This is a genomic window from Vibrio fortis, assembly GCF_024347475.1.
Classification (GTDB): Bacteria; Pseudomonadota; Gammaproteobacteria; order Enterobacterales; family Vibrionaceae; genus Vibrio; species Vibrio fortis.
On sequence record NZ_AP025488.1, the window covers coordinates 461,371 to 519,041 of the forward strand.

At 44.2% G+C, this 57,671-nt stretch carries 51 protein-coding genes (2 of these 51 only partly in view); 20 read left to right on the plus strand and 31 right to left on the minus strand.

Going from position 1 to position 57,671, the window contains the following annotated elements; all coding sequences use genetic code 11:
• Nucleotides 1-1,005, plus strand: partial view of an MATE family efflux transporter gene (locus OCV50_RS16650; RefSeq protein WP_261904975.1) — the 3' portion only. The gene continues 375 nt to the left of window position 1, outside the view; 1,005 of the gene's 1,380 nt are visible here — the last part of the coding sequence; its start codon lies off the left edge, out of view; the stop codon is at nt 1,003-1,005.
• A gap of 117 nt (nt 1,006-1,122) precedes the next feature.
• On the opposite strand, the gene OCV50_RS16655 is transcribed toward OCV50_RS16650, so the two are convergent.
• Nucleotides 1,123-2,022, minus strand: coding sequence for a DMT family transporter (locus OCV50_RS16655; RefSeq protein WP_261904976.1), 900 nt, complete (start codon nt 2,020-2,022; stop codon nt 1,123-1,125).
• Nucleotides 2,023-2,226: 204 nt separating this feature from the next.
• On the opposite strand from OCV50_RS16655, the gene OCV50_RS16660 reads away from it, so the two are divergent.
• The 4 genes from OCV50_RS16660 to OCV50_RS16675 all read left to right on the plus strand — a co-directional run bounded on the left by OCV50_RS16660 (nt 2,227) and on the right by OCV50_RS16675 (nt 5,949).
• Nucleotides 2,227-2,616, plus strand: a complete 390-nt coding sequence (locus OCV50_RS16660) for a VOC family protein (RefSeq protein WP_261904977.1) — start codon at nt 2,227-2,229, stop codon at nt 2,614-2,616.
• A gap of 40 nt (nt 2,617-2,656) precedes the next feature.
• Nucleotides 2,657-3,181 carry a hypothetical protein gene (locus OCV50_RS16665; RefSeq protein WP_261904978.1) on the plus strand — a complete coding sequence of 175 codons (525 nt, stop codon included), beginning with the start codon at nt 2,657-2,659 and terminating at the stop codon, nt 3,179-3,181.
• 238 nt (nt 3,182-3,419) lie between these two features.
• Entirely contained in the window at nt 3,420-4,859 is a 1,440-nt protein-coding gene (locus OCV50_RS16670; protein ID WP_261904979.1) for a 6-phospho-beta-glucosidase, read from the plus strand.
• Nucleotides 4,860-4,953: 94 nt separating this feature from the next.
• Nucleotides 4,954-5,949, plus strand: a complete 996-nt coding sequence (locus OCV50_RS16675) for a LacI family DNA-binding transcriptional regulator (RefSeq protein ID WP_261904980.1) — start codon at nt 4,954-4,956, stop codon at nt 5,947-5,949.
• Nucleotides 5,950-6,051: 102 nt separating this feature from the next.
• Here the strand turns inward: OCV50_RS16675 and OCV50_RS16680 are convergent, their stop codons facing one another.
• Nucleotides 6,052-7,041: a zinc-binding dehydrogenase gene (locus tag OCV50_RS16680; protein WP_261904981.1), complete on the minus strand. Its 990-nt coding sequence runs from the start codon at nt 7,039-7,041 to the stop codon at nt 6,052-6,054.
• 248 nt (nt 7,042-7,289) lie between these two features.
• On the opposite strand from OCV50_RS16680, the gene OCV50_RS16685 reads away from it, so the two are divergent.
• A complete protein-coding gene (locus OCV50_RS16685) occupies nt 7,290-7,850 on the plus strand; it encodes a sugar O-acetyltransferase (protein ID WP_239839482.1) in 561 nt (186 codons plus the stop codon).
• Between the two features lie 59 nt (nt 7,851-7,909).
• Here OCV50_RS16685 and OCV50_RS16690 read toward each other — a convergent pair whose 3' ends face one another.
• Nucleotides 7,910-9,097, minus strand: coding sequence for an MFS transporter (locus tag OCV50_RS16690; protein WP_261904982.1), 1,188 nt, complete (start codon nt 9,095-9,097; stop codon nt 7,910-7,912).
• Between the two features lie 164 nt (nt 9,098-9,261).
• Here OCV50_RS16690 and OCV50_RS16695 point away from each other — a divergent pair, with 164 nt between their 5' ends.
• Nucleotides 9,262-10,143 (plus strand): LysR family transcriptional regulator, encoded by an 882-nt coding sequence (locus OCV50_RS16695; RefSeq protein WP_261904983.1) that lies wholly within the window; start codon nt 9,262-9,264, stop codon nt 10,141-10,143.
• Nucleotides 10,144-10,201: 58 nt separating this feature from the next.
• Here OCV50_RS16695 and OCV50_RS16700 read toward each other — a convergent pair whose 3' ends face one another.
• The 14 genes from OCV50_RS16700 to OCV50_RS16765 all read right to left on the minus strand — a co-directional run bounded on the left by OCV50_RS16700 (nt 10,202) and on the right by OCV50_RS16765 (nt 25,783).
• Nucleotides 10,202-11,113 carry a LysR substrate-binding domain-containing protein gene (locus OCV50_RS16700; protein ID WP_261904984.1) on the minus strand — a complete coding sequence of 304 codons (912 nt, stop codon included), beginning with the start codon at nt 11,111-11,113 and terminating at the stop codon, nt 10,202-10,204.
• Between the two features lie 152 nt (nt 11,114-11,265).
• Nucleotides 11,266-12,453 carry a GGDEF domain-containing protein gene (locus OCV50_RS16705; protein ID WP_261904985.1) on the minus strand — a complete coding sequence of 396 codons (1,188 nt, stop codon included), beginning with the start codon at nt 12,451-12,453 and terminating at the stop codon, nt 11,266-11,268.
• 67 nt (nt 12,454-12,520) lie between these two features.
• Nucleotides 12,521-13,279: a helix-turn-helix transcriptional regulator gene (locus tag OCV50_RS16710; protein WP_261904986.1), complete on the minus strand. Its 759-nt coding sequence runs from the start codon at nt 13,277-13,279 to the stop codon at nt 12,521-12,523.
• 510 nt (nt 13,280-13,789) lie between these two features.
• Nucleotides 13,790-14,485 (minus strand): response regulator transcription factor, encoded by a 696-nt coding sequence (locus OCV50_RS16715; protein ID WP_261904987.1) that lies wholly within the window; start codon nt 14,483-14,485, stop codon nt 13,790-13,792.
• A 63-nt stretch (nt 14,486-14,548) separates the two neighbouring features.
• Nucleotides 14,549-15,172, minus strand: a complete 624-nt coding sequence (locus tag OCV50_RS16720; protein ID WP_261904988.1) for a response regulator transcription factor — start codon at nt 15,170-15,172, stop codon at nt 14,549-14,551.
• 143 nt (nt 15,173-15,315) lie between these two features.
• A complete protein-coding gene (locus OCV50_RS16725) occupies nt 15,316-17,706 on the minus strand; it encodes a hypothetical protein (RefSeq protein ID WP_261904989.1) in 2,391 nt (796 codons plus the stop codon).
• Nucleotides 17,707-17,727: 21 nt separating this feature from the next.
• Nucleotides 17,728-18,387, minus strand: a complete 660-nt coding sequence (locus OCV50_RS16730) for a fimbrial biogenesis chaperone (RefSeq protein ID WP_261904990.1) — start codon at nt 18,385-18,387, stop codon at nt 17,728-17,730.
• A gap of 61 nt (nt 18,388-18,448) precedes the next feature.
• Nucleotides 18,449-19,009: a hypothetical protein gene (locus tag OCV50_RS16735; RefSeq protein ID WP_261904991.1), complete on the minus strand. Its 561-nt coding sequence runs from the start codon at nt 19,007-19,009 to the stop codon at nt 18,449-18,451.
• 491 nt (nt 19,010-19,500) lie between these two features.
• A complete protein-coding gene (locus tag OCV50_RS16740) occupies nt 19,501-21,372 on the minus strand; it encodes an alpha-amylase family glycosyl hydrolase (RefSeq protein ID WP_261904992.1) in 1,872 nt (623 codons plus the stop codon).
• 158 nt (nt 21,373-21,530) lie between these two features.
• Nucleotides 21,531-22,652 carry an ABC transporter ATP-binding protein gene (locus tag OCV50_RS16745; protein ID WP_261904993.1) on the minus strand — a complete coding sequence of 374 codons (1,122 nt, stop codon included), beginning with the start codon at nt 22,650-22,652 and terminating at the stop codon, nt 21,531-21,533.
• Nucleotides 22,653-22,820: 168 nt separating this feature from the next.
• Complete coding sequence (locus OCV50_RS16750) at nt 22,821-23,303, minus strand: glycosidase (protein WP_261904994.1); 483 nt, start codon at nt 23,301-23,303, stop codon at nt 22,821-22,823.
• 26 nt (nt 23,304-23,329) lie between these two features.
• Nucleotides 23,330-23,731: a hypothetical protein gene (locus OCV50_RS16755; protein ID WP_261904995.1), complete on the minus strand. Its 402-nt coding sequence runs from the start codon at nt 23,729-23,731 to the stop codon at nt 23,330-23,332.
• A gap of 18 nt (nt 23,732-23,749) precedes the next feature.
• Nucleotides 23,750-24,757 (minus strand): UDP-3-O-(3-hydroxymyristoyl)glucosamine N-acyltransferase, encoded by a 1,008-nt coding sequence (lpxD, locus tag OCV50_RS16760; protein WP_261904996.1) that lies wholly within the window; start codon nt 24,755-24,757, stop codon nt 23,750-23,752.
• Between the two features lie 21 nt (nt 24,758-24,778).
• Nucleotides 24,779-25,783: a porin gene (locus OCV50_RS16765; RefSeq protein ID WP_261904997.1), complete on the minus strand. Its 1,005-nt coding sequence runs from the start codon at nt 25,781-25,783 to the stop codon at nt 24,779-24,781.
• Between the two features lie 408 nt (nt 25,784-26,191).
• On the opposite strand from OCV50_RS16765, the gene OCV50_RS16770 reads away from it, so the two are divergent.
• From OCV50_RS16770 to OCV50_RS16795, 6 genes are read left to right on the plus strand one after another with little or no spacing between them, the layout of a single operon-like run.
• Entirely contained in the window at nt 26,192-27,418 is a 1,227-nt protein-coding gene (locus tag OCV50_RS16770; RefSeq protein WP_261904998.1) for a sugar ABC transporter substrate-binding protein, read from the plus strand.
• A 10-nt stretch (nt 27,419-27,428) separates the two neighbouring features.
• Nucleotides 27,429-28,712, plus strand: coding sequence for a carbohydrate ABC transporter permease (locus OCV50_RS16775; protein ID WP_261904999.1), 1,284 nt, complete (start codon nt 27,429-27,431; stop codon nt 28,710-28,712).
• A gap of 1 nt (nt 28,713) precedes the next feature.
• Nucleotides 28,714-29,547 carry a sugar ABC transporter permease gene (locus OCV50_RS16780; protein ID WP_261905000.1) on the plus strand — a complete coding sequence of 278 codons (834 nt, stop codon included), beginning with the start codon at nt 28,714-28,716 and terminating at the stop codon, nt 29,545-29,547.
• Between the two features lie 17 nt (nt 29,548-29,564).
• Complete coding sequence (locus OCV50_RS16785; protein ID WP_261905001.1) at nt 29,565-31,340, plus strand: glycoside hydrolase family 13 protein; 1,776 nt, start codon at nt 29,565-29,567, stop codon at nt 31,338-31,340.
• 5 nt (nt 31,341-31,345) lie between these two features.
• Nucleotides 31,346-32,263: an ROK family protein gene (locus tag OCV50_RS16790; protein WP_261905002.1), complete on the plus strand. Its 918-nt coding sequence runs from the start codon at nt 31,346-31,348 to the stop codon at nt 32,261-32,263.
• Nucleotides 32,264-32,321: 58 nt separating this feature from the next.
• On the plus strand, nt 32,322-33,116 hold the full coding sequence (locus OCV50_RS16795) for a TrmB family transcriptional regulator (RefSeq protein WP_239839506.1): 795 nt from the start codon (nt 32,322-32,324) through the stop codon (nt 33,114-33,116).
• Nucleotides 33,117-33,185: 69 nt separating this feature from the next.
• Here the strand turns inward: OCV50_RS16795 and OCV50_RS16800 are convergent, their stop codons facing one another.
• The 3 genes from OCV50_RS16800 to OCV50_RS16810 form a co-directional block, all read right to left on the minus strand.
• Nucleotides 33,186-33,683, minus strand: coding sequence for a hypothetical protein (locus tag OCV50_RS16800; protein ID WP_261905003.1), 498 nt, complete (start codon nt 33,681-33,683; stop codon nt 33,186-33,188).
• 78 nt (nt 33,684-33,761) lie between these two features.
• The gene (locus OCV50_RS16805) at nt 33,762-34,226 is read right to left on the minus strand and encodes an ASCH domain-containing protein (RefSeq protein ID WP_261905004.1); all 465 of its coding nucleotides are present in this window, start codon (nt 34,224-34,226) and stop codon (nt 33,762-33,764) included.
• Between the two features lie 96 nt (nt 34,227-34,322).
• Nucleotides 34,323-34,856, minus strand: a complete 534-nt coding sequence (locus OCV50_RS16810; RefSeq protein ID WP_261905005.1) for a dihydrofolate reductase family protein — start codon at nt 34,854-34,856, stop codon at nt 34,323-34,325.
• Nucleotides 34,857-34,949: 93 nt separating this feature from the next.
• Between OCV50_RS16810 and OCV50_RS16815 the strand changes: the two genes are divergently transcribed.
• From OCV50_RS16815 to OCV50_RS16825, 3 genes are all read left to right on the plus strand, one after another.
• Nucleotides 34,950-35,516 (plus strand): TetR/AcrR family transcriptional regulator, encoded by a 567-nt coding sequence (locus OCV50_RS16815; protein WP_261905006.1) that lies wholly within the window; start codon nt 34,950-34,952, stop codon nt 35,514-35,516.
• A 304-nt stretch (nt 35,517-35,820) separates the two neighbouring features.
• Nucleotides 35,821-37,404, plus strand: a complete 1,584-nt coding sequence (locus OCV50_RS16820) for an ATP-binding cassette domain-containing protein (RefSeq protein ID WP_261905007.1) — start codon at nt 35,821-35,823, stop codon at nt 37,402-37,404.
• Between the two features lie 177 nt (nt 37,405-37,581).
• Nucleotides 37,582-39,114 carry a phospholipase D family protein gene (locus tag OCV50_RS16825; protein WP_261905008.1) on the plus strand — a complete coding sequence of 511 codons (1,533 nt, stop codon included), beginning with the start codon at nt 37,582-37,584 and terminating at the stop codon, nt 39,112-39,114.
• 103 nt (nt 39,115-39,217) lie between these two features.
• Here the strand turns inward: OCV50_RS16825 and OCV50_RS16830 are convergent, their stop codons facing one another.
• The 5 genes from OCV50_RS16830 to OCV50_RS16850 all read right to left on the minus strand — a co-directional run bounded on the left by OCV50_RS16830 (nt 39,218) and on the right by OCV50_RS16850 (nt 46,565).
• Complete coding sequence (locus OCV50_RS16830; protein WP_261905009.1) at nt 39,218-41,374, minus strand: TonB-dependent receptor; 2,157 nt, start codon at nt 41,372-41,374, stop codon at nt 39,218-39,220.
• 335 nt (nt 41,375-41,709) lie between these two features.
• Nucleotides 41,710-42,666 (minus strand): GntR family transcriptional regulator, encoded by a 957-nt coding sequence (locus tag OCV50_RS16835; RefSeq protein WP_261905010.1) that lies wholly within the window; start codon nt 42,664-42,666, stop codon nt 41,710-41,712.
• A gap of 208 nt (nt 42,667-42,874) precedes the next feature.
• The gene (fhuB, locus tag OCV50_RS16840; RefSeq protein ID WP_261905011.1) at nt 42,875-44,872 is read right to left on the minus strand and encodes a Fe(3+)-hydroxamate ABC transporter permease FhuB; all 1,998 of its coding nucleotides are present in this window, start codon (nt 44,870-44,872) and stop codon (nt 42,875-42,877) included.
• The gene (locus OCV50_RS16845; protein ID WP_261905012.1) at nt 44,869-45,780 is read right to left on the minus strand and encodes an iron-siderophore ABC transporter substrate-binding protein; all 912 of its coding nucleotides are present in this window, start codon (nt 45,778-45,780) and stop codon (nt 44,869-44,871) included. Before OCV50_RS16845 ends, fhuB begins: the two co-directional genes overlap by 4 nt.
• 17 nt (nt 45,781-45,797) lie before the next feature.
• Entirely contained in the window at nt 45,798-46,565 is a 768-nt protein-coding gene (locus tag OCV50_RS16850; RefSeq protein WP_261905013.1) for an ABC transporter ATP-binding protein, read from the minus strand.
• Nucleotides 46,566-46,713: 148 nt separating this feature from the next.
• On the opposite strand from OCV50_RS16850, the gene OCV50_RS16855 reads away from it, so the two are divergent.
• The 4 genes from OCV50_RS16855 to OCV50_RS16870 all read left to right on the plus strand — a co-directional run bounded on the left by OCV50_RS16855 (nt 46,714) and on the right by OCV50_RS16870 (nt 50,797).
• Complete coding sequence (locus OCV50_RS16855) at nt 46,714-47,925, plus strand: MFS transporter (RefSeq protein WP_390905166.1); 1,212 nt, start codon at nt 46,714-46,716, stop codon at nt 47,923-47,925.
• 532 nt (nt 47,926-48,457) lie between these two features.
• The gene (locus tag OCV50_RS16860; RefSeq protein ID WP_261905015.1) at nt 48,458-49,330 is read left to right on the plus strand and encodes a radical SAM protein; all 873 of its coding nucleotides are present in this window, start codon (nt 48,458-48,460) and stop codon (nt 49,328-49,330) included.
• Between the two features lie 175 nt (nt 49,331-49,505).
• On the plus strand, nt 49,506-49,742 hold the full coding sequence (locus tag OCV50_RS16865) for a YdcH family protein (RefSeq protein WP_150869889.1): 237 nt from the start codon (nt 49,506-49,508) through the stop codon (nt 49,740-49,742).
• Nucleotides 49,743-49,903: 161 nt separating this feature from the next.
• The gene (locus OCV50_RS16870) at nt 49,904-50,797 is read left to right on the plus strand and encodes a LysR family transcriptional regulator (protein ID WP_239839519.1); all 894 of its coding nucleotides are present in this window, start codon (nt 49,904-49,906) and stop codon (nt 50,795-50,797) included.
• A gap of 86 nt (nt 50,798-50,883) precedes the next feature.
• Here the strand turns inward: OCV50_RS16870 and OCV50_RS16875 are convergent, their stop codons facing one another.
• The 6 genes from OCV50_RS16875 to OCV50_RS16900 form a co-directional block, all read right to left on the minus strand.
• On the minus strand, nt 50,884-51,693 hold the full coding sequence (locus OCV50_RS16875) for an SDR family NAD(P)-dependent oxidoreductase (protein ID WP_261905016.1): 810 nt from the start codon (nt 51,691-51,693) through the stop codon (nt 50,884-50,886).
• A gap of 195 nt (nt 51,694-51,888) precedes the next feature.
• Entirely contained in the window at nt 51,889-53,448 is a 1,560-nt protein-coding gene (gene glpD / locus OCV50_RS16880; RefSeq protein WP_261905017.1) for a glycerol-3-phosphate dehydrogenase, read from the minus strand.
• Nucleotides 53,449-53,685: 237 nt separating this feature from the next.
• Nucleotides 53,686-54,471, minus strand: a complete 786-nt coding sequence (locus OCV50_RS16885; protein ID WP_239839522.1) for a DeoR/GlpR family transcriptional regulator — start codon at nt 54,469-54,471, stop codon at nt 53,686-53,688.
• Nucleotides 54,472-54,673: 202 nt separating this feature from the next.
• Nucleotides 54,674-56,200 (minus strand): glycerol kinase GlpK, encoded by a 1,527-nt coding sequence (glpK, locus tag OCV50_RS16890; RefSeq protein ID WP_032550592.1) that lies wholly within the window; start codon nt 56,198-56,200, stop codon nt 54,674-54,676.
• A gap of 59 nt (nt 56,201-56,259) precedes the next feature.
• Nucleotides 56,260-57,114 carry an MIP/aquaporin family protein gene (locus tag OCV50_RS16895; protein WP_239839523.1) on the minus strand — a complete coding sequence of 285 codons (855 nt, stop codon included), beginning with the start codon at nt 57,112-57,114 and terminating at the stop codon, nt 56,260-56,262.
• 556 nt (nt 57,115-57,670) lie between these two features.
• Nucleotide 57,671, minus strand: a 1-nt sliver of a protein-coding gene (locus tag OCV50_RS16900) for a PACE efflux transporter (protein ID WP_261905018.1). 431 nt of this gene lie beyond the right edge of the window; a 1-nt sliver of its 432-nt coding sequence is all that appears in the window; its start codon lies beyond the right edge, outside the window; its stop codon straddles the right edge of the window (only 1 of its three bases is visible, at nt 57,671).

Genomic DNA, 57,671 nt, shown 5'->3' on the forward strand with positions numbered 1-57,671 from the left:
CAATATCAATTATTGCTTGCGGTATTCAACCAGTATTGGCCTGTTTGGTTGATGAGTGCTCTGAGTGTGGCGCTGCTCTATTTGATGACTTGTATCTATCGTGCGAATGGCGATACCAAAACCACAGGCAGCATGTTTCTTGGCGCGAGCATCATTAACTTGATCCTCGATCCGATTTTGATTTTTTGGCTCGATATGGGCATTGTTGGTGCCGCGGTTGCTTCAACCTTAGGCTATCTGACGTGTTCGGTTTATATGTTGGTTAAAGTACAAGGTCGCGGTTGGTTTGGCTTATCTGATGCGAGCATCCAGCAGATAAAACAAGATGCTTCCGAGTTGGTGAGAACGGTGATTCCGACAACCATGAATCAGATCTTGCCATCAGTCAGCGCTTTTTTCACCATGTGGTTAATTGCTCATATGGGCACCAGCGAAATGGCATTTTGGAGCTTATTATCGCGCGTTGAAAGCTTTGTTCTCGTGATGTCATTGGCGTTAACTATGTCGATTCCACCAATGATTGGGCGTTATCTTGGAGCCAAACAGCACCATAAAATTCCCGGGTTGTTAAAAGCTTCTGCACAGTTCTTACTGACTTTCCATATTGTGATTGCTGTCGTCTTGGCATTAAGTAGCGGCTTACTTGCCTCCATGCTGTCGGACGAAACGACCATTCGTCACTGGTTTGAAGTCAGTTTGTTGTTCATTCCATTTAGCTTTGGTCCGCTGGGTTTGTGTATGTTAGTGGCATCTGTGTTCAATGCGCTGGGTTTGCCCAAACAGGCTTTGAATGTGTCATTTGCTCGACTTTTCATTTTCTACATTCCTGCACTTTGGATAGGCGCGTCTACGGGAGAGATGATCTATGCCGTTGTCGCAGCGTCTTGCGCGAATGTCTTAGCCGGCGGTTTTGCTTGGATGCGATTACGCCGTTACGTTAAAGAGAACATCGAAACAAAATCCACCAAAACTCCATGTCAAGGTACGTTGAGAACGGAGTGCTAAGGTATACACTTAAAGGGATGGCGTTGATTTTTTAACTGCGATTCAAACAGTGATCCAACAAAAATGGCCTCTGATATAGAGGCCGTTTTTGTATTGATGTTAATGAGTACCTATAGCTTACGAAGGCTGTTTAGCTCTTCGTCTCTTAGCAGCTTGAAGCATCGCGTAAGGAGATAAGCCCGTAACTAACATGGTGCCGATGATGACAAATACCGATCCAAAAATAGTGTTAATGCCAATATGTTCGCCCAAGAACAAGTGTCCCCACAAGATACCAAACACTGGGATCAAGAAGGTAACCGAAAGTGCTGGCGACGGTCCAAGTTCATTAATGAGATTGAAGTAGAGTAGGTAGGCTAAACCTGTACATACTGCACCTAATAAGATCACTGAGGTAGCGATGGTTAGGTCGGGCGCTTCTCTTACTGGAATAAAGAATACAAACGGTAGCACCAGCAGTACAGATGCCCACATGCTGCCATGTGCATTGCTGAATGCTTCTACTTTTGGTGCCGTTTTGGTGTAGTTAGAGGCGATGCCATAGCTCAGTGCTGCGCCGACAGCTGCACCAATAGGAATGATCGCTTCGCTGCCAATATTGACCGCATCCCACCCAACTAGAATGCCCACACCTGCGACGCCGAGTCCAAGCCCAAGAACAACGCGTTTTTCGAGCGGGGTCTTGGTCCAAACTGCGCCAATAATGGCTGCCCATATTGGGGCGGTAGAGTTAAGAATCGACAAGGTTGAGGCATTAAGCGTCTGTGCCGCGTAGGCAAACAACAGAAAAGGCAGCGCCGTATTAAATAATCCCAGAATAAAGAAGTGCCGGGTATGTTCGGTAAACTTGAGTGTTTTCTTGAGGTAAATCGATACGATCAATAGCGTCAGCGCCGCAAAAAGCACACGAGCCTCGATAAGCATTGCGGGGCCAAGTGGTGTAGCGGCTATCCGCATAAAAAGAAAAGAGCCACCCCAAATTGAGGCGAGTATCAGTAGTTTAGCGAAACTTAGCATGGCTTATGACTCAAGCGTTCAAAAAAGCGACTATGGAGCAATTACCCGTAATACACAAGCCAATGTTATAAAAATGTTGTCTAGCTCATCTTCAAATTTGTCATGTTAATTTAGGAACAAAATGACCTCATTCTGTTCTGTTTTATGTTCCGGTTTCTGGCCTTAATCTATCTATCGTTGATTTAACGATTAGGAATAGATGCCATGAAAATCGAACACATAGCGATTTGGACTAAACAACTAGAAGTACTGAAACGATTTTATGAAGATTACTTTGGTGCGACGTCTAACCAGAAATACCATAATCCAACTAAAGGTTTCTCTTCCTACTTCCTATCTTTTGATAGCGGCAGTCGTTTGGAGATCATGGAGATGGACTCGGTACCTGAATCGAAAGATGATATTTACGATCAGTTTACAGGTTTCATCCATATGGCCGTTTCACTGGGTTCAGAACAGGCAGTCGATGATTTAACCCAACGCTTGGTTGAAGATGGTTATGAGCGATTAGATGGCCCGAGAAGGACTGGCGATGGCTATTATGAGAGCTGTGTCCTCGATCCTGATGGCAATCGCCTAGAACTTACCGTTTAATGTAAGGACTTGATTGAATGACTTACGGATTTGAGGGGGAATGATGAAGCGCATTTGGGCTTTCGTTTTTAGTCTGAGTTTGGTGGGGTGTACGTCTTCGGAGCTAGCGCAGGTTGATGCACCAGAGGCGACAATCGAACCATCTCAACCGATTGGCTACCTTGGCTTCAAGGATCATCAAGACTGGGCTATCAAATTCAATGATTGTACGGTTTATGATCTAACCGGAGCTCAACCGTATCAATGGTTCGATCGCACTTCTGAGTCTGTAAGTTGTTATACCTTTAAGCCAAACGATGCTATTACACCTTTGCCTGTTTATTCTAATGCAAGTTTCGAAAGCGATCAGCTTACTTCGATTGACCGCTTTCAAGAGTTACAGGTGTCGGATTCTGGCTGGGGCCGTTTTCCTATCGTCTATGAGACAAACGGCACCAATTGGTTCAGAGTCAAAGAAGGCTGGATTCACCTCACCCTAGCTGATCAAACGCTCGTACAGTTCTATCCTGGAATTCAAGATCAATCTGGCAAGTCACAACACGACCAATATTTTCTCCAACATTAAACCCAGCCCAAACTTGCAGACAAAATGCCCCTCGCTCAGTGCGTATGAGGCATTTTTGTTTGTCTAAATGATCGATAAAGCATCATTGGGTTTCACTTAGATCACCAAAAGATCAAAAAATATATTGTTGAAACCGGTTTCAGGGTGTATCTTCTTGCTATCTTGAAATCGGTTTCAGAGTTGCAGTTGGCTCTCTAATCCTGATCTTTTTCACGAATAACTTGTAGCGAGTAGTGGTATGAATAACGAATTTCCAAACGATTTTTTATGGGGCGGTGCGGTTGCAGCGCATCAGCTAGAAGGCGGCTGGGATGCAAATGGTAAGGGTGTTAGCGTTGTTGATGTATTAACGGCAGGCGCACATGGTGTACAACGTCGAATCACTGATGGCGTAATTGACGGTGAAAACTACCCAAACCAAGTGGCTGTGGACTTCTACCATCGCTACAAAGAGGACATTAAGTTATTCGCCGAGATGGGCTTTAAGTGCTTTAGAACCAGCATTGCGTGGACGCGTATTTTTCCAAATGGCGATGAAGCCGAGCCGTGCGAAGCGGGATTAGCGTTTTACGATGATCTGTTTGATGAGCTTCTGAAATACGACATTCAGCCAGTTGTGACCTTGAGCCACTTTGAAATGCCTTACCATCTAGCCAAAGAATATGGCGGCTGGATGAACCGCAAAGTGATCGATTTCTTTGTTAAGTACTCGACCACAGTGATGGAGCGTTACCAGCATAAAGTGAAATACTGGATGACGTTTAACGAGATCAACAACCAGATGAACACCTCGGCGGATATCTTCGGTTGGCTGTGTTCTGGCGTGAAGCTTCCACAATGCGAAAAGCCTCAAGAAGCCATGTATCAAGCGGTTCACCACCAGTTTGTTGCGAGTGCGCTGGTGGTTAAGAAGGGTCATGAGATCAACCCAGATCTTCAGATCGGTGCAATGTGTGCGATGGTGCCTTTCTACCCTCGCTCTTCAAAACCTGAAGACATCATGGTGGCACAACAAGCGATGCGCGACCGTTATTTCTTCTCGGATGTAATGGTTCGCGGCCATTATCCAAGCTACGCAAAACGTGATTGGGCAATCAAAGGCTTTAATATCAAAATGCAGCCTGAAGATGAACAGATCTTGAAAGAAGGTAAAGTGGATTACCTCGGCTTTAGCTACTACATGTCGAACACTTTGGATTCGTCTTCTCATCAATCGACAGAAGAAGCGATGGACGGTGGTCATGAAAACTCAGTGGAGAACCCGTTTATCAAGTCGAGCGATTGGGGTTGGCCGATTGATCCAACAGGTCTGCGCTACTGCTTAGCATCTCTTTATGAGCGTTATGAAGTGCCGCTGTTTATTGTTGAAAATGGCTTCGGTGCGGTGGACACCATCGAGGATGACGGCAGCATCAACGACGATTACCGCATCGCTTACCTTGGCGATCACATCAAAGAGATGAAAAAGGCGGTTGCGATTGATGGTGTTGACTTGATGGGCTACACCCCTTGGGGCTGTATCGATTTGGTGTCATTCACTACAGGTGAGATGAAAAAGCGTTACGGCTTCATTTATGTCGATAAACACAATGACCAATCAGGCACACTTGAGCGCAAGCGTAAGAAGTCTTTCGAGTGGTACAAGGGCGTGATTGCATCTAATGGTGCCTCTATTTAGAATGCCTGCAATTAAACGGTAGGGATCTGTCGTTTCACTAAGCAATACAATGAGTCGGCTTAGGTCGGCTCATTTTCAATAGAAGGGTAAGTTGATGGTAACCATGCTTGACGTTGCAAACCGCGCCGGTGTTTCAAAGTCGACGGTGTCGCGTGTGTTGAACGGCAAAAATATCGTAAGACCCGACGTTGTTAAAAAGGTCTTTGATGCGATACAGGAGACGGGTTACCGACCAAACTTATTAGCTCAGCAATTGGCGACCAAGAAGACCAACTTCATCGGCTTTGTCATCACGAATGAGTTGTTCAACGGCCCTTACTTCTCTTCTTTGATGTATCACGCCGCTTCTTACAGCGAAAAGTCGAATCATCAGTTGGTGATCACCGATGGTAAACACAGCGCAGAAGATGAGCGTAAAGCGATCAATTTTCTTCTCGATATGAAATGCGCGGGCATCATCATCTATCCTCAATGCTTAACGGAAAGCGAGATCGCTCAGATCATCGAAAGCACGGATACACCGATTTTGGTGCTTAACCGAGAAATGCCTTCGAAGCCTGAGCACGCGATTACCACCGATCACTACCACAGTGCTTGTGTGATGATGGAGCATGTTATTGAACAAGGTCATCAGCAAATCGCTGTGATCCGAGGTAAGGCGGGTTCATCGACCGATGAGCAGCGTTATCAAGCTTACTCAGATGTACTCACTAAGCATGGTATTGAGTTGGATGAGTCGAAAGTTGTTCAAGGTGATTGGACGATGGAGAGTGGTTACCGTGCCGCGCAGGCTTTAGTGGAAAGCAAAGTAAACTTCACGGCTATCTTGTCTGAAAACGACGATATGGCGATTGGTGCGATGAAAGCGCTAACGGAGCTGGGATATTCATTACCTCAAGATATCTCTATTGTCGGCTTTGATAACAGCAAAGTGGGTGAGTTCCTCACGCCAAGCTTAACGTCCGTCAGTGTTCCACTAGAACAGATGACTCAAAAAGCCATCCTCAAGATCGTGGGAGAGTCAGAACAAGCCGATGCTATCAACACCACAGGCAGCCTTGTGATTCGAGACTCGGTGTTCAGTCGGTAAGCTTCTCGAGCTTAAAGGAGTGCCTAGAAGGTTCGCAATACGAAACGCTTCTAGGCTGGGGATGTTCGATTATGTGTAGAAAAGTGGGCAAAAGTTCTTAAGCTAATCACTGATCTTTGCAATAACTTTCCCTACGGTGCGTTGGTTTCGTATATCCAGTAGAGCGTTACCAATTTCATCGAGTGTGATCACTTTGAGATTGGGAACGACAACGTCACCTGATTCAACCAAAGCATTAACGGCGTTGCCTGCATCGACTAAGGTTTTCATGCCTTTAGTACCATTTACATGGCCGGAGCCTAGGCTAAGCTGGTGGAAGCTGAGACCTTTAAGGAAAGCATTGTCATAGCGCTCTGGTGTAGCGACTTGAACCAACTCAACCATTTCACCTTCAAATGCCAACACATCGGCAGCGAGCTTATCGTTATCACCTCCGACACAATCCAAGGCAATATCGACCCCTTGCCCTTGTGTGAGCGCCATTATTTCGGCAACTACGTCGGCATTGCGGTAATCAATCACATGAGTCGCACCGAGTTGGCGCACAACCTCATGGTTTGCTTGGGAGCAGGTTGTAATAATCGTCTTAACACCAAGCGCTTTGGCTATTTGAATGGCAAAGCTGCCAACGCCACCTGAACCTCCGGTAATCAATAGGCTCTCTTTGTGGCTGGCATGCAGTTTGTCTACTAAAGCGCGATAAGCCGTCCAAGCTGCGCAAGGAATGGCTGCAGCAGATTCTGGCGAGATAGCAGGGTGTTTTACAAGTGTGCGGGAATCTTGAACAGCGAACTCGGCAAAACCACCATGGGCGCGACGCATATTTCCGTGATAGAGGACTCGATCGCCAACTTGCCAATTTTCCACACGGTTACCAACCGAGACGATTTCTCCAGAGACATCTAATCCACCGACAAACTGATCATTCATATCTGCGACCATGCCATGCCAAAGGTTGATTTTTGCATCTACAGGATTGAGTGCGACAGATACGACCCTAACCAGTACATCAAATTCACTTTCTAAATTGGGTGTTGGGAGTTCGGATACAGAGAATGTGTCGCTTAATTTTTGGTAGGTGATTGCCTTCATTATCGCCTCTATTCCATCTGGTATTATCATTAGAATAGCTCGCATTTAATAAAATCATAATTATTGATTGTTTGGCTTATCATTACGTTTTGTTATCTACTGATGTGGTCAATTCAGCCGATTTATTGGTTACCCGATATCTATTTTTAACGGTCAGATTGAATCGCAAAACTGTGCGCAGCGTTGATTATTGTGTCAGTACAAGCCTCTATAATCGGCGAAAAGTTTTTGGTAAGTAGATAAAGAAAATGAAAACAGAAAAACAGAAGATGTTGGCTGGAGAGCCTTATCTCGCTTGGGATGAAGAGCTTTACGCGGAACGTATCGAGTGTCGTAAGGTTCTCCAAAAGCTCAACAACAGTATTCCGGATAGTGAAGAGTGGCGTTCTGCAATTGATACTCTTATCCCTGACTCTGAAGGTGCTTATTTAGAACCCCCATTTCGCTGCGACTATGGTTCAAACATTAAACTGGGTAAGAACTTTTACGCCAACTTTAACTGCGTCGTGTTGGATGTTGCAGAAGTAACGATTGGTGACAATGTCCTTTTCGCTCCTAACGTACAAGTGCTAACAGCGGGTCATCCACTCGATGTGAAGAGTCGTGTTGATGAAGGCGTTGAGTTCGGTACGCCAATTACCATTGGTGATAATGCTTGGATTGGTGCAGGCGTGATCATTTGCCCTGGCGTAAACATTGGAAAGAACAGTGTGATTGGCGCAGGTAGCGTCGTGACCAAAGACATTCCAGACAATGTGGTTGCGGTCGGTAACCCATGCCGAGTGTTAAAGCCTATTGATAACGAATAGTCGAACCGTTGGATAGATAAAGCCCGAACTGAGATTCGGGCTTTGTTTTATTTACTCTTTTAGATGCTAGATGGGACGGCTTGCTCAGTTTGCTTCTTGTCTAATAAGCCACTGAATCTCGTTAGTGCCAGTGCAATCAATACAATCACTGCACCAATCCAAGGTGTGTTCATCAAGTCTGACTCTGCGACAATGATACCGCCGCCCCAAGAGCCAAGTGCGATGCCAACGTTAAATGCTGCGATGTTCAAGCCCGATGCTACGTCTACTGCATCCGGTGTGTATTTCTCTGCCAGCTTAACAACGTAGACTTGCAGCCCTGGAACATTACCAAACGCGAACGCACCCCAAATTAAAATCGTTGCCACTGATGTGTATGGGTTAACTGCCGTGAAGTTAAACACAACCAGTACCGCGGCTAGACCAGAAAAGATAACCGTCAGCGCTTTGATTGGCCCCATTTTGTCGGCCATCTTACCGCCCCAGATGTTACCGACAGCCACGGAAACACCATAGACCAACATGATGAGGCTGATTGCACTTGAATCAAAACCCGATACGTTCTCTAGGATCGGAGCAAGGAACGTAAAGGCAGTAAATGTGCCACCGTATCCCAGTGCTGTGATTGCATAAACCAGCAATAATCTTGGCTGAGTCAGAACTTTGAGTTGAGCTGACAGTTTAGTCGCTGGTGGCTGTTTTAGGTTGTTTGGTACGAGTAGCGCACTACCGATCAAAGCAATCAACCCAAGCAATGCCACGATCAAGAAGGTTGCTTGCCAGCCGAACGTTTGGCCAATATATGTACCTAGTGGAACCCCAGTAACCAGCGCTACTGTAAGACCTGTGAACATAATTGCGATTGCACTTGCGGCTTTCTCTTTGGCGACCAACCCCGTTGCGATGGTTGAACCAATAGAGAAGAACACGCCGTGAGCTAGACCCGTTAATATGCGTGCAGCGATTAAGGTGTTATAGCCAGGAGCTTGCCAAGCGAGCAAGTTACCTATCACAAACAGAGACATGATGGTGATTAGCACCAGTTTTCGATTCCATTTACCGGTAAGTGCAGTGAGTACTGGCGCACCGACAGCGACACCCAATGCATAAAGGCTAACAAGTAGACCTGCAGAGGGTAGGGATACGTTTAAATCGGTCGCCATGGTTGGTATTAAACCAACGATAACAAACTCTGTGGTTCCTATGGCAAAGGCGCTGAGCGTCAATGCGAGTAAGGCTAAAGGCATAGTTATTTCTCTCAAAAATGATGATTTTAAATGGAGCTCATTTGATGGCTCGTTTTGTTGGCGAGGATTATGAGAGAAATATCCTTTGCCAAAAACAGTGTGATTGACAAATTACTTTTGTTATAAATGCAATAGTTGTTCTGTTGATGGCTTAGGAGATTCCCGTGTTAACGCGATCGGATGATTTAGAAATTATGCTTACTGTCGTCGATAGCGGCGGTTTTTCTGCCGCGGCGCAGACGCTCGATATTCAAGTCGCGAGAGTCTCTCGAAGTATTAGCAAGATAGAGAGTCAGCTAGGTGTTTCCCTGTTCAACCGCACTACGCGACGCGTAGAGTTAACCGAAGAGGGGCGACAGTTTGTTGATTCTATTCGAGCGGGTTTAAGAATCATTCAGGAGGCAGAAGAGGAGATCGTTTCACGTGGGGAGTTGCCTAAAGGTCGGCTTAGAGTCGATGCAGCCAGCCCGTTCGTGTTCCATCAATTAGTGCCGTTAGTGAGTGACTTTAATGAAGCGTATCCAGATATTGAGCTAGAGCTGACTTCCAACGAAGGGTTTGTTGACTTAATTGAGAAGCGAACCGATGTAGCAATACGCATTGGTCGGTTAACAGATTCCACACTGCATGCTCGTCCATTGGGAAAAAGCGCCCTATATATGGTTGCGTCTCCTAGCTACTTAAGTAAGCGTGGTATTCCACAAAGTGCAGAAGAGTTGTCCAGCCATCAAACCGTGGGTTTCACGGGCGCTAAGGTGCTTAACCATTGGCCACTTCCTAATCAAGGCTATGTTGAGCCAACCATCACGGCTAGCAATGGAGAAACAGTGCGTCAATTGGTATTGGCAGGAAATGGTATCGCTTGTTTGTCTGGGTTCATGATACAGAGAGATATTTCAGAAGGGCGCTTAATCCCTGTATTAGAGGGTGTAAAGCTAAGGGACACAGATCGAGAGCGAGTCAATGCAGTCTTCTACAAGTCTTCATCAGTCTCTAAACGTATCTCAGCGTTTATTGATTTTATTCAACCAAGACTAAGTCTCTAATAATAAACTAGAAGAGTCATTAGCCGCCCGAAATCTGGAGCAAGGAGTGTTAGCTCATTTAGCTACAATAGCTTGCTTCAGAAATCAGATCTCTTAGCCAGCGATGCCCTATGTCATCGTGTTGAGCTGGATGCCAAAACATCGCGACTTTTATACTTTCTGAAATGAACTCACAGGGTAGGAGTTTTAAATCTGAACATTGAAGGTATTTATTAAGTAACCGCTTCGGGAACAAACCAACATGGTGGCTATTTTCAATAATACTCATCATTTCAACGATGCTGTTCGCGCTCCAAGCCACATCTCGTTGTTTCAGGATACTCTCATAGTCCAACCCTTTGCCATGCAAGTAGGCTTGATTTTGATTGGACGTTGTATGCACGACATGTTTTTCTGACAAAAATTGCTCAAGCGATACAGTTGGGTTCGTTAGGCGAGGGTGATTTACGTGGCATAGCACACATATCTCTTCTCTTAAGATCTCTTGCGACTTGAGCTCTGGGTATTGCCCATGCTCAATATCTATCGATAAATCATAGTGATTTCTCAGCAATGAACTCATGTCGTTGTTAGGCAGGTTTGAGTCTGCTTTTACTTTAATATTGGGAGCGTGAGCGAATATACGGTTTGAAACGGCCGGTAATATACTGAGCCCCAAGACAGATACCGTTGAAATCATGAACTTCCGAGAGCTAGTTTCTGCATTGAAGTTTGAAAGAGGTGGAGCTGTAAGTTTGATTTGATGAACGGCGGCGGACAGTTGGGGATAAATACTTTTTGCTAGCTTGCTAGGTGAAACACCATGACTTTCACGAAAGAAAAGAGGGTCATCAAATAGAACTTTAAGCTTGTGGAGGCTCTGACTAACAGCGGGCTGGCTCATGTTTAAACGATGAGCGGCTTTACTAAGGCTTTGCTCTTCCATAACAGCAACGAAGATGGGTATTAGATTGAAATCTGAGTGCTTCATAAGTCGATTTAGATTTGAGGCTATGAACAAATATCTTGGACTTTGTACACCAGTCAGTGGCTAGTGGGAGTACCATTTAGTCGAGAGTATTACAATTTTGACTCTGTTTTGTAGACTTTGCAGCCATTTATACAATGTCTATGTGACTAAGCCTAAATGTAACTCTGTACTAAGTTTCGCCCTTGTCTCTTGGCTTGGTAAAGCATCTCATCTGCAATTGATACGACTTCTTCAATAGGTTGATTAGGTAACATTACTGCGAGTCCTAATGATGCGGATATCCCTCCCTTAGACATGATATGAAGCCGTTCATCTTCAGCAATTTTTTCTCTCAGCCTCTCGGCTAATTTCTTAGTATCAGACAGTGTTTGAGATTTAACGATGACAATGAACTCATCGCCGCCAATGCGGTAGCATTCGTCATTGCTTCGCACATTTTCAGCCAAAATGCTTGCGACTCTGATTAGGATATCGTCTCCGGTTGGGTGGCCATATTGATCATTGATATCTTTAAAATGATCGAGGTCGATAACAATCACGCAGATACACGCATGTTTAAGGTGGTCGTGTTTTAATCTTACGTTCGCTGATTGTAAGTAAGCTCGATTCTTAAGGCCAGTCAAGGAGTCTGAAGCCAGCTCTATGTTGGTATTGTGTTGATATTGTGCAAACGTCGCGAAGAGTATATAGCTAGCAAGAAGAAGCAGTAAAACTTTTACGAGATCTTGCAGTTCATTTTTTAACTCGATAGCTGAACTTGTTATGTCATCGAATACAAGTACGTCTCCATTGAGAGCTGGAAATGGCACTTTAATCAGGTGAAAGTACCGATTTTTATGAGAATCTAGTTGGTAAAAATTGAGTGAGAGTAGGGATACGGGTGTTATTTTTAGTTGTGTTGTTTCTTCTGAATAGGGGGGTAGAGAAGAGGAGAACCTAACATGAATGGACTTTCCTAAGATTAGAAAATATCGATTATTTTGGTCTGGCAGTATTATGTTATTATAATTTGAAGATGGAAGTTTTTCATAATAGTAATTTAAATTGAAGCGACTTTCTACATCTTGTAAAAAGTCATTGTCCAACTTATTAACAATAGGTTCTTTACTTTCTATAGACGCAACTTCTTTGGAGTTAATAAAAAGACTTCTTAGAAAAGAGAGGTTGTAATTGATATTGTTCATGATTAGGTTTGAAATCAGAGTTTCTCTTTTCCCTTTTTCAATCTCTATTGATTCTACTCGGCTTTGAATACTATTGTAGTGGAATAACAGTATTAATAAGCTTAGTAAAGATATCAGTATGTTCCTTTTGTTAATCAGAAAGTTAAGAATATTCATGATGGTTTATCCTTTAACCATAAATTAACGGGTAACATTGAAGTTAATTCAAGGTCATCTGCTAATTTTAAGAGTAAACTCCTCGGTGGTGACAATTGATAGTCCATTGAGCTTGAGAAAATCTCGATATCAGTTGGTTTTGACTATGACAGTGAGTCTTATGAAGAATACTCTTGATTTGAGTTCGTACGGTTTCCTTTGATACGTTTCTAATGCTGGATATCTCTGGCCCAGTGAACCCTTTTATTAATAACTCTAAAACGTTGAATTCTGATTTGGTTAACGTTGAAGTAATATCTACATTCTTAGGTTCGGAGTACTTTTTCCAGTAGTGCAACATAGTGTTGTGGGCAACCCATGAGTTGGACCAGGCAGTCATAATATTAGCTACCAGTTGTAGGTGCTTAGTCTGATGTTCAGATAATGATTCAACACTATGAAAGATAGCTACCATTCTATGGTCGTAGTTTAAGGGAGAAAAAATTGAATATTTACTTAGTTTATTAGTGATTATTGACAGCTTTTCATGGTCAAATATTCGATTCTCCAAAACATTGTCATAGGTAAAGTGCAAAATGTTTTTCTCATGGCACATGGCGGCGTCAAGATAGCTTTCAATGCTCTCCGATATTCTTTTGCTAATGGATATTCTCTTTGAGATACTCTCCAAACTTTCAAAAACGATGTCCTTCCCTTCGGACAAAATGATTAGGCTCACATGTTCAACGCCAACTTTTTCTAGCCCTTCACGAACTTCACTTTCCAGTTCGTTCGGAAGATAAGAGATGTTTGGATTTGTAAATTCGTTATTATTTTTCTTCGCCATACAGTAGCCAACACTTGTTTTAATTATATTGATATCATACGTCTTTATATTAATTCATTTTGTTAGATTACTATCATCACCCTATTGGGTGAAATTTAAATAAAATTTAACAAAGTGATGAATTAAATGATTGAGATCAAATTATATTCGATTTCTTAATTTTTATGATTAACTATAAATAACTGATAATCAATGCTATATTCCTAATATCAGATATAAGTTGGACGATAAGTTTGATTTTTTCATGATAAGACAACACAATATTTCACCCTGAGATATCGCCCTAGAACATTCAAATCATTACTCGCCACATGTGAGGTAATGAACAGTGTTGGCAGGGAGCCAACTTCAGCACCATATAGTTTGTCAGATAGATCCGACTTGGCCAATGAACGACTGTGAAAGTGTAAGCTAGCGACACTCAAAAGTTCATGATTCCTTACTGTAAATATAATAAATTTTCTTACAAGATGTCGTTGTAAGTGTTTGATGATTATATAGTTATACTTTTCAGTCTTCATCAAATCGTTCTAGAATGGCTTTGTGTTTATGCTTAATTTCCAGGTCATTTTCAACCGACTTTAGCCATAAAATTGCTTCAACCCTATTTTTAACATGGATTTTTCTGTAAATATGATAAATGTGTGTTTTGACTGTACCATCAGCAACTTGAATATGATTTGATATCTCAGTGTTGGTTAACCCACTCCCAACTAGCTTTAGAATTTGCCACTCCCTTGTGGTGAGTAAACTTCCCTGGAGGGTGTTCCCTATTTTAATTTTTGTTCGATATATACTTATTAATTGTTGTGATAGATCGCGACTAAACCAAGTTTTTCCATTCAAAACATATTCGAACCCTTTGTAAAGAGTTTCAATATAGTCTGAAATATAGAACAACCCCATGACACTAGTCCACCATGCGACTTCTTCGATATTGAGGTCTTCTCTACAGTTTATTATTATTACAGGGATTTTAGTTACATTACATGACACTTGAAAATGACTCTGATCATTTAATCTTTTCAGCATGTCATAGTCTATGACAACTAAGCCAACACCTTTATTTTTTAATGCTTTGGATGCGCTACTAATGTCGACTAAAGACAATTGCAAGCTCAGTTCAGAAAGTAAACCAGATATGAGCATCTCAGTTTGAATACTCTTTCTAGAAATCAATATTCCTTTATTGAAATGATATTTCATACTGTTCAGCCTTAAGTCTTCCTGAGACGATGCGCAAACGGCTAGTTGTCAAAGAAAACCAAATTAATTTTGATTAGCAAATAAAACGGCTTCATTCCGGTTATGAACCCCAAGCTTTTGATAGATCTTGTGGACATGTGTTTTGACGGTACTTTCTGTGATAAATAACTTGTCGGCAATCGATTGATTGGAGTTACCTTCAGCGAGCTTTTTTAAGATTTGTTTTTCTCTATGAGTTAAGTATTGGATGCTATTGTCATACGATAATGATAACTCGCGATATCTATCGACCATTTTCTCTATCCACTCAATTGGGAACCACATTCCTCCATTTCCGACTCTTAATATCACGCCACTTAATTGGCTAATAGAGGTACCATTGTTTACTACGGCTCTTAATTGCCTTCTTCTCATAAGCTCTTCGCAGATCAAGCCTGTTGGAACATTGACAACTATAAGCTTCTGTTTTATCAAACTAATAAACTTTTGTTCTTCACTAGACATAGTAAACAACACATTAAAATCAAGTATTAAAATTTCACTGTGAATGCAAAATATTCTATCTATATCACTGGCTATACCAAAAGTTTCTAAATCAAATATGTCTATATTTCTTAATTCATTGATTAAACTTTGACTATAATTAACGTCTCTTGATAAAACGGTAGCAAATTGATTAACAGTCATAATTTCTCAATCCTTTGAATAATGTCACACATACCATTATGTTTTTTTTATGGGACTTGTTCCACACCCATATGGGGTATAATGCATAAAAAAAGTTGCATATGATGCTGTCTATTGAGTAACTCGTAACATCGTAAATATAATCAATCTTTAGTGCTGTTAGTTTGCAGCATTCCTAGATCAATAAATACATCATCAACAACTTGTGACTTCGATATATCAAGCTCAAAACCTTGTGCCGCACCATCGTAGAAGTAAACATAGTAATGTCCTTCTGGCAGGGTATCTAACTCAAAACTTCCCTCTTCATCAGTGAAGAAAGGGTAACTATCATTCGTTTCTTGATTTTGAAATTCGCCTACGATGTCAGCCAGTGGCTCTTGGTTTAAATTGTGCAAGAAACCACTAACAAAATAGCCTTTTATGATATCAAGCTCGTAGTGCGAACCTGTATATAGCCCCCCTTTTACAACGAATTCTTTTTGCTTCAACTCCTCATTGAAATCGAGGTTATCGCCATTTACTCTAATCAGTTTATAATTTTCATTAGGCACGGCCACAACTAATGTTGAACTGCCCCCATCTTCAACTGGCAATAGTTGTAAACGTTTATAGTCATCGTAGCTTAGGGCGTATTTGTCTTTGTATGCTTTGGGGATCGAGACAAGGTTGAAACTGCTCCCCAAAGGCGATGTCCACGCTACATGGTTTCCCGACCATGCTAGTCCGGTATCTGCACCTAAAGTGAGCGTTCTAGCAGTGTTATCGTTTGATTCATTGGTTGATGAATAACGAGCATTTAGATTGACTTTATCTAAGTACCATTTGCCGTATGCATCAAAGCCATCATAATTTTCGTCGACAAACTGGGCAGATGTTCGCCAGTAATAACTTGGATCGTATTTCGATGCCGATAGTGAGCTCTGGTATTCATCGTTTGTACTGTTGTATGACGTACTTGCTGAGACACTTTGCCCAAATATACTAAATGGTATAGAAACATTGGCGTAAAAGCTCCGATCTATAGTGTCGTTGTATCTTTGCCATCTGAGGTTCAAACTCGTCGAGAGACTGTTGTTAAAACGATAACTCGTATTCAGGGACGCACTCTGGCTAAGTGTCTGTTCATTGTTAAATTGATGCTGTAAAGCAAATGAGAGATAGCCATTTTCAAAGGGTGTTTCAACGCCCGATGAGAGCGAGATGGTCTGGGTGAGCGGGGTATCGTTATTGGTGCGATTAATCCCGTATGTCAATGACGTACTGGTTAGCCTGCCATAAAACAGCTCTTCACTGTAGAGCTGATTAGACAGGTCATAAGACTCATAGTCGTGGTAATTGTTATAACTGCCATCGAGTGATAGGAAATAGTCACCGATAGCAAAGCTTTGTTTTAAAGCGTAGTTTTCTCTCTCTTCGTGGATGGCAAAAGAGGGCGATAAGGTCCACCAATCGGTGAGCCCATAAGAGATGACGGCTTGGCCTGCCATCTTTTCAGTGTCGATGTCTTTGTCGCCATCATCTTCATACACCTGCTCCGCACCATAAACCCACTGGGTCTCTATATCACCTTTGAGCAATAGTTGCGGATGATCAATAAGGTTAAAGTAGCGTTTTTGCTCCACACCACTTTGGTCAATATAAGTCACTTCGACCTCGTTGACCCCTTGCTCTAGCGGAAGGTTGTTGAGGTTGTATTCCCCTGCTGCTAAACGCAGATTACGGTAGTCCTCGCCATTAATACGAATGGTGACTAGTGATGGCGTCTGTATGCTGATTGGCACAACATTAGGCGCACTGTACGTTTTGAGATAACTGGGCTGGTACGAATACGATAGACCAAACAACTCGCTGCTCGGCAATGACTCTACATCCGTTTCGTTGAGGTAGTCACCAAACTGTAAATAACCTGCGTTATTGGGCAAGTTAGCCATCAGACGTGTGCGGTCTCTTAGCCAATGGTCTTCATTGGTGAAATGGTTATAGGTATAGGTATAACCATCCTCAAATGTGACTGGACCAAAAGCAAAAAGCCCTCTTAGAGCGACTTGTGACGCCGAGTATTCAGTATCGATTAAATTGTGGCTGTGTGACCAATACGAATTGAGCAGACCACTGAATGTCGATGTCGGCGCCTGATACATCCCCGCAGGTGGGGTGTAAATCCCGGAATTGCCAAGCGGTATATCAATAGTCTTTTTGTCAGCGACAGGAACCCCAATCTGGACTACCAGCGTTCCGGCGTCATAGTGAGCTTCCCAACCTAGTTGTTTGAAGTCGTCTTGAGTGACCTTCCTATCGCTAAACACTCCTCGCAGTGTTTCGAGCCTTGAAGGCTTAAGTGACTCGATGAGTGTCGGCAGTAGTTCGTTGCCCTCCAATGCCCAGCTATCCTCTTGCTCATCATCAAGGTAGGCACTGATTTCCAGTTGCTTGTTGAGGATTTGCACATCTAGGGGGAACAACATCTCTTCCGACATCGCGAGATTTGGTAGTGCTCCTAACACTATGTAATAGGAGAATCGCATATCCATTGCAAACCACCTTTTCACTCATCAGTTGTATATGATTTCGACATCTTGGTTAACCGCTACCGTTTTGTTGAGTGGCAGCAGTACCTCTTTACCTGCAAGGATATTGATATTCGGTAGTTCATCTGGGTAGACGTTACCTTGACCAGTTAATTGCAATTTCCAGTCTTGTAATATGATGTGCCCATTACCTTGATTGTTTAGCGATAAATATGTATTGCCTTTATGTTCAAGAACGGATGGATTGAGATCAGCTTTGGCCTCTTTCGGTGTGACGTAAAATGCAGTGTTAAAATTGAACTTAGACTGTAAGCCTTGATCTTGCTCTTCAGAAACATCACGATCTAGTTGGGTAAAGATCACTCGATATGACTTCTCTATAGAAATATCTCTTTTCCCAAGATATAAAACTTTTACGCGCTTTTTCTCTAGTGGTTTTAAAATTACTTTCGATGGGAATATACGTAACTCTTTTGTTGGTATTCTTAACTCTTCACCATTTTTATTAAGATCTCTTTCTACCACGGTGACTTTATAAGCGGCGTTATTAGATGTCATATTCTCTAATGTGTAACTGGCAGACTTTTTTTTGACATCCATGCTTTGAGATAATGGTGATATCTTGAAATTGGCATAAGATGTTTGAGTAAACAATATTAATAGAATAAAAGTGAAATATTTCATGGCGGATGTCCCAGCAGCAACGAACAAAGGAGGACCGAAGCCCTCCATGATTTTTATTTTATTAAAGTGGTGTTAGGTCAAATGTTAGGGTTTCAGTATATTGACCTGCATATTCAAAATCACCAGGCGCTTTCATGATAACTCTGAATTTCGCAAGTCTGCCGTGGTTAGCTCCCCCTACCGCCATTGGTTGACCAGCCACGATATTACTAAAAGAAGTTGCTGCTGCATGGTTAAAATCCTCCGCGTTGCCAAACTCTAATGTATATGCAACGCTTGCACTCGAGCCGTTTGCATCTAACGCTTCGAGTTTGCCGTTTGTAGGAACCACTGCAACTGTATAACCTCCATTGGCGTTACACTTCACAGCACCAGTCATATACTGACCACTCGTCTTAAGGTCGTTGAGCTCGCTACTGACGAAATCACCATATCCAGTACCTAAAATTTGTGATAAATCACCACCAACAGAGCCATCATTATTGGTCGCGTAAAGACCAATATTACACTCTTGAGGGATATTTTTGGTAAGGGTAGTTGAAGCTGCTAAGTTATTATCTGCACTCGCTACGGTGCTGCCTAATGCTGCCAATACGGCAATTGCGATCGCTACTTTTTTCATAATGACTTTCCTTATGTCAATTTATATACTTGTTTCATTAGTATTAATGGAACATCTATATATTAGCGCTGGAAGCCTAGTATCTAAGTACCAATAAAGATTGATGATTATGGTAATTAATAAACTAAAGTATTAGAAAGCGTATAAACAAGGAAAGTACGAACGCATAAACTATTGCGAACTTTAATAGGATCGAAATAAAGTTATTGTGCCAATAAAATTTGGTTTGGCAGTATTTTATTGCATGTTATTGTTGAAATGTTAATGATTTTAATTCCTAATAACACTATTAATTTTAATAGTGCTTAGATTATATAATTAACTTGATATATCTTATTTTCTTAATGCCTTGTTGTCTATTTTATCTATATAACTTATTAAGTAGAATGATTTTATACATAATGATATTCATACCCAATAAAAAATCCCGCACAAAAGTGCAGGATTTTAGTGGTGTAGCGCCCTCTATGACATTAAGTCATCAATAGGGATCAGTTTTTAGTATGTAGAACAATCACTTCATTCTGATCAAGGTTGAATGTCGCACTGCCATTTGCAACCACGACTTGGTCGCCACCTAGTACGTTGTCGTATGTACCGTTTGCTAAACCAAGGTTGATGGCGTTGACTGAAGTAGAGTTGCCTAAGTTCATCGCTACTACAACGACATCGTCGCCTGCGTTACGTTCATAAACCAGTACATCGTTACTTATCCAACGCTCGATGTAAGCGCCTTGTTGGATTGCAAAGCTCTCTTTACGTAGTTTGCTGAGCTTTTTGATCATTTGATATGCCGGTGTTGTTTTGTCGAAACTCGGCATCATTTCACGGTTGTATGGGTCATTACCTTGCTGACCAAACCCATTGGTTGTGAAGTTTGCTGCGTAGTGCTCAGTACCATAGTAGATACATGGAATACCACGAGATGTCATGATCAAAGCCAAACCCAGCTCAACACGATCTTGAGCGAATGGTATACTTTGACGACCACCCCATTTGTCCTTACCTGGACCAAAGTTAGTCGCATCAGAACGCAGCACAGTAGATAGACGAGGTGCATCATGGTTATCTAAAAAGATTACCTGCCAATCACTACTTGTGAACTTCTGGTCTCTCAGTTTCATGTAGTTGTTAATAGCGTACATGCCAGTGCCGTTATGGTTCAGCAGCGCGTTTTCGATGGTATTTCTTAAACCAAAATCAAGCAGTGCAGAGCCTGATGTGTTCGCGAAGTCGATAGACGCAAAGTTTGAACCGGTCGCATCTGCACCGGAATCCATCCATTCACCAAAGAAGTAGAAGTCTTTTCCTTGGCTCTGTTTTGCATAGGCATTGATTTGACCAGTAAAGTCTTGGATAAACTCTTTGTCCATATGCTTAACCGCATCAATACGGATAGCGTCAACGCCTAAATCAACCCAGAATTTGGCACCGTCAATGAGGTATTGACGTGCTGGGCCGTCTTTTCTTTGGTCAAAGTCGGTTAGGTTAAATAGAGTCTTGTTACGAACCGCCCATGCATCATCCCATTCCCAGTTTTGGCCGTTAGCGGCGATTGCGCCGTTGCGGTGGTAATAGCCGCTGCTGTCGTTGTTGTAGTCGGCAAGACGAACGCCATTTTTATAAAGAGCGCCATATTCCCCTTCATCATCTGGGTTAGAGTGGTTAGGCGCATAATCCAGCACCAATTTCATGTCGTAGCTGTCCATTTTCGCTTTTAGCGCTTTAAAGTCGTCAACCGTACCTAAGTGTTCATCAACCATAAAGAAATCACGTCCCCAGTAACCGTGATAGCCAGCGCCGCCACGACTGTCTGGTACGTTAATGTTATCCGCTGGTGGCGTGATCCAAATGGCAGTGATGCCCATATCATGCAGGTAATCCAACTTTGCAGTGAGACCTTTTAAGTCGCCGCCGAAGTACTTTTTGAAATCTGACTTGTCAGCCGAGTACATGTTGGCACCAGTGGACGTATTATTGGTTGAGTCGCCATCATGGAAGCGGTCAAGAAATACGAAGTACATGGTTTCATCACGCATATCGAACGGAAGCTTTTCATGGACAATAACGGTGTTGGTGTCGTCGTAAAAGTTGATTTCATAGGTTTTGTTCGGATCGACAACGTAGTTATTGATCGGGTAGTTCTCTGACCAATCACCAAAACGATCGACTTTAAAACTCGGTGGGTTATTCGCATCGCCAGTATTGAACTTCTTAACAATTTGCCAGTGGTTCGGCTTGATCTTTACCATGGATTCGGATTGCCAATCATTGGCAGTGCCACGGAAATACGCTTGATTCCAATCTGCAGCGGCAGGTAAAGAAGCGAGCAATACTGAAAGAAGTACTATTTTGTTCTTCATGTTATCGTCCTGTTTCACTTATTAGATAAATTTAGGGTGCACAAAGCCGATCCAGATATTCTCTGAATTAGGCTTAATTATTGGGTTTTAATTTTTTGAAAATATAAGCCACCCCAACACATCAAATAAGAGGCAGCTTTTGTTTAGCGATTAGGCACTTACAGCGTTAGGTTCTGCTCTGTTTCTGCATCGAAAATATGGCAGAAAGCAGAATCAAAATTAAAGCGAATATTCTTACCAATATCTGATGTGGATATAGTTTGGTTATTAACTCGCGCCACCACCTCATTTTCACCAATTCTGAAGTAGAGGTATTTTTCATTACCTAAGTTCTCTACAACGGTGAGTTCACCGTCGTGTACATTGATGGTCTCGTGCTCGCTTGCGAGATTGATGTGTTCCGGGCGAATCCCCAGACACACGGGTTTATCAATGTGATTAAGAAGTTTTTGTTGCTTGTCTTTTGGAATGATAATGCGCGCGCCTGGAGCGAGCTCAACATAAACATCTTCGCCCAGTTGACATAGCTTGGTGTTGATAAGGTTCATCGCAGGAGAACCAATAAAACCAGCGACAAACTTGTTTTCTGGGTAGTTGTATAAGTTGGCTGGCGTATCCACTTGCATGATGTTGCCTTGGTTGAGAACGCAGATACGATCGCCCAACGTTAACGCTTCTGTTTGGTCGTGCGTTACGTAGATCATGGTCGCTGGGTTGCCTTCTTCTTTCAACGATTGGTGCAACTGTGCAATCTTAACGCGCATAGAAACACGCAGTTTGGCGTCTAAGTTAGATAAAGGTTCATCGAATAGGAAAACATCGGGCTTACGTACAATGGCACGACCTACCGCAACACGCTGACGCTGACCACCTGACATCTCTTTTGGTTTACGGTAAAGCAAGTCCGTAATCTCAAGCTTTTCAGCGGCTTCTTCAACGCGCTTTTTGATTTCGTCTTTTGGTCGCTTCTGCATTTTGAGGCCAAAAGCCATGTTGTCGAATACGGTTTTGTGCGGATAAAGGGCGTAGTTTTGAAACACCATCGCGATGCCACGATCTTTCGGAGGGAGATCATTCACCACTTTGCTGCCGATACGAATATCACCACCAGAGATGCTCTCTAGGCCCGCAATCATTCGCAAAGTTGTTGATTTTGCGCAGCCTGATGGGCCGACAAATACCATGAACTCACCTTCATGAATGTCTAGATCAATGCCATGCACAGCTTTGAAGCCATTGTCATACTCTTTTTCTACTTTGCGTAGGCTAACTGTTGCCATTTGATACTCCGCATAGGGTTATACAATCAAGTGATGTAGCATATTGATTCACATGATTTTATTAGATTAAAACTGTTGATTCAGAAAGGCGTTTTCGGCTGACAGCGACTTGCTCAATGAACAGAGATAGAGAGCGAATATGGGCGATTCGCTCCCTCAATTTTGTAATTACTTACACGCTTTTAGCAGAGCTCGGACTGGCTTTTTGTCTTGTCCGATTTCAATGCTCCATAGGTACTTTCCATCCTCAGGAATAGCAACGGTGGTGTTCTTTGCGAAGCCGCCTCGTTTGAGCTCTTTCTCGTACCCTGCAACCATCTCTTTACCCGCCGCAGTAAACTGTGGATTCCAACTCATGGTGGCAAACTGTAAGCTGACATTACCGGCCTTCTCTTCACTTACGACTTGGTAGATACCGTTGCCTTTGTGAGACATTTGACGGTTTTCCATGTGCATCCATTGGCCATCAGGGAATGTACCAACAACATAGAGTGACGGTTTAATCGGGCCACGCTCTTCAACACTTGGTAGGTTACAGTCAGCAAAAGGACCGGTAGCCATAGCTTGTGCACCTTCAGTGCTGTCTGATGTGCTAGCACATCCCATGAGTGCTGATGAGAGCAGGGCAGTAAGCAGCAAAGTACGTTTCATCGTCAATTTCCTTTATCTTATTCGCGTTATATTGTTAAGTTTCGACTGGTTTCATAATCGAAAATATGACCAAAATAGGTATCGAAATTAATGCGAAAAGACTTTCCGATATCACTTTGGCTAATTAATCTTTTTGTTCTGAATAGTATTTCTTTGTGACCAATGGCTAACAGGATTTCAAAGCTGTTATCGGTCTTTCTATAATCGATGAGTTGACCGTTGATGGTATTAAGCTGCTCGTTGTCTTCTGCTAAATAGACAAAATCAGGTCGAATACCAAAATAAACTTTTTCATCGACGTATGAGGACAGGCACGCTTGCTGCTGCTCGGGTATATTCAATGATGTACCCGGTTCGAGCTCGATATACAGTTCTTTGGTATTTGATCTAATGTAAGCATCGACCATGTTCATGGCTCTGTCCGTCATTGCTAATTCTCGCTAACGTTACAAGCTAAACAAACGTGCGATAAACCCCTTCGATTTGGTCGGAGTCTTCGCTTTATCTGGGTTTGATTTTTTGTTTGTTAGCTTGTTGAGTGTTGCCAGGTTTTTGTAGTAGCTGCGAGCATCCTTTGCTGGGTATCCGAAGATATCGCTATGCGCAGGGAAAGAGTGGCTCACGCCTGATTTTGCTTTGATGACCGAGTTCTTTCCGATGGTTAGGTGCCCAGCGGTGCCTGCTTGACCATGCACGATCACGTTGTCTTCCAACGTGGTGTGTCCAGCGAAGCCTGTTTGCGATACCAATAGGCAATGCTGACCAATTTTACAGTCATGGCCAATTTGAACTAAGTTATCGATTTTGGTACCTCGACCAATTACGGTATTACCGAGCGTGCCTCGGTCGATGGTGTTGTTGCATCCAATTTCTACGTCGTCTTCGATAATGACGCGGCCAATACTCTCTACGCGCTGGTATCGAGTCTGTTTACCTGTCATATATTCAAAGCTGTAGTTGCCAATGGAGTTGTTCGAATCAATCGTGACATTGTTGCCGATGATGGTGCCTTCTTTGATCACGGTATTGGCATGGATTGCCACGTTGTCGCCAATGGTGACGCCATTCATGATCTTCACACCAGGCATAAAGTGGCAGTTGTCTCCGATTTGACAGTGCTTACCAATGTATACATCTGGGATATCAGAGGTATTGCCTTGATCAAACAGTTGGTACTTATGCACCTTGTAAAAGCGCATCAGTTGGTTGAGTTTATCGGCATCCAACTCATCAATAACGATTTTGGTTTTTGCCGATGACTCAAGAATCGCTCGTGGTCCAATAATCACATCCGCTAAAGTTTCAGAAATGCCTTTGAGATCGGATTTGGCAAATACAATCGCAAGCCCACCTTTTTCATCGCTTGAAACCGGACGAATCAACGATATTTCTACCGTGTTATCACCAACGATTTCTCCACCAACGACCTGAGCTATTTCTGAAACTTTGAGCATATTATTCGACCTATCAATTAGTTAGAAGCGATATAGAGCTTGTAAGAATAGTGTGTTCTGTTCAACTACTTTTTCGTCACCAGCCAATTGTGCAGAGTTCGACGTCTCAGTATCTTTCGCCCATTCGTATTCCGCTTTCATTAGCCAGTCTTCACCCACGGCTTGTTCGTAGCCGATGGTCGCTTTACGAATGTCTTTGAAGTAGTCGTCGTTGCTGCCGATGCCGTTGGTTTCGTTTTCACCGATACGAGCTCGAACATACATGGTGCCGGCATCATCAAAGCTGTATTGAACAATCGGTTCCACATACTTCTCAGTGAAATCGCTGACTTTAGTGCCGTTTCTCTCGTTCTCTTTGATTTGGTAGAAGAACTCAACACCCAGCTCCCAGTTACCTAAGCGCTTGTATGGTTTGAACAGTAGGCTATAGCCTTCCTCTTTAGTTTTGCCCCACTCACTCTTATCTTCATCATTTAGTAGATACTCGAGGTTAGAGTAGAAACCCGCACCGAAGTCATTGCTCCAGTAGGTGAGGTAAGGCCTAAAGCTATGTTCAACGGTAGTATGTCGTAAACCGTTTGTACCCGATGTGCTGTAGATCTGACTGCGTGAGTATTCGATGTCATAAACCGTACCTACTCCCCAGCCTGAACCAAAGTTGAAGCCTTTATCAAGAGACAGTAGGTGAATGTAACCATCTTCAGTTTCGCTGTATCCCGATTGCTCTTTTTTACGATCTTCCAGCTTAAAAGCGTAAAGGGTCGAGAAGTTCCACTTTGAGTTTCGGTAGAACAGGCTCACCACTTCATGTGTACGCGTCTGCTCAGTTATTTCAGCTGCGCCCCACAGAGCCCAGTTAGTCGTCGTTTTGTATTCATACTCAACAGACGACCCAACATGCCCACCAAAGTTCAAAGCGTCATCAAAAAAGGTGTCTTCAGGAGCAAAGCCTCGATCGCTAGCAAAAGCAGTGGTACTCACAAGCAAGGTGTTGGCTATCACTACAGACAATAATGTTCGTTTCACAGTATTTCCTTATTATTCCGGCATTGGATTTATTTCGATAATTCTGGCCATGAATTTAGTAGTTCACGTTGAACGCCTAATTATTGTTCTTTATTTATTTTTATTTTTCTTCCTATAGAAATTGGTTATGTGATCTCGCTCACTCTCATGGGTGGATTTTATTGATCATCATCACGAATAGTATTGTTTTCATCGATATAGCTATCAGAATGAGCTTATTTCTTGCTGTTAAGCCTGATTCAGACTGGTGTTATATATAATCATGCGTATGGTTAGTAATTACGCATTTATGGTGATCTAAGTCACAAAGGTGGTTCTGATTTGAACAAATCGTATTGACTTGTTTAGGGCGAGATATAACCTAGTAGTATCTTATGGACTACTAAATTTAACTTGTGCGGTGTGAGTATGAAAGAAAAGCTATTTAGAACAACGCTATTGGCCTCGCTATTGATGTCTGGGTTGGCTAGCGCTGAAGAGATAACACCAGAGAAGGGTGCCGAACTACTCATTTGGACGGATAAAACGACCGTTGAATACATGGAGTATGCAGCAGACTCTTTTAATCAAGAGTTCGGTTACGATGTCGACTTTTCGTTTCGTGGACTCGCACCTATCGATTCTGCTTCTCGTTTAATTCAGGACGGTGGCTCAGCTCGAGTGGCTGATGTGGCAGAAATTGAGCACGATTTGCTGGGACGTTTGGTTGTTGCGGGTGGGGCCATGGAGAACCTGGTTTCTTCAGAGCGCATTGATAGCACGTTTATGCAAAATGCCATCAGCGCTTCTAAGTCTGAAGGTGTGAGCTATGGTTTTCCTGTTAGCTTTGCCACTACAGCACTTTTCTATAACAAAGACTTGCTTCCGAAAGCTCCAGAGAGTTTTGAGGAGATTATTGAGTTTTCGAAATCATTCAATAATAAGCAAGAACACAAGTATGCATTGCTTTGGGATATCCAAAACTACTACGAGTCGCGCATGTTTGTAACTTTGTATGGTGCGTACGAGTTTGGTAATAACGGCACCGACGCGAAAGATATCGGCATTGACTCAGAGGAAGCTCAAAAAGGGTTAGAGGCAATGAAAAGCCTTCGCGTAGCAAACAGTTCTAACCCAATTGATATGCGCAACCCGCAAGTTCGCCGCGGCCTTTTTGGTGAGGGTAAAGTAGCAGCGATTATTGATGGCCCATGGGCGATTCAAGGTTACAAAGATTCTGGTGTGAATTTTGGTGTTGTACCAATGCCAAAACTGGAAGGCCAACAGCCACGTACCTTCTCAACCGTTCGACTTGCAGTGGTCTCTTCTTACACCGAGTATCCAAAAGCGGCTCAATTGTTTGCCGACTACCTATCAACAGAAACCATGCTGAAGAAGCGTTACCAAATGACTCAATCGATTCCACCCGTTCAATCGGTGATGGAAGAGATCATTGTTAATGCGGATGAAGCGACTTACGCGATCATCACTCAAGGTTTCTACTCTGATGCGATGCCTTCATTACCGGAGATGGGCTTTATTTGGTCACCAATGGCCAGCGCAATTACCGACTTGTGGGTAAATGATAAGTCACCAAAAGCTGTTCTTGACCGCGCTCGTTCAATTATTGCTGAACAGATTGAACTACAAGAGTAGAAGAGGACCTATGTTGTTATCTGAGACTAAGGCAGCTCCTAAGTTGCCTGCTGCTCTCCTTGTCATGGGGAGCACACAGATCTTAAAGGGACACTGGTTGAAAGGCGGGATTTTTCTCGCCATCCAACTGATTACGTTGTTTATTTTCCCTGAAATTGTGGAGTCGTTAAAAGGCCTTGTGACTTTGGGTGACGTTGCTCAAGTACGTAAAGGCTTTACCATCACACAAGGCGATAACTCAATCTTTATGTTGGTTGAGGGTGTGATTGCGCTGCTCTACTCATTCTTGTTTATCTGCTTGTACGTATCGAATGTGCGCGATGCACAACTGACTCAGCCGTCAAAACTGTCTCTTAGTGAACAACTGAAAGATATCTATGATCGCAAGTTTGCGTTCATTATGTTGTCGCCTGCGTTTATCGCGAGCATCGCATTTATCATCATGCCGATCATTATTACAGTGATGGTGTCTTTTACCAACTATTCCGCACCTCATCACATCCCGCCGAAGAACTTGGTCGATTGGGTTGGGTTTAAGAACTTCTTTGCGCTGTTTGAGCTGAAGATCTGGTCGAGTACATTCTTCGGTGTCGCTTCATGGACAGTAATGTGGGCATTCTTCGCAACGGTCTGTACCTGTGGCTTCGGCTTTTTGCTGGCGCTGGCACTGCAGAACAAGAAGATAAAGGCGAAAAAAGCGTGGCGCTTTGTCTTCATTCTTCCTTACGCGATTCCTGCTTTTGTCACTCTCTTGATGTTCCGTTTGCTACTAAACGGCATTGGTCCAGTGAATGCAGCGCTGAACAGCTGGGGCTTTGATTCTGTCGCTTTCTTGTCTGATCCCTTTATTGCCAAGATCACAGTGATTGCGGTGAGTGTATGGGTCGGTGCACCTTACTTCATGCTGCTGATTGCAGGGGCATTAACCAATATTCCTGAAGACCTATACGAAGCAAGTGAAGTGGATGGCGCGAGCAAGTTCCAACAGTTCTGGGAAATCACCTTGCCGATGGTGCTTCACCAAGTTGCGCCATCTTTGGTGATGACGTTTGCCCATAACTTCAACAACTTCGGAGCGATTTTCCTACTGACCGAGGGTGGACCAATTAACCCTGAATATCGCTTTGCAGGGCACACCGATATCTTGATTACTTGGATCTACAAGCTGACTCTCGACTTCCAGCAATATCAAATCGCGTCAGTTATCTCAATTGTGATCTTCTTGTTCTTGTCGGTTATCGCGATTTGGCAATTCCGCCGCATGAACTCATTTAAAGACGATGTAGGTATGTAAGATGGATAAGTTTATTGGCAAAGTTGGGACCGTAATTGTTTATCTGTTCTTAACGGCAAATGCACTGCTGGTTCTTGGCCCGGTTATTTGGACAGTACTTGCATCGTTCAAGGTCGGTAACAACCTTTTCAGCTCTTCGTTTACAGGCATTGAGTTTACTTTGGACCACTACCGCGCGCTGTTCAACGATACGCCGTATTTTGAGTGGTACAAAAACACGTTTTTCTTGGCAACCGCCAACATGATTATCTCCTTGGTTGTGGTCACACTCTCGGCGTTTATCTTCTCTCGTTACCGTTTCAACGGTAAGCGAAACATCATGATGAGCATCTTGGTACTTCAGATGTTCCCGGCTTTCCTATCGATGACAGCGATCTACATTTTGCTCTCAAAAATGGGGCTGATTGATACCTACGCTGGGCTGTTGTTTGTTTATGTCACAGGCTCTCTGCCATTCATGATTTGGCTGGTTAAGGGTTACTTCGATGCGATTCCAACATCGCTTGATGAAGCAGCGAAGATTGATGGTGCAGGGCATATGACTATCTTCTTGGAGATCATCCTTCCTCTTGCCAAGCCTATCTTGGTGTTTGTTGGCTTGGTGTCGTTCACAGGCCCTTGGATGGACTTCATATTGCCAACCCTGATTTTAAGAAGTGAAGAGAAGATGACACTGGCTATCGGTATCTTTAGCTGGATCTCATCGAACTCAGCAGAAAACTTCACTCTGTTTGCAGCAGGTTCTCTATTGGTAGCCGTGCCAATCACCTTGTTGTTTGTTGCAACACAAAAACACATTACAACCGGCCTCGTCAGCGGTGCAGTAAAAGAATAAAAAGCTAGGAATACATAATGATTACAAAAAGTGCGCTTACACACTCGGCAAAGAGTGCGGATAGTTACGCCTACGATAATGAGACATTGCATCTGAGATTACGTAGTGCAAAAGGCGAAATTGAGCGTGTCGCTCTATGGATAGGTGACCCTTACCACTGGGCTGAAGGCGGTTTAGATGGCGGTAACTTGGGTGGCAGTGACGCTCACGGTTGGGTTGGAGGCAACGAAGTCCCGATGAGCCACGAGGGTGAAACGGAGCACCACGATCATTGGTTTGCGGCTTTCAAGCCACCTAAGCGTCGTAGCCGATATGGATTCATCCTTTATGGTAAAGATGGTGAGAAAATCTTGTTTGGTGAGAAGCGTTGTGCAGACCTTTCGGATCCAAGCAAAGCAGAAGTGGAGCTGAGCAATCTCAGTAACTTTTTCTGTTTTCCATACATCAACCCGCGCGACGTTTTAAAAACGCCAGACTGGGTGAGAGATACGATTTGGTATCAGATTTTCCCAGAACGTTTTGCCAACGGTAGACCGGATATTTCGCCGGCTAACGTACAGCCGTGGGGAACAGAACCAAAATCCGATAATTTCATGGGCGGTGATTTATGGGGAGTGATTGAGAAGCTCGATTACTTGCAAGACTTAGGCGTGAATGGCTTGTACTTGTGCCCAATCTTTACCGCCAATGCCAACCACAAATATGACACAGTTGATTACTACAACGTTGACCCTCACTTCGGTGGCAACGAGGCGTTTAAAGCGTTAGTTGAAGCGGCTCATCAGCGTGGCATGAAGGTGATGTTGGATGCGGTCTTTAATCATATCGGCGCTCAATCACCACTTTGGTTAGATGTTGTCGAGAAAGGTAAAAAATCCAAATACGCCGATTGGTTCTGGGTCAATCAGTTCCCAGTCTACCCTGATACGCCCAAAGATCAGTGGGACTTCTGGAACCTCAACTACGAAACCTTCGGCAATGTTGCAGAGATGCCAAAACTCAACACAGAGAACGAAGCGTGTCGTGCTTATCTGCTTGATGTCGCGCGCTATTGGGTTGAAGAGTTCAAGATTGATGGCTGGCGCTTAGATGTTGCAAACGAAGTCGACCATGCCTTTTGGCGTGACTTTCGCACCGTTATCAAAGGCATCAATCCGGATTGCTATATTCTGGGTGAGATTTGGCACGAAGGGATGCCTTGGCTACGAGGTGACCAGTACGATTCATTGATGAACTACCCATTAACTCAAGCGATTACCGACTACTTTGCTCTGTCTGCGATGGATAAAGATGGCTTTAAAAACGCGGTTAATACGTCGTATCTGGCTTATCCGAGAAACGTTAATGAAGCGATGTTTAACCTGCTCGATAGCCACGACACGACACGTATTTTATCTCTGTGTCAGGGTGATAAGCGTCGAGCCAAGTTAGCTTACTTGTTCATGTTCACTCAGGTGGGCGCACCATGTATTTACTACGGTGGTGAAGTTGGCATGGATGGCGGGCGTAGCATGGGCAGCGAGAATAACCGCAAGTGTATGGAGTGGGATGAAAGCAACCACGACTTAGACTTTAAGCGCTTTATTCAGCAACTTATCGCCATGAGAAAGAACAACCCAGAGTTTAATCAGCCAAATCTGGAGTGGGTTCCAGTTCATGATGAAAACTGTATCGCGTACCGACGCTCTGATTATTTGTTCATTCTCAACAATAGTGACCAATCTAAGTTGGTTGAGTTGGACGGGCAAGTTTATGCGCTTGATGCGTTTGGTTACGTGATTGAGAAAGCGTAACGCACATGAGTGACTCTGTTGTTATGGGGATCTCTATTGATCCCCAATCCATCCATTCTGTTACGAACACCTCCTCAGGGCGAGAGGTGTATCGTAATGTCCAAAACTGTCCGGATGACTCACCCAAATTATTGGAGTGCTTGAAGCAGTTAGTCTCAAGTACGGTTTGGCGATTCGGGAAGATAACAACAGTCGTCATTAGTGTATGTGAGCACCTACATACCTTTCGTGGCAGCAGTAACAATAGGTTGTCACTCGTAAATGCAGCTCAGCTAGCCATAGACTTAAGCAACCATTTTGGCTTTGATTGCTCGATAGTGAATGCTTCACAAGCGGGCTTCGCTTCGGATAGCAACTTGCTTAATGCTGTCGACGGCGCGGCTTTGAGTGTGTCGCTCGATGTAGGCTGTAGCTTAAGTTTCTATAAAAATGGCAAGTGGTCTGCACAATCACTGTGTCGCCATTGGGCGCACTCACCACTGCCAGATTTTCAGTGGCTGATTGATGGTTTGACGCCGGTATGTCGCTGCGGTCGAGAGGCGTGTATCGAGCAGTTTTTATCGATAGAAGGCATTGAGCGTCAATATCACCAGGTGGTGCTTCAAGACAAATCCTTGGCGGATATCTTCTCAGGTGTGGAGGAGGCAGATACCCATTCGACTCGGGTGTACCGAGCCTTTATCGATCAGTTGGCGCGTAGCTTATTGTCGCCGATTGAGGAATTAGCGCCCAAGCAGCTCGTTCTTTCTGGATTCGCAACCGCATACCCTTCGCTCAACAAAGAGCTCAAGGTTGCCTTGTCTCGGTATCACTCATCAGAATCGCTACCTGTCATTATTCAAAACTCACAGGATAGCTTTGTATTTGCCTACGGTGCGGCTCTCATGGCAATAAAAAATAACAACAATCATTTACGCTCATAGTTGCAGTAATGGTAATCTTAGCAGGAAGAAAGTATTGAATAGTTTCAGAGGACAACCCGTGTCAGAGTTAGTGATCAAATTAATGGATTTTGGATTCACCAAAACCGATGCACTTGTTTACATTAATTTGCTTAAGAATGGTCGTGCGAGTGGGTATAAGATTGCTAAAGAGATCGCTCTTTCTCGCTCATCAGTCTACTCGTCGATTGATAATCTATATACCAATGGCTACATCTTTATGTCTGATGGCGATACCAAAGAGTATGAAGCCAAGTCACCAGAGTTGATCTTTAGCCAAATCGAAAAAAAGACCGTTGAAAATATCAATATTCTCAAGACTGAACTATCAAAGATGATGCTTCAAGAAGAGAAGGAGTTCGTCTACAACCTAACTGGGTTCGAAAACCTTCTTCAGAAAGCGAAAGAGATCATCAATCAAGCGAATTTAGAAATTTACCTCAATACGGATTTCAATTTAAACCTGTTCGAAAAAGAGTTGTGTGACGCGATTGAACGTGGTGTTCGAGTGATAGGCTTTTCGTTCAATAAGATGGCTAAGCCACACGAAAAAATTGAGCTCTACTCGCGTTCTGAGAACGAAGAGACAGAATACCCTTCACACCGATTTATGTGTGTTGCCGATATGAAGTTGGCACTGATGTTCTCTCACCGTGAAGAAACTCTAGGCTTGTATTCGAATAACCGACTGATTGTTAAGATGATTGCTGAGCACATTCACAGCGATATTTATCTTACGGAATATGAGCGCCTAGAGCCTGAAAAGCGAGTTCGTGTTAATACCATCCACGAACAACACAACTCGATGGTTCTGGATGACCTAAAGAAACAATAATTGAAAAGCCGCGTATCCACGCGGCTTTTTTTGGCAAGGTATTTTAGGACGAGATACTGATTTAAGCGGCTAAAACCCACCCGCCCATGCATCGAAGTCGTCGATGTTTTGCAGCTCTTCTTTGCTTCTGGGTGCAGGATAGTAGGGTAGGGCTAACCTAACTTCTGAAGGCTGCAGTTCCCAATCTGGCGTCATTTTCAAACGTTTTAATTCGCCTTCTAGTCTTACGAACATGTAGTAGCCATCGGCGTGCGTATTGGCATAACTGGCAACGGTGGCGATTTCGCCACTCGGAAGCTTCACATCACGACCAAGAGGATAGAGTTGATGAAGGGCAAAGCTCACCTTAGGATCTTGCAGCTTTCCTTGCTTAAATCGTTCTAAACCTATAGCGGTGGAGGTGGTACGAGGCTTCCATCCCGTGAGAAACAGACCGCTTAACGTATCTTTGAATGGCTTACCTTTGCGAAGACCTTCATTGCTGATGAACTGAACCAGCAGTGAATCTCCAGATTCTTCCAGTATTTCAAGAAATTGTTCACCAGTTCGATCGACAAGAAGCTTCATAAGGGCAGTACCATTTGAGAGATGTGCTCCAAATGGTACTGATAAAATAGTGAATTTAACAGTGCATCGTGTTGTTATTTATTGATATACCACATGGAAACGCTCAAGAACCAACATCATATCTTGCTGAGGTTCAATCTTGAGCTCATCACACTCTTTCGAAAAGAAATTCCAATGCGCTTCTCTCCACCATTCTAAAGACAGGTCACCTTCACCTTCTGCCTTGGCAAATTCTGCGGTTACTGCGTTGTAAGGGCATTGAGTAACGGTGTCTATTTCAATAATGCAGATCGGATTGCCATGCCAATCGGTCACCACCTGCAGGTGACCAACGGTAGGCATCGGCTCTTCTCCAGACTCATACCAATAGGCCATGCTGCAAGTTGCGGTTTTCTTACCCTGTTTAATAAGTTCTGCGCACAAATTGGCATTGTATTCGTCGCCGCAGAAATAGTCGGAGCTGAAAGATTGGTACTTGAGACGTGTCTGTTCTGAGAGCGAATTGAGAAATTTGTCTAAATAGCGTTGTGATTTGTCGTCCATGAGAGCCCACTGGTTTGAGGTGAATACGTTATGTATGATTTCACGTAGAGTACCACAACTCAGTTAGGCTCAAATAACCTTATTTATTTCAGAGTGTTAGCGCTTTCTGATGAACTGACTCTGTACAATTTGCCCCAAATAAGTCTCACTGTTTTTCAACTCAAAATGGAGGGGAGATGTAAGCTCACCAAACAGTGGAGAGCCACCACCAAGTAGAATAGGAATGGTGGTGATGATCATCTCATCAATCAGATCTTCTTTTAAGAAGCTCTGAATCGTCACACCGCCATCAATGTAGAGATCCTTTAATCCCTGTTTATTGAGATCGCTGACGATGGTGCTGAGTTCTCCTTTCACCAAGAACACTTTACCCTCAAGTTCAGTAGGCACTTCCGTGAGTGTGTTGCTAAGTACATACACAGGCTTGGTATAAGGCCAGTCAATGCCAAAACTCAGAACGATGTCCATTGTATTACGGCCCATAACGAGAGCGTCCACACGTTCCATTAGCGCGTTATAACCTAAGTCATCATTGTCTGGGTTAGGAACGGATTGTAGCCAATCTAGGCCACCTTCTTTGTCTGCGATATACCCATCAAGGCTGGCTGCAATAAACACGATGTTCGACATCTTTTACTCCAAATCTAGGCCAGAGCTTGGCTTCTTGTTAAAGATAAATTAAAATATTCTACAGTGTAGAATTAAAGTTTATGGAGAGATCCCATGAGTGTCAAGGATCAAAAACGTGGTCGTCCAAAAGTGGGGGATCGTCAGCTCAGTGCCGAGGGGATTTTAGCTACGGCCAAAGTGATGATGCGAGAAGGCGGCAAGATCCCGAGCATTCGTGCGCTCGCGACCCAACTGGGTGTGGATGCAATGGCCATCTATCACTACTTCAAAAACAAGAGTGAGTTGCTTGAAGCGATTACAGTCTCACTGATGCAAGAGATCGTGGAGCCTGATGATCGGCTTGATTGGAAAGACAACATTTATCGACTGAGTACCAGTTACTTAACGATTCTAAATGATCACCCAGGGTTGCTAGAGACGCTCCTAACGATGAAGTCATTAAGCCCAGTAGAGGTGTTTAGCCAACGATTTGAAGCATCGATAGCATCTCTTAATTTGTCGGAAGAACAGAGAAACACCGCCCGAGATTTGTTGGTCGACTATCTTCACGGCTACGCACTGGCGCTGAACTGTAACCCAGACCGAACCGAGTTAACCGCCGAAATGATAGAGAAACCAATGGAGCTTTATTACTTAGCTTTGCTGGCTCTAAACAAATAGTCATTTCTGCAATGACTGCTTTGCTTGTACTAGGCTTGCTTTTTGTCTTTAAAGTGGTGAAAATATAACCATCATTTCTCGAGGAGTTTACGCCAATATGAATCACTAAACCTGTCATCCACTTATTACATTTTTTTGGATTTACAGGGTTAGTAGGCGTAGCTCACTGTCGTCATATCTATCAAACCGTTATATAACTCACGATCGTTTTTAAACGATTGATTTTCTTAGAGTTACTGTGTTTATCGGTTCACATTCGTAACGTGCTGCTGCGGCTGATGTCCCTGTTTACAGGAGGCAATACATGCCATATTTACAAGCAAATAATATCAGCCATCAATTTAGTAATGGCGACGTCATTTTTGAAAATCTCTCATGTGTTATGACCGACTCTCGCGTTGGTCTTATCGGGTCAAATGGTGCGGGTAAGTCGTTGCTCGCAGCTATGCTATTGAAACTGACAGCGCCCTATGAAGGAACAGTGTCAGAGCCAAAAAGCTTCGTCTTTTATCAACAACAAACAGAGCATCGTTTTAATGATGGCGAAACCATCGCGGAGTTCTTAGGTGTATCTAAAATATTGGGTGCGTTAAAGAAAGTTGCGTCTGGGGATTGTGACCCATATTGGTTTGAAGTGGTTGGAGACAATTGGAATTTAGAGCAGCATTTGAAAGATGATTTGCTGCGTTTAGGTTTACCTCCACAACCGGATTTTTTATGCGAGCAGCTTAGTGGTGGTCAACGAGCAAAATTACTGTTGTGGCAAGCGTTTGATAGTGAGTGTGAGCTCTTAGTGCTAGATGAACCTTCAAACCATTTAGATTACGAGTCAAAGCAATGGCTTATGGATGCCATGCAGCACTTCAATGGAGGGATCTTGTTGATCAGCCACGATCGAGAGTTGCTGAGAAACATGAATGAGATCTGGGAGTTATCAACCTTAGGCTTACGAACTTTTGGCGGTAATTATGACGATTACGCAGCGCAAAACGAAGCGGAGCAAAAGGCGGTAGAGCGTCAACTCAATCACAATCTCAAACAGCAGAAGTTGCTAGAAAAGCAAGCGCAGCGTAATCGTGAGAAAGCAGAGCAGAGAGCCGCGCAAGGAACTAAACAACGAAAAAATGGAAGCCAGCCTAAGATCTTGATGGATGCCAAGAAAGGGAAAGCGACCGCGAATATGGCGAATCGCCTAAGAAATGAGAATTTGCGGCGCACGCATTTAGACGACAAAGCGCAATGCTTAGAAGCTAGATACGCGAAAAGCCAATCTCAATCTCTGTACTTGGGACAGAGCGATGTACGAAGTAAAAAGGTGCTGTCTGTCATTAATGGCAGACTACCGTTTTCTGAGCATGATCCAATCACCTTTCAGCTTTACTCTAATAGTAAACTCTATCTTGAAGGGAAAAATGGCATTGGGAAATCGACTTTGTTGAACGTGCTGCGTGGACAACGATCTTTAGTCGATGGTGAGTTACAAATTAGCGCCCCGGTGTGCTATCTCGATCAGTATTTTGGCGCGATTAATCTCGACCTCTCAATGCTTGATAACCTGACTCAAGCGTGTCCTAACTTGAGTATGAGTGAGGCTCGGACTTTGCTCGCCGGCATTGGTTTTCGTCGTGACAGTGTTAATCGCAGTGCTCAAGTTCTTAGCGGTGGAGAAAAGATGAAGTTGGCGATGCTCATGGTGAGTCATCAACTCAACCAACCTATTTTGTTGCTCGATGAACCAGATAACCATCTCGATATAGAGTCGAAAGTCATACTGGCGAAGGCGCTCGCGCAGTATCAAGGAGGGTATATTCTGGTGAGTCATGACCTAGACTTTGTTCACGAATCTGGTGTTGAGCAAACTCTGAGGTTGAGTGCTCTTCATACCTAGCAATGCTTCAAAAGCCCGCTGAAACAGTGGGAGCTGAGATATTGGCTCCCATTTATTGCGCAATCAGTGGGGGAAAGTGGAAAGTTTGGTATATATTTCATTAATAAGGACTTATAAACTTGGTCTCCCCTGAACCGTCAGGGCTTGTAGATCACCCACCACTAAGGAATGGAATTAATGCTTGCGCGCAAACGCATCAGTCTCTCTTTGTTACTCATTGCTACGCTAGGTGGCTGTTCTTCGTTACCAGAACAAGTAAATCATGCTCAAGAACCGGTTGTGGCACCACAGCAAGGTGTGCTTTGGAATGTGAGTCATCAACATCCAGCACAGCCGAATGAAATTGGCCATAGTGCGGTACTTATCCAAGAAGCGGGTTGGGATGCTTTGGCTCAACGTATCGCGCTGGTGGAGAGTGCTGAACATAGCATCGATATTCAGTACTACATTTGGAACTCCGATAATACAGGGGGCTACCTTGCTAGCCGTTTGCTAGCGGCGGCTGAAAGAGGCGTTAAGGTGCGTGTGATGCTTGATGACATCAACCTTAACGAGCGCGAAGCACTGCTCAATGCCTTAGATGCTCACCCCAATGTAGAGATCCGTATTTTTAACCCAACCCCAAGTCGCAGTGGTTTTTCAAAGTGGTTTAGCTTTCTATCGGATTTCTCGCGTTTGAACCGACGCATGCACAATAAATCGTTCACGGTCGATGGCGTATTCTCAGTTGTTGGCGGACGTAATATTGGTGATGAGTATTTTGATTACTCTGATGAGATTAACTTCCGAGATAGGGATGTGTTGGTTCGCGGCGAGGTTGTCACAGAGATTCAAAGCAGCTTTGTCGAGTACTGGAACAGTCAATGGTCTTACCCAGTTGAGATGCTAGGTGATGCCGATTCGACCGACCTCTCTCTTCTGGATCAGGCCGCACTGCCTCGTTATAAAAATTATCCAGATCTGCCTATCGGGCAAGAAGCATCTCAGCGTTTCTTAAGTGAGTTGGCGCCACAGATGACATGGGTCGAGGCGCACTTTGTTTATGATCGCCCAATCCCTGTCGATGCAGGTGAAACCAACCAGCCAAAAGAGACGGCAGTGATACTAGGTGAGCTGGCAGAGCAGTCAAAGCAGGAAATTTTGCTAGAGTCGGCCTACTTGGTGTTTGATGACGGTCAGCTTGAAGAGTGGCAGATGTTGAATAATCAAGGTGTTGAGATTAAAGCGTTGACCAACTCGATGGCTTCAAATGATTTGGTCACTAACCACTCTGCCTATGCGGGAAGACGCCAAGATATGCTTGAGCATGGCATTGAGCTGTTTGAACTGCGACCAGATTCTGGACTTTGTGAGGTATCCACTAGAGATGCAGATAAATGTGCGCCGAAAACCGCATATGGTCTGCACGCTAAGTCGGTGGTGTTTGATAATCGTGTTGCAAGCATTGGATCGTTCAATTTTAATCTACGCTCAACGTACCTAAATACGGAATCGGTACTGTTAATAGACAGCCCTGAAGTGGCAACGCAATTGGCGGACACGATCAACGAGGCGATGGATATTAACAACAGCTGGCGCTTAGACTTGGAAGACGGCGATGTACGTTGGTACTCCAGTGATCAAAGCTGGGATAAAGAGCCAGAAACCGGCAAATGGGAGCGAGCGCAATCTGGATTCTTGCAGTTGCTACCGATAGAAAAATATTTATAGCGACAATATGCTTGAATAGAAATGAATGTAACAAAGGCTCCTTCTGTAGGAGCCTTTTTCATTGTTTAGATAGTTAACTTAGAACTGAGTTTTTATCGTTAACTTAGAACTTAACCTGGTAGTTCAAAGTGTAAGTACGCCCGCGGCCACGGTAGTCATAAGCGGCTGATTCATAGTGTGTTGCGTAAAGAATCTGCGCACGTTGACCCCAAATCGTGGTGTAGTCTTTGTTAAGCAGGTTTTGAATACCGAAACCTAGGCTGCCCACTGGTAGTTGGTAAGTACCAATAAGGTCGAAGACGGTGTAACCATTGAGTTTGTTATCGCTGTCATCTTCATGGTCAAACATGGTTTGGCTTTGAACCTTCAAAGATAGATCTGCTTCGTACCAGCCTGCCCAAGCGTTCGCTTTTGATGTGCTCGCTTCACCTGCAGATTGGTCTTCCCAGCCGTTATCGCCTTTCACTTCAGAAACAACGTAGTGGCCAGATGCACCCAGCTGAACGTTCTCATGTACCCAGTAAGAAGCAAGCGCTTCTAAGCCATAAACACGTTTCTTGTCGTCGATCTCTTCGATTAACAATGTGTTTTTGTTGTACTTAACATTCTTATCAGACTGAGAGTAGTAAGCCGCTGATTGCAAGCTTAGGTCGCCAGTGTCTAGGCGGTAGCCGAGTTCAAAGCTGTTGGTCTTGATACCTGACATCTTAGAGTCATTCACATTGATGCTGTCATTAAGCGTCCAGTGATCGCCGACCAAGGTGTAGTTGCCTTGACCGTAGTACTTAGCGGGATCGGCGAGATCAAAGCCTTGTGAGAAGTTTGCCCAAACTTGTGAGTCACTGTTTAGGTGATATACCGTGCCTAAGTTGAAAAGACCAACACCGTAATCCGTTTCACCGCCAGGAACTGCGTCTGCGCTAGTACCATTACCTGCAGCGATCTGTTTTTGTTGCTGGTAGCCTACGAAGTCATCAATGGTGTTTTTCATGTATTGGTAACGGAAGCCACCTTCTACAGACCAATCATTCGTGATGTCGAAGCCTGCTTGAACAAAGCCCGCGATAGACGCGACTTCAACACCTGGATAGCGTCCGACTTCAGCGAAAGTCTTGTTGATGAGGTTACCCGAATTGTTAGCAATGGTCGGATCGTAAAGCGCTTGGTTACTTTCGAGCGTGTCTTGGTAAGCATCCACACCATAAACGATGTTGAAGCGACCGAAGTCTTTCGCCAATGCCGCTTTTAGAGAGAGCACATCAGTGATTTGCTGACCAGAAGATTGGAAATAAGGTGTATAAGTCTGATCTTCTTTACGATATGACGCTTCAGCAATTAGCTGGTGGCCAAGGAACTGCTCATCAATGTATGACGCACTCAGCATGATACGCTCGGTGCCATGTTCTCTATCTGAATCAAAACCTTTACGAACGTCAACGAAGTCACGCCCAACAATGTATAAGCCATATGGAGAGTCTTGTTGGCTGTCGTAATACTGAGCTAGGAAGTTGAGCTTTTTCGTCTCAGAGACATTAACGCCAACAGTCGTTAGGAAATCGAGCGTTTTATTGAATTGCAGAGATCCTTGAGAAATATCCGGTGTAACGATATCGCCATTCGCGTCAAAGAAACCTTGAGTTTCAGTGTAGATAACAGACGAACGTGCTTGAACAGTTTCGTTGCCGCCTGAGATCGATTGTCCAACTTTGTAGTCAAAATCTTCACCCGAGTTGAAGCCTGATGTACCGCCAACATAGGATTCAAACTCAAGCTCTTCACCATCTGCTTTTTTGGTGATGATATTAATTACACCGCCGGAAGCACCAGCACCGTAGATTGATGTTGCGCCGGATAGCACTTCGATACGTTCAATATTGAATGGGTCGATAGAGTCGAGGTGGCGGCTGATTTGACGTGAAGATTGCAGGGACACGCCATCAATCATCACTAGCATTTTTCTACCACGTAAGTTTTGACCGTAGTTAGTACGAGCACCGCTGCTCACATCCAGAGATGGGATAGCGCCTGCTAGGATTTCGCCTAAGGACTTACCGCCTCGGTATTCCTGCTCGATCTGTTGTGGTTCGATGTACCAAACTGTACCTGGAATATCGCTAATGGCTTTTGGGGTGCGGCTAGATACAACTACCATTTTTTCGTCGGTGGTGTGATCTTGCGCTTGGGCTGTGAATACGGAACTTACCGCCGCTACTGCTAGAGCGACTGTGGAAAGTTTGAAACTTCCTTTTTCGGTTTTCATTTTATTCTCTGCAATTATCAATGAAAGGCTGCACACATTTCTTTGGCGTGATGACTTTATTTTTATTGTTTTTATTGAGAATCAAGTGGTTGAACTTAGACCAAGCGCATGCTTGCTTTTTGTTTTTGATTCTAAATAAGAATCATTATTATTGTGTTTTTGTTGCGAAAAAACAATATGCAAATGCGATTTATTTTCAAATGCAACAATAGACGAGTAGGTGTGAGCCAGTTCTTGTGATACTAAAACTGCATTAAGCTTATGATTTTAATTGCTATTTTTTGGTTTTTACAAAGAAGGGAGGAGGGCGACATAATGCAGTGTCACCCTGTTGATTAGCCGTTTTTTAGAGAAATACTATTGATGATCTGCTCTCGTTGCTCTTGAGATACATTCATCACGTCTTGGTAGGTACGCTTCATAACTCGAACGTCATTTTCAAGTAACTGAGCTAGCTTCTCCGAAGCTATCTGGTTATTCCCTTCTAAAACGAGATCCATGATGTCTAGACGTCGTTGGCATGAGCGGCTGACAGAAGACTGGATGTGCATAGAGACTAAATCGGTCGCCTTACGCAGTCGGTTTTGCTGCTGCATCATACCGAGCAAAAATCGGTTTCCTGAACTTGCGGCGAGAATTTCATGGAAGTCGGCACTGAGCGTGAAAAGCTGGCTAGCGGTGACTGAGTCTGGATTCTTGATTGCTTGAATATGGCGCTCACGACACTTCTCAAACGCGTCACGTTTTAGCTTCCACGTTGGTTCAAGCAGGCCAGCTGGCTCAAAAATTAAACGGCATCGGTAACTTTCGGTATGCCTTTCAAGAGAGTTGAGTACCCCGTCTAACTGCCATTTGTAGCCAGGGCTGCGTCGGAAAATGGCATCGCTTTCTAGCAGTCTGAGGACAGATTGTATCTCGCCACGATTGGCACCATAGCGTTGCTGGAGTTCATTTTCCGAAAACGAATCGCTGATCTCGCCGAAAAAGATATCCATCAGCAATCTCAGGTAAAGCTGCTCTTGGCGGGCTTGCTCTTGGTTGCTTTGCTCTGCAGTTTCGATATCACAAGCATCGATCTGCAGCACAAACCCCTTGTATGGAACGGATTTGGCCACACCTTGATCGGACAAGTGTTTGAGCACAGCTCGCATCGGAGTACGAGAGACCTCAAACTGCTGGGCAAGCGATGATTCATTCAAACTACTGCCTGCAATGGCGTTTTCTTCTTTGAGTCGTGTTATCACTTTGAAGAGAAGATCTCGTTGAAGTCGTGTGATTGCTGATGTGTCCATATCGTCCAAGATTGTTCTGGGTACCGTTACACCAACGTAACTTATTACACCCAAGGTAAATGGTTGTGCTCATGGTAAACAGAAACACGAGCGAATACCATAAATTGTGTTTTTGTTGCAGAAATACGACGTGTTGCTTTTAAAAGAAAAGCCCAGTGATTCATTAACCACTGGGCTTGTTTGGTGAGTATTGTATTGCGAAAAGAGTTTAGCGTCTCATCAGGTAGAGGAAGTAACCACCACCAATCAGAGAAGCGAGCAGCCCTGCTGGAAATTGCCAAGGGAACCAAAGGGTTCTGCCGATCCAATCTGCGCAAACCATGATGATTGCCCCCAACAATGCCGCGGTCAGCATCTGCGGTACCGCGCGATATTGGTGCAGTGAGCGTGCCATATGTGGTGCGAGCAATCCGATAAAACTCAAAGGGCCGATGACAATCGTACATAGTGTGGTGAGCGCCGCAACGAGCAGTAACAGAACTAGGCGCACTAAGGTCGTATTCATGCCCAAACTGGTGGTGGTGACTTCGCCCAAATTAATCAGTTCTATCCAGCGATTCAGTGAGATAGCGAGTGAACCAACCATCAATACACCGAACGCGAGGAGTACAACATCATTCTCAGCAACGAGATAGGTAGAACCGGATAACCAAGTCAGCAGTGCGGTGGCGTTCTCGTTACCAGAGCTCATTGCGATTCTGAGCAGAGCATCCAATCCGGCACTCAATGCAATACCTGTAAGTAAGGTTTGAGTGGGTGCAAAGTTATGTTTTCGGCCCACCAACCAGACAATACCGGTCACCGATGCAGCCCCCAATGTGCCTAGTATCATCTGTTGTTCACGCCCAATAGCACCGCCGATGAGAGTGCCTAGCACCAGTGCCAAAGCCGCGCCTGAACTGATGCCGAGGACTTCGGGACTTGCCATTGGGTTGTTTGATATTCGTTGGATGATGGTTCCGGCAAACGCCAATCCAATACCCGCGAACAATGCAACAAGCACTCTTGGTAAGCGAAGCTCAAGCAGAGATGAATCTAACTCTAAGCTCCAACCAAGCTGGTTTCGCCCGAGTGAGATTGAAACCGTACACACCAAGATAAGCACCAACAACATGGCAACTAACACTTTGCTGATGGCGATATGTTTGAAATGTTCGACATGCTCACTGCGGCTTTTCAGCTCTGAATTCAGCTTCGTGCGTTGCAATAACCAGAGTAGGAACGGCGCACCAAGCAGAGCTGTCATAGCTCCGGTGGGTAGCAGCTCACCACCGACACCGGAAAATGGTTGGATTAACAGATCAACCGTTAACAAGGTAACACCACCGATCACTCCACTGGTCAGGATTTGTTTTGCTAGCGCTCGCACTCCTAACATGCGTGTAATCGCAGGAGCAACAATACCGATGAACCCAATAATTCCAACTTCGCTAACCACAGCTGCGGTGATAAAAATCGATAAGGACAAACACAGTAGTTTGATCTGTTTGATGTTCACGCCCAGTGATGTGGCGACGTTATCGCCAAACTGCAATGATGCCAACGGGCGCTGAAGTAGCAGGAGTAGTAAGGTTGGTATGCAGACCAGCGGAAGAAGAATCTGAGTACTCGACCAGTCGTTTTGATTGAGGACGCCAGCTCCCCAGACAAACAAACTAGTGAGCTTCTGTTCGTTCAACATCAGCAACATGGTATTGAGTGAACCCAAGAACAAGCTCACGACCATGCCCGATAACACCATGTGCAAAGGTGAATAACCGCGTGTCGAGCTCAACAAGAAAACTAACCCTGTGGCTAAGCAGCCTCCGATAAATGCCGGTAAAAAGTTTGGTAAAGCAAGGCTTGCAGGCAGAAATAGAATACCCAACACCATGCCCAGTTCTGCACCCGCCGCCACGCCGAGCGTTGTCGGAGAAGCAATTGGGTTTCGCAACACAAACTGCATTACGCAACCTGCGACTGCAAGAGCAAATCCGCAAATCAGAGCGACAGTCAAACGGGGCAGATAGGTTAAGTTGGTGATGATGTGCTGATAGTTTGATGCGTCATACCTAAATAGCGTATCCCCAATCAGCCCCAGACCTTGGGAGTATGGTGCGGTGATCTCAAGCAGTGAACCAATAATTAAAATCGCAATGACGAATAGCCCTGCTGTTTTGAGTCTTAATACGCCTACCTTTGGCGTTAAAGTGTTGGTTGTGATCATGGTTGCTGATTTGACGGTTGGTTGGTCAACAGCTCGGTGATGTGGTCACTAAACCTTTGAGCGGCAATCAGTCCACCAAATGTCCAAATTGCAGGCAGTTCATAAACCGAATCATTGCGAGTGAAAGCCATAGCTTGCCAAAGTGGAGAGCCGGTCAGCTTGTTGCGTTCGTTGTCGGTAAGCGGACCAAATATCATCACGTTGGCGTTTTGATGTTCTGCGATTTTTTCGATTCCCGCGGTGCTAAAGCCCCAAAGGTTTGTTTGTTCTTTCCAGTTGTTGTTCAGACCCATAGCATGGATCGTGTCTTGAGCCAGAGAGCCTGTACTGTGAATACGCAGTGTTTTGTCATTGATGAAACGAGTGAAAAGTAGCGGTTTTTCAGCGTTTCCTGCCACATTAACTTGCTTACCATTGGCATTTAGCCTCCGCTCAGTGGCGGTGATGACCTCTTGGGCTTGCGCTTCACGGTCAAACAATTGGCCGAGCGAGCGCGTTACCGATTTCGCAGACTCAAGCGGCTGTTTTTCTTCGCTGTAGATGCTGTAAACCAGCACCGGTGCAATTTTGTTGAGCTGCTCATACGCAGCCGCCATGTGCTTGCTCATTAAAATAACATCAGGTTTTAACTTGGTGAGCAGCTCTAGGTTTGGTTCTCGGCGGGAACCAACATCGACCGCACCCTCGTTGAGTTGAGGTTCTACTACCCATTGTTGATAGCCTTTTGCATCAGCAATGCCTTCCAGTTCAATGCCCAAGCTCAGTACTGTCTCTGATAGCGCCCAGTCTAGAGCGATGACTTTTTGGGGGGGAGTTTCAAAGTGGGCGGTTCCCATTTCATGAGTCAGTTCTAATGCGTGTGCGTTGAACACCAAGGCGGACAAGAGAAGCGTAACGATTTTTTTCACAACAGAATCCTATTTGTTTAGGGAATGTAGCTGATCGGTTGACCGGTTACTGGGTGATTGAAGAGTGCGAGCTCCATTCCATAGATCTTGGTGAGCGTCTCTGGGGTCATCATTTGTTGAGGTGTACCAGACGCAATGACCTTGCCAGAGTGGAGTGCAATCAGATGGTCGCTGAACTTGGCCGCCATGTTCACATCATGCAGCACCATGATTACCGTCAGGCCCAATGACTGATTAAGCTCACGAATCAATGCTAAGAGCTCATGCTGGTGGGCGACATCGAGTGCCGATGTGGGTTCATCAAGCAAGATGCATTGACTCTGTTGGGCTAACAACATCGCGACCCAAGCTCGTTGCCTCTCGCCTCCGGAAAGCGTGGCGACGAATCGTTGAGAAAATTCGCTTAGGCCCACTTTTTCAATCGCTTCATCGACGATCGCGTAGTCATCTGTGCTGTAACGCCCAAAAGCGCCTTTCCAAGGGTAGCGACCGAAGCAAACTAACTCGCGCACCGTGACACCATCGGTGATTGGTGGGTGCTGTGGTAGGTAAGCGACTTGGTGTGCAAACTCAAGGTGGTTGAACGATGAAAGTGGCTTTTGATTAAAGGAAACTTGCCCTTGAGTCGGGCTATTTTGACGGCTTAATAACTTAATTAAAGTCGACTTTCCGCACCCATTATGGCCGAGTAATGTCGTGACTTTATTAGGCTCAAAATTCAAGCTCGTAGGAGAAAGAATTGTCTTACCGTCGATTTCAAATGATGCATTGGTAAGCTGATACATAATGAAATATGAAGTTGAGTTATAGGGAAAGAGCCGTTAATGTTAGCATACTGAAATTAAAATGATAATTATTCACATAATCAATAATAAATTCTGAACTGGCGTTTTTCATTTCGAGTTTATTTGCTCTTATTTACGCCCTTAAATTATGCTCGCAATAAATAATAAAAAGTTTCACCTAATGTCGATTGGCCTTATTTCCGCCCTGATGGGAATTGGGCAAAATGGCTTGCTTGTATCACTGCCTTTTCTGGTTGAACGGTCTGCGTTTGATCTGCCTACCTGGTCTGCTTTGATTGCTGTGGGCAGCTTGCTCTTTCTTCCTTCAGCCCCATTTTGGGGGCGATATAGCGATAAACATGGTCCAAATCGAGTGGTTATCCAAGCATTAGTCGGGATGACCATAAGTTTTCTGTTGCTTGCGGTGTTCTCTATGGTGAGCCTATCAGGGAATATTAATGTAACGTTATGTTTTTTAGGGCTAATTATCGCAAGGGTTATTTATGGATGCACGGTGTCGGGAATGGTACCCGCGAGCCAGCATTGGGCAATAATATTGTGTGGCGAACAACACCGTTTAAAGGCAATAACTGCAGTCAGTATTGGATTAAGTAGTGGGCGATTATTAGGTCCTGTTGTTTCTATTTTAGCGCTCAAGTTGAACCCTTTTGCTCCGTTATTCTTGATGGTTTTGTTGCCATTTATCGCCCTTATTCTCGCGTTAATATTACCTATTCCTACCGTCGATTCTTCTCCTTCTTATAATAAGAAAAGCCAACCTTGGTTACCGAATAAAAGCTTATCTCCGTACCTTATTAGTGGGTTGTTACTTTGTGCGTCGGTCGCACTGTTGCAATACAGTTTATCGCCTTTAATCTATTCATTTACTGAATGGCCTTCAGAGAAGCTTAGCGACGCGATCGGTGTACTATTGAGCATTAGTGCCGCAATGACACTGTTTTCACAGGTATGGATTGTGAAAAAAGAGAAAGTGACGACTCGAATGATGTATTGGGTTGGCTCAATCGCCTTTCTGGTCGGCATGTCGTTGTTCACCATTCCCCAGTTATTGATTTTTGGATTGGCGATGGCTGTTACGTCCGTTGGCGCTGCGTTACTGGTTCCTGCTTACACAGCGTCAGCAACAGATAAATGGAGCTGCTCGCCGGGGGCAGTGGCTGGTTATATCTCTATGTCTCACACCATAGGTTATGGAGTCGCGGCAATGTTGGCGTTTAGCGTGGTGATTGAGCCGCTTTATCCTATCTATCTTTGTATCTTTTTTTCGATAGTGATCGTCGCTTTGGCATATTGGACAAGAGCAAAGAAAACACAATCAGTGAGTGAAGGTTCGGTCTAACTTTGACTTAAATGCCTTTCGCCATAAGTTAAGGTATCTCTTTTGGTGTGAGCCTGTTTAGCTTCAGTAGAGGCGAATAAATGAGTTCATTTTTTGTATCCCCATCTTCAGTTTTTCTTGGTGCGATGAAAGTTTTTCCATGCTCGCTAGGTCGGTTATAGATGGAGTCTATGAATTGTATTTTTTATCAAGCTCTATCGAATGATTATGGAGGTCAAATTATGAAATGGTTGTTTCTATCTTTAACTATACTGTTTGCTGCTGGGTGTCAGTCTACCGCGTCGTCTTCGACAGAAGATGGCAGCGTTTGGGAGCATACAGGTGGTTGCGACAACTAACTTTTCTTTGCTCTTTTCTGTCGCAACGAAATAAATACCCTCACTTTCTGTTGAGGGTATTTTATTCAAAATATATAAACTGATTCCATATCAGCACCTATTATCAACTTAATTCCTCATTGTTAGACTTCTCCACAACAAAACAGCGCTCCGCCAGTTGGCAACATCTAGAGCGCGTAACTGGAGACACCACTATGCAATATGAGGGAAAAATCTACCGCCCTTGGATTGAGGCTCGCAGCATCCTGATTCAAACCACACTGGGATGCAGCATTAATACCTGTACGTTCTGTAGCATGTTTGATGATAAGCGCTTTAAGGTGCGCGATATCGAAGATGTGTTCAAAGATATTGAAGAAGCGCGTCAGATCTACCCATACGTAGAATCGATTTTCTTGACGGATGGCAATGTCATGGCAGCGCGCACCGATTACTTGTTGAAGGTACTAAACAAGCTCAAGCATACTTTTCCAGAGAGCCAAAGAATCTCTCTGTATAGTGGACTGAACGATTTTCGTCGTAAGAGTGTCGCGGAGCTGAAAGAGCTCAAAAGTGCGGGTCTTGATATGGCTTATTGCGGCTTAGAATCCGGCGATCCAGTGGTACTAGACCGCATTAAAAAACGCATGAGCCAAGAGCAAGCGATTGAAGGCATGGCGATGGCCAAAGAGGCCGGAATCGAAGTGCTGTTGTCGTTCATCTTTGGCCTAGGTGGTCGTGAACGCTCGAAAGAGCATATCATCGAGACCACTCGAATTTTGAACATCACCAAGCCGGAACACATTGCGCCAATGGCCCTTGCGATTCAACCGGGAACCGTGATGGAGCAAGAGGTCAAAGACGGTACGTTCGTTATGCCAACGCAATTACAAATCCTTGAAGAAGAGAAATATCTACTCGAAAACTTAGAGATAGATACCTTCTACTGGGGCGATCACGGCAACAATATTGTTCCTCAAAAAGGGTATCTGTTGGATTCTCGTGAGCAATTTTTAGCACGCATAAATCATGCTATCGACAGCAACCCAATGGCAGCAGAAAACATCATTCAAACCTATTCTTGGTAATGACAAATGGCGGGAGCAAGGTAGTTGCTCTCGTCTAATTTAAATACTATTTGTGTCTAAATATTGTTCGATGCTGTGTGCTGGATCTCATCGTTTTTGGTACTCAGTTGCTAAGGTATTTATGACACATTCTCTAATTTCAGCCTGAAGGCTCTACAAAAGGAAAGAGGTCTCTATGCTAGGTGAAAACCACTCTCTTGTTCATGAATTTCCAGAAATGAAAGATAAAATTGCTCAGCTTGCGGAGGATAACGAAAACTTTGCGACTGACATGAAAACCTACAACGACTTAGATAAAGAAATTCGTAAATTAGAGCTAAACGGCTCGCCGATTGAAGATGGTCAAATGCACCAAATGAAGCACGACCGTTCAGTGCTTAAAGACTCGCTTTATGCGCGACTCACCGCCTAACTAAATTAGTTACAAAGCAAACACTATGACTAAGCTCCTTCGGGAGCTTTTTTTGTGTCTGAAGTAGTAGAACTTGTACGGTATAGAGATTGTATTACTTTAGAAACCAAGCATAATGTTTAGTATTAAATTATGACTTTCAAGGTTTTGTTGGTAATCAGATGAATATTGAACACCTGAAACTGTTTGTTCGCTTAGCTTCAACCCATAACATCAGTATGGCTGGTCAAGAGTTGGGTCTTTCCCCTGCGGTGGCAAGTTCGCACATTAGCAAGCTTGAAGACAATTTGGGTGTGCGCCTTGTGCATCGTACCACCCGCAAAGTCTCTTTGACCGAAGAAGGGCAAGCGTTTCTGCCACATGCGGAAGAAGTGTTATCGAGTGTCGATGCCGCTCGCTCGGCAATTGGGGTAGGTAGTGATTCTCCAACCGGTACGCTTAGAGTAACCGCATCGGCATCATTTGGTCGCTTGCACTTGGTTCCTGCGCTGGCAGGGTTCATGGAAGCTTATCCTGGGCTGAAGGTTGATCTGAGATTGTCCGACACTGTGGTAGACATGGTTGAGGGTGGGTTCGATATTGCGATTCGTATATCTGAGCTTAAAGACTCTTCATTGATCGCACGAAAGCTTGCGCCTGATGATCGTATTATCTGTGCGTCTCCAGACTACTTAATCAAATATGGTAAGCCAGTCACTCCACAAGACTTAAACGATCATCGATGTATCAGTTTGATCGGGTTAGAGAGTTGGACATTTCAGACAGAAACTGGGCCTGTTACTGTAAAAGCGAATGGTCCATTTCGTACCGATAACGGTGAAGCCTTAAGAGATGCAGCCATTGGTGGGATTGGCCTCGCGATTGCCTCAACATGGTGTGTTTACGATAAGCTAAAAAGTGGTGAGCTTGTTCGCGTGTTAGACGACTATCCACTTACCTCTGAGCCATCAATTTGGGCCGTCTATCCTAGTTCGCGTCTATTGGCTCCGAAAGTTCGTGCCTTTATCGATTACTTCTCTGAACATTATGGAACACCACCTTATTGGGATTTGTAACCTCAGAGCGATAGTCAACATGTTAAAAAGCCCGCACTGACTTTAATGCAGTGCGGGCTTTGTGGTATCTGTAAGTAGCAAATTGTTTACGCTAACTTTTCTGAAAGCGTGCGTTCAATTGACTCTACCACCAGTTGCGATTTATTGCCTCGAGTGGCATCTGGGTGTGGGTTTGCAAATACGCCATTGTCATTATCGAAATATTTGCCATGAGCCTTGGCAAACTCGTCTGACAGCGATGCGCGCACTAAGATATCTGAACCAATACTTAAGTCGCCCCCTGCAATCCCGTAGGCATCTTTCACCATTTTACTCCCTAGCAGTGATGCCGGATTCACCGCGACAACCATTGGACCTTGACCTGCAAGCTCGGTAGCCATTTCACGAGTCCACATGGTGATAGCAAGTTTACTTTGTGCGTAAGCCTCGCCGTTTGACAGCGGTTTACGACCTTCTAGCGCGTCAATGCTGACCGGTGCTTGAGCAGCAGAAGACAGGTTCACGACGCGGCTTGAGCTACCCAACAGTGGTAATAAGCGCTTGGTCAGGTGGTAAGGCGCTAGAGTGTTTACCACAAAACGAACATCTAAGTTATCGCTGGTGATTGGGGTTGGCGTATTGAAGACACCCGCATTATTGATCAGCACATCGAGTCTAGATTGCTCTGCCAGCACTTTGCTTGCTAATGCTTCGACGTCTGCCAATACCGACAAGTCTGCCACATAACTTTCAATTGTTGCAGAATTTGAAATACTCGCGAGCTTTTGTTCAACGTCTTTTAGTTTTTGCGGATTACGACCGTGCAGCAGAACGTGATGACCCTGTTCAACGAGTGTTTTGGCTGTTTCGAAGCCGATGCCATCAGTAGCGCCCGTAATCAGAATAACTTTTTGCATGGTATCTATTCCTTATTGAAACGCTGAATGAGCAAGCGTTTATGTGTTTGGTTTCGTTGGAATAAAGCATAGCAAGGTTTTGAAAGGGTGATAATTAACAGGCTGGTGAAAACACTCTTTAGATTTTGTTGAAAATAAAAAAGCTTAGTCGAGGGATGACTAAGCTTTTTGGTTACTTGAATTGTTCAGGAGCAATTAGCTTACTTGAGAAAAACTCACTACCTTCTGCTCAAGTGTGGTCTTTAAATAATCGGCCACCATTTGCTGTTCCTCTTGGCTCATGTAGAGTCCAAGTTTGGTACGACGCCACAGCATGTCTTCTGAAGTCTGAGACATCTCTTGCGTAATGAGGTAGTCGATTTCACGCTGGTAGACACCGTGCGCTTCTGAAGAAAACTTCTTGCCAAGATCCTCTTCACAAGTCGCACCGGCTAACAGATCCCACGTCTGCGTACCAAACTGCGTGATGTAACGAAGCAGTAGCCCTTTTGAAGCCCAAGGGTACTTAGAGTTCATCATCTCAGCCAGTTGTTCACGGCTGCAGCTAAAGTTACCGCCCGGTAGCGTATCGGTTGCTGTCCATGCTGGCCCCATATTCGATAAGAAAGGTTCTAATTTCTTCAATGCCGCTTCACCAAGCTTACGGTAAGTGGTGAGTTTGCCACCAAACACAGATAGTAATGGTGCTTGGTCAAGTTCAGCATCAAGCTCAAGAGTGTAGTCACGCGTGATCGCTTGTGGAGAGTCAGATTCATCATCACACAGTGGTCTCACACCGCTGTATGTCCAAACCACATCCTCAGTCGATATTTGCTTAACAAAATGCTGATTTACGATGTCGATTAGGTAATCCACTTCATCGTCCGAGATCGCTACTTCGCGAGGATCGCCTTTGTACTCAACATCTGTTGTGCCGATGATCGAGAACTTATCTAGGTAAGGGATCATAAAGACAATGCGATTATCTTTGTTTTGAAGAATATACGCTTGAGGTTCGTCGTGAATACGAGGAACGACAATGTGCGAACCTTTGATCAGGCGAATATTACGCGGTGACTCCTGCTCAAGACCATCATCAAAGAACTGTTTCACCCAAGGACCAGCCGCATTGACTAGCGCTTTCGCTTTACGTTCGAATGTTTGGTCAGTCATCACATCACGAATCGTTACGACCCATACACCACCTTCTCTGCGTGCTGCTTCTACGCGGCAGTAGTTGCGTGTTTCAGCGCCGTTCTCTTTTGCTGCGAGTACGTTGAGCAGTACCATTCGAGCATCATCAACCCAACAGTCTGAGTATTCGAAGCCGACTTTCATTTCAGGTTTCAATAAGCCTGATTGCGCTAGGTTGACTGTCTTACTTGCTGGAAGTGTGGTTCGTTTACCCAAATTATCGTAAAGGAATAGGCCACAGCGAATCATCCACGCTGGGCGCAAGAATGGGCGATGTGGTAAACGAAAACGCATAGGTTGTGCGATGTGCGGCGCTTTTCTTAGTAGAACTTCACGTTCTGCGAGCGCTTCTGATACCAAACGAAACTCGTAGTGTTCTAGGTAGCGTAAGCCACCGTGAATAAGTTTTGAACTTGCAGAGGATGTTGCAGAAGCGTAGTCATTCGCTTCGTATAAGCCTACGGTTAGACCACGTCCAGCTGCATCAGCTGCGATACCTGCGCCATTAATACCACCACCGATAACGATCAAATCTAAAGTGGAGGTTGAACCATTATTTGTATTATGTTGTTGAGCACTCATGATTTTGACCTCTTGGTGAGCGAACGAGCATTTTTGAAACTCATTGAATCCTACTTTAACTTTCGTTTGTGGTCACTATTTATTTTCGTTTATGAGCGTTTAATGTGATTTGAACATAAAAAAACCTCTATCCGATATCGAATAGAGGTTTTTATTAACAATTGAATAAAGTGTAGACCGATTTTTTGCGTAATCGAACATATTTGAGTGCAAATGATAAATTCGCGAAATCAATGTCTATTCTGAAGGTGCAGAGCGAGTTTCAATCACTTCCAGTGGGATTTCAGCTTCTTTAAGAATGGTGTGAATCTCTTCAGGTGGCTGCTGGTTGGTGAAAACCATATGCGCCTGGTTAATATTGCCTAATTTTACCATTGCGTTACGGCCGAACTTAGAGTGGTCCACTGCAATGAAGATACTGCGGCTGTTCTCAATAATGGCTTGTTTTACTCGCACTTCGTGATAATCAAAATCGAGCAGTGAGCCGTCGAAGTCGATGCCACTGATCCCTAAGATGCCAAAGTCCAAGCGGAACTGTTTAACGAAATCGAGTGTCGCTTCGCCCATGATTCCGCCGTCTTTATTGCGAACTTCCCCGCCCGCTAGAATAACTTTGATTTCAGGGTTAGCCAGTAGAATGGTCGCGACATTGATGTTGTTCGTTACAACGCGCAGCTGCTTGTGGTTTTTATTCAGCGCTCGAGCGACGGCTTCCGGTGTGGTACCAATATCGATGAATAGCGTCGCGCCATCAGGAATGTGTTTGACCACCTCGTCGGCAATGATGTCTTTTTCGTTGAAATTAAGCGTCTTACGAGTGTTGTAAGAGGTGTTTTCCGAGCTGAGAGGGATGGTGGCACCACCGTGATAACGGCGGATTTTGTTGCTGTCTGCGAGCTCATTGAGGTCGCGTCGAATGGTTTGCGGGCTTACATCAAACTTCTCGACCAGTTCGTCGGTGCTGACGTATCCCTGTGTTTTCACCAGATCGACAATCTGCTGGTGCCTTGGTATCTGTTTCACTTACTGCTCCCTTGTGCCTAGAATGTGTTCTAGAACACCACTTTCGAAAATATATACTCGCTCTATTGTGCGCGAATTGGCGCTATGTGAGAAGTTTCGATGCTGAGTTATCGGGGCTAAAACGCAAAAAGAGCACGACATGCGTGCTCTTTTGGAGTTTCGTTTGGTGATTTTGGTTAAATCACCCCCGATTTATAACGAATTAATCTTCGTTTTCTTCATCGTCGTGAAGTTCAGACCATACTTGTGCACACTTGATAGCACGTTTCCAGCCTTTGTAGCGACGGTTACGCTTCTCTTCATCATGGTGAGGTTCGAATGTGCGATCAAGAACCGCTTTGTCTTGAAGCTCATCGATGCTGTCCCAGAAGCCAACGGCAAGACCTGCAAGGTAAGCTGCACCTAGTGCTGTTACTTCGGTGACTTCAGGACGGTGAACTTCTGTATCCAAAACGTCAGATTGGAACTGCATTAAGAAGTTGTTCGCTACCGCACCACCATCAACACGTAGGTTCGCTAGTTTGATGCCAGAATCCGCTTGCATTGCGTCCAGTACGTCGCGAGTTTGGTAAGCGATGCCTTCCAGTGTCGCACGAATGATGTGGTTCGAGTTAACGCCACGAGTAAGACCAACAATCGTACCGCGAGCGTAAGCATCCCAGTACGGCGCGCCTAGACCGGTAAATGCAGGAACAACGTAAACACCGTTTGATGTATCTACTTTCGTTGCAAAGTACTCAGAGTCTTTAGCATCAGCGAGTAGCTTCATTTCATCACGCAGCCATTGGATAGATGCGCCACCCATAAATACAGCACCTTCCAGTGCGTAAGCTGGTTCGCCTTTTGGGCCACAAGCTAGTGTCGTCAGTAGGCCGTTTTTCGATGTAACTTTCTCTTGGCCTGTGTTCATTAGAAGGAAACAACCCGTACCGTAAGTGTTCTTCGCTTGACCCGCTTCTACACACATTTGACCGTAAAGTGCCGCTTGTTGGTCACCTGCGATACCTGCGATTGGAATACGAGTACCACCTTTACCACCTAGGTTAGTTTGGCCGTAAACCTCAGAAGAGCGTTTCACTTCAGGCATCATTGATGCAGGAATACCCATCTCGTCTAGTAGCTTGCTGTCCCAACATAGGTCATTGATGTTAAACAGCATAGTACGTGATGCGTTAGTGTAATCCGTTACGTGAACGCGGCCTTGAGTCATCTTCCAAACTAGCCAAGTATCCACGGTACCAAACAGTAGCTTACCTGCTTCAGCGTCTTCGCGAGCGCCTTCAACGTTGTCTAGAATCCATTTTACTTTGGTACCTGAGAAGTACGGGTCAAGGACTAGGCCCGTATTGTCACGTACGTAATCTTCTAGGCCACGTGCTTTTAGATCTTCACAGATGTCAGCAGTACGACGACATTGCCATACGATTGCGTTGTAAACTGGTTTGCCTGTCTCTTTGTTCCAAACAATCGTTGTTTCACGTTGGTTGGTGATACCGATACCAGCAAGCTCGTCACTGCGGATACCTGCTTTCGCTAGTGCTTCTACTAGAGTTGAGCTTTGTGTAGCCCAAATCTCCATTGGATCGTGCTCTACCCAGCCTGCTTTTGGATAGATTTGAGTAAACTCTCGTTGAGAAGAGCTAACAATGTTCGCATCATGGTCGAGGATAACAGCGCGAGAGCTTGTTGTGCCTTGGTCTAGCGCCACAATGTATTTTTGCTCGGTCATGGTAAGAATCCTTTTTGTTTCGTTATTTATATTTTAGTAAATGTTGGAAGGCTTAGGAGTTAAGCACGAGCTTGTTCAGCTTCTTCTTCTGTTTCACATTGATTCGGGATAGTACAACCTTGGCCCGTTGCTGGTAGGTATGCGGCGATAGCTTTCGGGTATAACCAGCCACCAAAACACGCACCCGCAATTGGAGCAAGAATTGGAACAATAAAGTAAGGGATGTCACGAGCACCGCTCAGTGCGTAGTCCCAACCTGCAAAGTAAGCGAATAGTTTAGGGCCAAAGTCACGCGCTGGGTTCATCGCAAAACCGGTTAGTGGACCTAAAGAGCCACCAATTACAGCAATCAGAATACCGATAAGTAGTGGGTTCATTGCACCGCGAGAAGCACCGTTGTTCTCATCGCCAAGCGCAAGAATGGCAAACATTAGAACAGCCGTAATCACGAATTCCACAGCAAAAGCGCCAAAGAAAGAGAGGGAAGCGTGTGGGTAAGTCGAGAAAATACCAGCTGTTGCAAGTGCATCTTGGCTGCTACGTACAAAGTTGTTTGCGATTTCGTAATCAGTAAACAAGTTGCTGTACAAAGTGTATACCAGTGCCGCTGAGCAGAATGCCCCAAGCAGTTGAGAGATGATGTAAGGCACAACCTTCGCCTTATCAAATCCATGGAACATAGCCAGTGCGATGGTGACTGCAGGGTTAATGTGCGCACCAGATACGCCAGCAGTACAGTAAATCGCGATGGTCACGCCGAAGCCCCATACAATACTGATCTCCCACTGGCCAAATGTTGCACCGGTTAGTACGAGTGCGGCTACACAGCCCACACCGAAGAAAATGAGTAGTCCTGTCCCTATAAATTCTGCTAAGCATTCGCCGAATAAAGAGGGGTGTTTTTTTATTGTCATTGTTCGAGTCCTTGTTAGTTTGCTTGTCTAGCACGTGTATTGTGCACAAATTTGCGAACTCGAAAACAAACGAACATTAAAAGTGAGCGTTTGAGCATGAATTTGTTAATGAAACGCGGTTTTATTGTTAATTAGCGCAACTTTGATCACAAATGAAACTCATATGAAAGAAGGCGGGTTGTTTCGATGATCGTTTTAGTGAGTGTTTCGAATGTTTACTCGCGGCTAAAACTACTCGTATGCGTTGTAATGCACAACTGGTACGACAAGCCGAGAGTTTGATTTTGTGACGCTGCTGCCTTGATGGCCGAAATGTAATCAAACACCTGTTTAAATTGCATCCAAGGACGGTTGTACTGAACAGAATGCTCTAAATGTGATGTGGTACTGCTCTTTGTTTTATTATCGTTACTTTTTATCGTCGGAGCTTGTTGTTAACAATTGAATTACAATAGTGGGGTATTGTCGGAGCAAAGCAGTCGTATTTATCTCCTTTTTACGACTGCTTCTTTTTAGTTAGCCCCTTTTTCCCCTCTTATTTCTCCGTTGTATATTCT

Coding starts and splice junctions, on each gene's coding strand:
- OCV50_RS16655 (WP_261904976.1), bottom strand. CDS start 2,022: ATGCTAAGTTTCGCTAAACTACTGATACTCGCCTCAATTTGGGGTGGC.
- OCV50_RS16660 (WP_261904977.1), top strand. CDS start 2,227: ATGAAAATCGAACACATAGCGATTTGGACTAAACAACTAGAAGTACTG.
- OCV50_RS16665 (WP_261904978.1), top strand. CDS start 2,657: ATGATGAAGCGCATTTGGGCTTTCGTTTTTAGTCTGAGTTTGGTGGGG.
- OCV50_RS16670 (WP_261904979.1), top strand. CDS start 3,420: ATGAATAACGAATTTCCAAACGATTTTTTATGGGGCGGTGCGGTTGCA.
- OCV50_RS16675 (WP_261904980.1), top strand. CDS start 4,954: ATGGTAACCATGCTTGACGTTGCAAACCGCGCCGGTGTTTCAAAGTCG.
- OCV50_RS16680 (WP_261904981.1), bottom strand. CDS start 7,041: ATGAAGGCAATCACCTACCAAAAATTAAGCGACACATTCTCTGTATCC.
- OCV50_RS16685 (WP_239839482.1), top strand. CDS start 7,290: ATGAAAACAGAAAAACAGAAGATGTTGGCTGGAGAGCCTTATCTCGCT.
- OCV50_RS16690 (WP_261904982.1), bottom strand. CDS start 9,097: ATGCCTTTAGCCTTACTCGCATTGACGCTCAGCGCCTTTGCCATAGGA.
- OCV50_RS16700 (WP_261904984.1), bottom strand. CDS start 11,113: ATGAAGCACTCAGATTTCAATCTAATACCCATCTTCGTTGCTGTTATG.
- OCV50_RS16705 (WP_261904985.1), bottom strand. CDS start 12,453: ATGAATATTCTTAACTTTCTGATTAACAAAAGGAACATACTGATATCT.
- OCV50_RS16710 (WP_261904986.1), bottom strand. CDS start 13,279: ATGGCGAAGAAAAATAATAACGAATTTACAAATCCAAACATCTCTTAT.
- OCV50_RS16715 (WP_261904987.1), bottom strand. CDS start 14,485: ATGAAATATCATTTCAATAAAGGAATATTGATTTCTAGAAAGAGTATT.
- OCV50_RS16720 (WP_261904988.1), bottom strand. CDS start 15,172: ATGACTGTTAATCAATTTGCTACCGTTTTATCAAGAGACGTTAATTAT.
- OCV50_RS16725 (WP_261904989.1), bottom strand. CDS start 17,706: ATGGATATGCGATTCTCCTATTACATAGTGTTAGGAGCACTACCAAAT.
- OCV50_RS16730 (WP_261904990.1), bottom strand. CDS start 18,387: ATGAAATATTTCACTTTTATTCTATTAATATTGTTTACTCAAACATCT.
- OCV50_RS16735 (WP_261904991.1), bottom strand. CDS start 19,009: ATGAAAAAAGTAGCGATCGCAATTGCCGTATTGGCAGCATTAGGCAGC.
- OCV50_RS16740 (WP_261904992.1), bottom strand. CDS start 21,372: ATGAAGAACAAAATAGTACTTCTTTCAGTATTGCTCGCTTCTTTACCT.
- OCV50_RS16745 (WP_261904993.1), bottom strand. CDS start 22,652: ATGGCAACAGTTAGCCTACGCAAAGTAGAAAAAGAGTATGACAATGGC.
- OCV50_RS16750 (WP_261904994.1), bottom strand. CDS start 23,303: ATGAAACGTACTTTGCTGCTTACTGCCCTGCTCTCATCAGCACTCATG.
- OCV50_RS16755 (WP_261904995.1), bottom strand. CDS start 23,731: ATGACGGACAGAGCCATGAACATGGTCGATGCTTACATTAGATCAAAT.
- lpxD (WP_261904996.1), bottom strand. CDS start 24,757: ATGCTCAAAGTTTCAGAAATAGCTCAGGTCGTTGGTGGAGAAATCGTT.
- OCV50_RS16770 (WP_261904998.1), top strand. CDS start 26,192: ATGAAAGAAAAGCTATTTAGAACAACGCTATTGGCCTCGCTATTGATG.
- OCV50_RS16775 (WP_261904999.1), top strand. CDS start 27,429: ATGTTGTTATCTGAGACTAAGGCAGCTCCTAAGTTGCCTGCTGCTCTC.
- OCV50_RS16780 (WP_261905000.1), top strand. CDS start 28,714: ATGGATAAGTTTATTGGCAAAGTTGGGACCGTAATTGTTTATCTGTTC.
- OCV50_RS16785 (WP_261905001.1), top strand. CDS start 29,565: ATGATTACAAAAAGTGCGCTTACACACTCGGCAAAGAGTGCGGATAGT.
- OCV50_RS16790 (WP_261905002.1), top strand. CDS start 31,346: ATGAGTGACTCTGTTGTTATGGGGATCTCTATTGATCCCCAATCCATC.
- OCV50_RS16800 (WP_261905003.1), bottom strand. CDS start 33,683: ATGAAGCTTCTTGTCGATCGAACTGGTGAACAATTTCTTGAAATACTG.
- OCV50_RS16805 (WP_261905004.1), bottom strand. CDS start 34,226: ATGGACGACAAATCACAACGCTATTTAGACAAATTTCTCAATTCGCTC.
- OCV50_RS16810 (WP_261905005.1), bottom strand. CDS start 34,856: ATGTCGAACATCGTGTTTATTGCAGCCAGCCTTGATGGGTATATCGCA.
- OCV50_RS16815 (WP_261905006.1), top strand. CDS start 34,950: ATGAGTGTCAAGGATCAAAAACGTGGTCGTCCAAAAGTGGGGGATCGT.
- OCV50_RS16820 (WP_261905007.1), top strand. CDS start 35,821: ATGCCATATTTACAAGCAAATAATATCAGCCATCAATTTAGTAATGGC.
- OCV50_RS16825 (WP_261905008.1), top strand. CDS start 37,582: ATGCTTGCGCGCAAACGCATCAGTCTCTCTTTGTTACTCATTGCTACG.
- OCV50_RS16830 (WP_261905009.1), bottom strand. CDS start 41,374: ATGAAAACCGAAAAAGGAAGTTTCAAACTTTCCACAGTCGCTCTAGCA.
- OCV50_RS16835 (WP_261905010.1), bottom strand. CDS start 42,666: ATGGACACATCAGCAATCACACGACTTCAACGAGATCTTCTCTTCAAA.
- fhuB (WP_261905011.1), bottom strand. CDS start 44,872: ATGATCACAACCAACACTTTAACGCCAAAGGTAGGCGTATTAAGACTC.
- OCV50_RS16850 (WP_261905013.1), bottom strand. CDS start 46,565: ATGTATCAGCTTACCAATGCATCATTTGAAATCGACGGTAAGACAATT.
- OCV50_RS16855 (WP_390905166.1), top strand. CDS start 46,714: ATGCTCGCAATAAATAATAAAAAGTTTCACCTAATGTCGATTGGCCTT.
- OCV50_RS16860 (WP_261905015.1), top strand. CDS start 48,458: ATGCAATATGAGGGAAAAATCTACCGCCCTTGGATTGAGGCTCGCAGC.
- OCV50_RS16865 (WP_150869889.1), top strand. CDS start 49,506: ATGCTAGGTGAAAACCACTCTCTTGTTCATGAATTTCCAGAAATGAAA.
- OCV50_RS16870 (WP_239839519.1), top strand. CDS start 49,904: ATGAATATTGAACACCTGAAACTGTTTGTTCGCTTAGCTTCAACCCAT.
- OCV50_RS16875 (WP_261905016.1), bottom strand. CDS start 51,693: ATGCAAAAAGTTATTCTGATTACGGGCGCTACTGATGGCATCGGCTTC.
- glpD (WP_261905017.1), bottom strand. CDS start 53,448: ATGAGTGCTCAACAACATAATACAAATAATGGTTCAACCTCCACTTTA.
- glpK (WP_032550592.1), bottom strand. CDS start 56,200: ATGACCGAGCAAAAATACATTGTGGCGCTAGACCAAGGCACAACAAGC.
- OCV50_RS16895 (WP_239839523.1), bottom strand. CDS start 57,114: ATGACAATAAAAAAACACCCCTCTTTATTCGGCGAATGCTTAGCAGAA.